Annotated in this window: 62 protein-coding genes and 1 tRNA gene (1 of these 63 cut by a window edge); 28 read left to right on the plus strand and 35 right to left on the minus strand. The window is 70.9% G+C overall.

Annotation, left to right across the window (positions count from 1 at the left end):
- Positions 1-22: 22 nt before the first annotated feature.
- Positions 23-895, plus strand: a complete 873-nt coding sequence (thpD, locus tag ABZX10_RS01580; RefSeq protein WP_355533799.1) for an ectoine hydroxylase — start codon at positions 23-25, stop codon at positions 893-895.
- 80 nt (positions 896-975) lie between these two features.
- Here thpD and ABZX10_RS01585 read toward each other — a convergent pair whose 3' ends face one another.
- From ABZX10_RS01585 to ramB, 5 genes are all read right to left on the minus strand, one after another.
- A complete protein-coding gene (locus ABZX10_RS01585; RefSeq protein ID WP_355533801.1) occupies positions 976-1,329 on the minus strand; it encodes a VOC family protein in 354 nt (117 codons plus the stop codon).
- A 2-nt stretch (positions 1,330-1,331) separates the two neighbouring features.
- Complete coding sequence (locus ABZX10_RS01590) at positions 1,332-1,916, minus strand: hypothetical protein (protein ID WP_355533803.1); 585 nt, start codon at positions 1,914-1,916, stop codon at positions 1,332-1,334.
- Complete coding sequence (locus ABZX10_RS01595; RefSeq protein WP_355533805.1) at positions 1,913-2,440, minus strand: carboxymuconolactone decarboxylase family protein; 528 nt, start codon at positions 2,438-2,440, stop codon at positions 1,913-1,915. Before ABZX10_RS01595 ends, ABZX10_RS01590 begins: the two co-directional genes overlap by 4 nt.
- The gene (locus ABZX10_RS01600) at positions 2,440-3,180 is read right to left on the minus strand and encodes a dienelactone hydrolase family protein (protein ID WP_355533807.1); all 741 of its coding nucleotides are present in this window, start codon (positions 3,178-3,180) and stop codon (positions 2,440-2,442) included. The genes ABZX10_RS01595 and ABZX10_RS01600 overlap by 1 nt, the downstream gene beginning before the upstream one ends.
- Before the next feature lie 66 nt (positions 3,181-3,246).
- Entirely contained in the window at positions 3,247-4,647 is a 1,401-nt protein-coding gene (gene ramB / locus ABZX10_RS01605) for an acetate metabolism transcriptional regulator RamB (protein WP_355533809.1), read from the minus strand.
- Between the two features lie 403 nt (positions 4,648-5,050).
- Here ramB and aceA point away from each other — a divergent pair, with 403 nt between their 5' ends.
- The 5 genes from aceA (at position 5,051) to ABZX10_RS01630 (ending at position 8,806) form a co-directional block, all read left to right on the plus strand.
- Positions 5,051-6,343, plus strand: coding sequence for an isocitrate lyase (gene aceA / locus ABZX10_RS01610; protein ID WP_355533812.1), 1,293 nt, complete (start codon positions 5,051-5,053; stop codon positions 6,341-6,343).
- 174 nt (positions 6,344-6,517) lie between these two features.
- On the plus strand, positions 6,518-7,387 hold the full coding sequence (locus ABZX10_RS01615; protein WP_355533814.1) for a 3-hydroxybutyryl-CoA dehydrogenase: 870 nt from the start codon (positions 6,518-6,520) through the stop codon (positions 7,385-7,387).
- Between the two features lie 74 nt (positions 7,388-7,461).
- Positions 7,462-8,214, plus strand: coding sequence for a class I SAM-dependent methyltransferase (locus ABZX10_RS01620; protein WP_355533816.1), 753 nt, complete (start codon positions 7,462-7,464; stop codon positions 8,212-8,214).
- Positions 8,215-8,278: 64 nt separating this feature from the next.
- Positions 8,279-8,563, plus strand: a complete 285-nt coding sequence (locus tag ABZX10_RS01625; protein ID WP_355533818.1) for a DUF6247 family protein — start codon at positions 8,279-8,281, stop codon at positions 8,561-8,563.
- Positions 8,564-8,806, plus strand: coding sequence for a hypothetical protein (locus ABZX10_RS01630; RefSeq protein ID WP_355533820.1), 243 nt, complete (start codon positions 8,564-8,566; stop codon positions 8,804-8,806). It abuts the gene before it with no gap.
- 4 nt (positions 8,807-8,810) lie between these two features.
- Here ABZX10_RS01630 and ABZX10_RS01635 read toward each other — a convergent pair whose 3' ends face one another.
- Complete coding sequence (locus tag ABZX10_RS01635; protein ID WP_355533822.1) at positions 8,811-9,695, minus strand: LysR family transcriptional regulator; 885 nt, start codon at positions 9,693-9,695, stop codon at positions 8,811-8,813.
- Positions 9,696-9,815: 120 nt separating this feature from the next.
- On the opposite strand from ABZX10_RS01635, the gene ABZX10_RS01640 reads away from it, so the two are divergent.
- Positions 9,816-10,565 carry an SDR family oxidoreductase gene (locus ABZX10_RS01640; protein ID WP_355533824.1) on the plus strand — a complete coding sequence of 250 codons (750 nt, stop codon included), beginning with the start codon at positions 9,816-9,818 and terminating at the stop codon, positions 10,563-10,565.
- Positions 10,566-10,639: 74 nt separating this feature from the next.
- A complete protein-coding gene (locus ABZX10_RS01645) occupies positions 10,640-11,869 on the plus strand; it encodes a low temperature requirement protein A (RefSeq protein ID WP_355533827.1) in 1,230 nt (409 codons plus the stop codon).
- Positions 11,870-12,317: 448 nt separating this feature from the next.
- On the opposite strand, the gene ABZX10_RS01650 is transcribed toward ABZX10_RS01645, so the two are convergent.
- Positions 12,318-13,172: a polyphosphate kinase 2 family protein gene (locus ABZX10_RS01650; protein ID WP_355533829.1), complete on the minus strand. Its 855-nt coding sequence runs from the start codon at positions 13,170-13,172 to the stop codon at positions 12,318-12,320.
- A gap of 49 nt (positions 13,173-13,221) precedes the next feature.
- Here ABZX10_RS01650 and ABZX10_RS01655 point away from each other — a divergent pair, with 49 nt between their 5' ends.
- The 5 genes from ABZX10_RS01655 (at position 13,222) to ABZX10_RS01675 (ending at position 17,086) form a co-directional block, all read left to right on the plus strand.
- Positions 13,222-14,538, plus strand: a complete 1,317-nt coding sequence (locus tag ABZX10_RS01655; RefSeq protein WP_355533831.1) for a DUF445 family protein — start codon at positions 13,222-13,224, stop codon at positions 14,536-14,538.
- A 108-nt stretch (positions 14,539-14,646) separates the two neighbouring features.
- On the plus strand, positions 14,647-15,027 hold the full coding sequence (locus ABZX10_RS01660) for a helix-turn-helix transcriptional regulator (protein WP_355533833.1): 381 nt from the start codon (positions 14,647-14,649) through the stop codon (positions 15,025-15,027).
- Entirely contained in the window at positions 15,024-15,638 is a 615-nt protein-coding gene (locus ABZX10_RS01665) for a heparin-binding hemagglutinin (protein ID WP_355533835.1), read from the plus strand. Before ABZX10_RS01660 ends, ABZX10_RS01665 begins: the two co-directional genes overlap by 4 nt.
- Before the next feature lie 74 nt (positions 15,639-15,712).
- Complete coding sequence (locus ABZX10_RS01670) at positions 15,713-16,009, plus strand: DUF2516 family protein (RefSeq protein ID WP_355533837.1); 297 nt, start codon at positions 15,713-15,715, stop codon at positions 16,007-16,009.
- A 24-nt stretch (positions 16,010-16,033) separates the two neighbouring features.
- The gene (locus ABZX10_RS01675; RefSeq protein ID WP_355533839.1) at positions 16,034-17,086 is read left to right on the plus strand and encodes an alpha/beta hydrolase; all 1,053 of its coding nucleotides are present in this window, start codon (positions 16,034-16,036) and stop codon (positions 17,084-17,086) included.
- A gap of 19 nt (positions 17,087-17,105) precedes the next feature.
- Here the strand turns inward: ABZX10_RS01675 and purU are convergent, their stop codons facing one another.
- Positions 17,106-17,981: a formyltetrahydrofolate deformylase gene (gene purU / locus ABZX10_RS01680; protein ID WP_355533841.1), complete on the minus strand. Its 876-nt coding sequence runs from the start codon at positions 17,979-17,981 to the stop codon at positions 17,106-17,108.
- 7 nt (positions 17,982-17,988) lie between these two features.
- On the opposite strand from purU, the gene deoC reads away from it, so the two are divergent.
- Positions 17,989-18,705 (plus strand): deoxyribose-phosphate aldolase, encoded by a 717-nt coding sequence (gene deoC, locus ABZX10_RS01685; protein WP_355534079.1) that lies wholly within the window; start codon positions 17,989-17,991, stop codon positions 18,703-18,705.
- A 33-nt stretch (positions 18,706-18,738) separates the two neighbouring features.
- Here deoC and ABZX10_RS01690 read toward each other — a convergent pair whose 3' ends face one another.
- The 6 genes from ABZX10_RS01690 to ABZX10_RS01715 form a co-directional block, all read right to left on the minus strand.
- A complete protein-coding gene (locus tag ABZX10_RS01690; RefSeq protein WP_355533843.1) occupies positions 18,739-20,028 on the minus strand; it encodes a cytochrome P450 in 1,290 nt (429 codons plus the stop codon).
- Between the two features lie 2 nt (positions 20,029-20,030).
- Positions 20,031-20,969 (minus strand): LmeA family phospholipid-binding protein, encoded by a 939-nt coding sequence (locus ABZX10_RS01695; RefSeq protein WP_355533845.1) that lies wholly within the window; start codon positions 20,967-20,969, stop codon positions 20,031-20,033.
- A gap of 16 nt (positions 20,970-20,985) precedes the next feature.
- The gene (locus ABZX10_RS01700; protein ID WP_355534082.1) at positions 20,986-21,792 is read right to left on the minus strand and encodes a carbon-nitrogen hydrolase family protein; all 807 of its coding nucleotides are present in this window, start codon (positions 21,790-21,792) and stop codon (positions 20,986-20,988) included.
- 145 nt (positions 21,793-21,937) lie between these two features.
- The gene (locus ABZX10_RS01705; protein WP_355533847.1) at positions 21,938-22,723 is read right to left on the minus strand and encodes a class I SAM-dependent methyltransferase; all 786 of its coding nucleotides are present in this window, start codon (positions 22,721-22,723) and stop codon (positions 21,938-21,940) included.
- A 3-nt stretch (positions 22,724-22,726) separates the two neighbouring features.
- Positions 22,727-23,233 (minus strand): DUF2505 domain-containing protein, encoded by a 507-nt coding sequence (locus ABZX10_RS01710; RefSeq protein ID WP_355533849.1) that lies wholly within the window; start codon positions 23,231-23,233, stop codon positions 22,727-22,729.
- Between the two features lie 34 nt (positions 23,234-23,267).
- Positions 23,268-23,789 carry a DUF2505 domain-containing protein gene (locus ABZX10_RS01715; RefSeq protein ID WP_355533851.1) on the minus strand — a complete coding sequence of 174 codons (522 nt, stop codon included), beginning with the start codon at positions 23,787-23,789 and terminating at the stop codon, positions 23,268-23,270.
- 24 nt (positions 23,790-23,813) lie between these two features.
- Between ABZX10_RS01715 and ABZX10_RS01720 the strand changes: the two genes are divergently transcribed.
- Genes ABZX10_RS01720 through ABZX10_RS01730 form a run of 3 tightly spaced genes read left to right on the plus strand, consistent with a single transcriptional unit; the run spans position 23,814 to position 26,855 of the window.
- The gene (locus tag ABZX10_RS01720) at positions 23,814-24,851 is read left to right on the plus strand and encodes a UDP-N-acetylmuramate dehydrogenase (protein WP_355533853.1); all 1,038 of its coding nucleotides are present in this window, start codon (positions 23,814-23,816) and stop codon (positions 24,849-24,851) included.
- 19 nt (positions 24,852-24,870) lie between these two features.
- Positions 24,871-26,046: an Ig-like domain-containing protein gene (locus ABZX10_RS01725; RefSeq protein WP_355534084.1), complete on the plus strand. Its 1,176-nt coding sequence runs from the start codon at positions 24,871-24,873 to the stop codon at positions 26,044-26,046.
- Positions 26,013-26,855, plus strand: a complete 843-nt coding sequence (locus ABZX10_RS01730; protein ID WP_355533855.1) for a transglutaminase family protein — start codon at positions 26,013-26,015, stop codon at positions 26,853-26,855. The genes ABZX10_RS01725 and ABZX10_RS01730 overlap by 34 nt, the downstream gene beginning before the upstream one ends.
- Positions 26,856-27,100: 245 nt before the next feature.
- Here the strand turns inward: ABZX10_RS01730 and ABZX10_RS01735 are convergent, their stop codons facing one another.
- The 7 genes from ABZX10_RS01735 to ABZX10_RS01765 all read right to left on the minus strand — a co-directional run bounded on the left by ABZX10_RS01735 (position 27,101) and on the right by ABZX10_RS01765 (position 34,576).
- Positions 27,101-27,718, minus strand: coding sequence for a DUF4190 domain-containing protein (locus ABZX10_RS01735; RefSeq protein ID WP_355533857.1), 618 nt, complete (start codon positions 27,716-27,718; stop codon positions 27,101-27,103).
- 296 nt (positions 27,719-28,014) lie between these two features.
- Positions 28,015-28,773, minus strand: coding sequence for a trehalose-phosphatase (otsB, locus tag ABZX10_RS01740; RefSeq protein ID WP_355533859.1), 759 nt, complete (start codon positions 28,771-28,773; stop codon positions 28,015-28,017).
- A complete protein-coding gene (locus ABZX10_RS01745) occupies positions 28,770-30,224 on the minus strand; it encodes a trehalose-6-phosphate synthase (protein ID WP_355533861.1) in 1,455 nt (484 codons plus the stop codon). Before ABZX10_RS01745 ends, otsB begins: the two co-directional genes overlap by 4 nt.
- A gap of 6 nt (positions 30,225-30,230) precedes the next feature.
- Positions 30,231-30,392: a hypothetical protein gene (locus ABZX10_RS01750; protein ID WP_168547187.1), complete on the minus strand. Its 162-nt coding sequence runs from the start codon at positions 30,390-30,392 to the stop codon at positions 30,231-30,233.
- A 64-nt stretch (positions 30,393-30,456) separates the two neighbouring features.
- A complete protein-coding gene (locus ABZX10_RS01755; protein WP_355533864.1) occupies positions 30,457-31,869 on the minus strand; it encodes a threonine/serine exporter family protein in 1,413 nt (470 codons plus the stop codon).
- A gap of 22 nt (positions 31,870-31,891) precedes the next feature.
- Complete coding sequence (locus tag ABZX10_RS01760; RefSeq protein ID WP_355533866.1) at positions 31,892-33,268, minus strand: FAD-dependent oxidoreductase; 1,377 nt, start codon at positions 33,266-33,268, stop codon at positions 31,892-31,894.
- Between the two features lie 120 nt (positions 33,269-33,388).
- The gene (locus ABZX10_RS01765) at positions 33,389-34,576 is read right to left on the minus strand and encodes a helix-turn-helix domain-containing protein (RefSeq protein WP_355533868.1); all 1,188 of its coding nucleotides are present in this window, start codon (positions 34,574-34,576) and stop codon (positions 33,389-33,391) included.
- 159 nt (positions 34,577-34,735) lie between these two features.
- On the opposite strand from ABZX10_RS01765, the gene ABZX10_RS01770 reads away from it, so the two are divergent.
- On the plus strand, positions 34,736-36,442 hold the full coding sequence (locus ABZX10_RS01770) for an aldehyde dehydrogenase family protein (RefSeq protein WP_355533870.1): 1,707 nt from the start codon (positions 34,736-34,738) through the stop codon (positions 36,440-36,442).
- A gap of 45 nt (positions 36,443-36,487) precedes the next feature.
- Here the strand turns inward: ABZX10_RS01770 and ABZX10_RS01775 are convergent, their stop codons facing one another.
- From ABZX10_RS01775 to ABZX10_RS01795, 5 genes are all read right to left on the minus strand, one after another.
- Positions 36,488-36,655 carry a hypothetical protein gene (locus tag ABZX10_RS01775; RefSeq protein ID WP_355533872.1) on the minus strand — a complete coding sequence of 56 codons (168 nt, stop codon included), beginning with the start codon at positions 36,653-36,655 and terminating at the stop codon, positions 36,488-36,490.
- 357 nt (positions 36,656-37,012) lie between these two features.
- Entirely contained in the window at positions 37,013-37,705 is a 693-nt protein-coding gene (locus ABZX10_RS01780) for a Fic family protein (protein ID WP_355533874.1), read from the minus strand.
- Entirely contained in the window at positions 37,702-37,908 is a 207-nt protein-coding gene (locus tag ABZX10_RS01785; protein WP_355533876.1) for a hypothetical protein, read from the minus strand. The genes ABZX10_RS01780 and ABZX10_RS01785 overlap by 4 nt, the downstream gene beginning before the upstream one ends.
- Before the next feature lie 17 nt (positions 37,909-37,925).
- Positions 37,926-38,159 carry a hypothetical protein gene (locus ABZX10_RS01790; RefSeq protein WP_355533878.1) on the minus strand — a complete coding sequence of 78 codons (234 nt, stop codon included), beginning with the start codon at positions 38,157-38,159 and terminating at the stop codon, positions 37,926-37,928.
- Between the two features lie 452 nt (positions 38,160-38,611).
- A tRNA-Thr gene (locus ABZX10_RS01795) sits at positions 38,612-38,683 on the minus strand.
- Positions 38,684-38,764: 81 nt separating this feature from the next.
- Here ABZX10_RS01795 and ABZX10_RS01800 point away from each other — a divergent pair.
- Positions 38,765-39,643, plus strand: coding sequence for a crotonase/enoyl-CoA hydratase family protein (locus ABZX10_RS01800; protein WP_355533880.1), 879 nt, complete (start codon positions 38,765-38,767; stop codon positions 39,641-39,643).
- Between the two features lie 36 nt (positions 39,644-39,679).
- On the opposite strand, the gene ABZX10_RS01805 is transcribed toward ABZX10_RS01800, so the two are convergent.
- The gene (locus ABZX10_RS01805) at positions 39,680-40,939 is read right to left on the minus strand and encodes an SLC13 family permease (protein WP_355533882.1); all 1,260 of its coding nucleotides are present in this window, start codon (positions 40,937-40,939) and stop codon (positions 39,680-39,682) included.
- 192 nt (positions 40,940-41,131) lie between these two features.
- Between ABZX10_RS01805 and ABZX10_RS01810 the strand changes: the two genes are divergently transcribed.
- A complete protein-coding gene (locus ABZX10_RS01810; protein WP_355533884.1) occupies positions 41,132-41,620 on the plus strand; it encodes an N-acetyltransferase family protein in 489 nt (162 codons plus the stop codon).
- Here the strand turns inward: ABZX10_RS01810 and ABZX10_RS01815 are convergent.
- From ABZX10_RS01815 to ABZX10_RS01835, 5 genes are read right to left on the minus strand one after another with little or no spacing between them, the layout of a single operon-like run.
- Positions 41,601-42,062, minus strand: coding sequence for a hypothetical protein (locus ABZX10_RS01815; RefSeq protein ID WP_355533886.1), 462 nt, complete (start codon positions 42,060-42,062; stop codon positions 41,601-41,603). The genes ABZX10_RS01810 and ABZX10_RS01815 overlap by 20 nt on opposite strands.
- Positions 42,059-43,162: a molybdopterin-dependent oxidoreductase gene (locus ABZX10_RS01820; RefSeq protein WP_355533888.1), complete on the minus strand. Its 1,104-nt coding sequence runs from the start codon at positions 43,160-43,162 to the stop codon at positions 42,059-42,061. Before ABZX10_RS01820 ends, ABZX10_RS01815 begins: the two co-directional genes overlap by 4 nt.
- Positions 43,159-43,785 carry a class I SAM-dependent methyltransferase gene (locus ABZX10_RS01825; protein ID WP_355533890.1) on the minus strand — a complete coding sequence of 209 codons (627 nt, stop codon included), beginning with the start codon at positions 43,783-43,785 and terminating at the stop codon, positions 43,159-43,161. The genes ABZX10_RS01820 and ABZX10_RS01825 overlap by 4 nt, the downstream gene beginning before the upstream one ends.
- Positions 43,782-44,459, minus strand: coding sequence for a DUF2064 domain-containing protein (locus ABZX10_RS01830; protein ID WP_355533892.1), 678 nt, complete (start codon positions 44,457-44,459; stop codon positions 43,782-43,784). The genes ABZX10_RS01825 and ABZX10_RS01830 overlap by 4 nt, the downstream gene beginning before the upstream one ends.
- Positions 44,456-45,121: a glycosyltransferase family 2 protein gene (locus ABZX10_RS01835; protein ID WP_355533894.1), complete on the minus strand. Its 666-nt coding sequence runs from the start codon at positions 45,119-45,121 to the stop codon at positions 44,456-44,458. Before ABZX10_RS01835 ends, ABZX10_RS01830 begins: the two co-directional genes overlap by 4 nt.
- A 124-nt stretch (positions 45,122-45,245) precedes the next feature.
- On the opposite strand from ABZX10_RS01835, the gene ABZX10_RS01840 reads away from it, so the two are divergent.
- The 3 genes from ABZX10_RS01840 to ABZX10_RS01850 are packed head-to-tail and all read left to right on the plus strand — an operon-like array spanning position 45,246 to position 48,385.
- Positions 45,246-46,640 carry a hypothetical protein gene (locus ABZX10_RS01840; RefSeq protein ID WP_355533896.1) on the plus strand — a complete coding sequence of 465 codons (1,395 nt, stop codon included), beginning with the start codon at positions 45,246-45,248 and terminating at the stop codon, positions 46,638-46,640.
- A gap of 19 nt (positions 46,641-46,659) precedes the next feature.
- Positions 46,660-47,361: a response regulator transcription factor gene (locus tag ABZX10_RS01845; RefSeq protein WP_355533898.1), complete on the plus strand. Its 702-nt coding sequence runs from the start codon at positions 46,660-46,662 to the stop codon at positions 47,359-47,361.
- Positions 47,354-48,385 (plus strand): HAMP domain-containing sensor histidine kinase, encoded by a 1,032-nt coding sequence (locus ABZX10_RS01850; protein WP_355533900.1) that lies wholly within the window; start codon positions 47,354-47,356, stop codon positions 48,383-48,385. The genes ABZX10_RS01845 and ABZX10_RS01850 overlap by 8 nt, the downstream gene beginning before the upstream one ends.
- Here ABZX10_RS01850 and ABZX10_RS01855 read toward each other — a convergent pair.
- Positions 48,366-49,397 (minus strand): NAD-dependent epimerase/dehydratase family protein, encoded by a 1,032-nt coding sequence (locus ABZX10_RS01855; RefSeq protein WP_355533902.1) that lies wholly within the window; start codon positions 49,395-49,397, stop codon positions 48,366-48,368. The genes ABZX10_RS01850 and ABZX10_RS01855 overlap by 20 nt on opposite strands.
- 63 nt (positions 49,398-49,460) lie before the next feature.
- Positions 49,461-50,300: an alpha/beta fold hydrolase gene (locus tag ABZX10_RS01860; protein WP_355533904.1), complete on the minus strand. Its 840-nt coding sequence runs from the start codon at positions 50,298-50,300 to the stop codon at positions 49,461-49,463.
- Between the two features lie 209 nt (positions 50,301-50,509).
- Between ABZX10_RS01860 and ABZX10_RS01865 the strand changes: the two genes are divergently transcribed.
- Positions 50,510-50,869, plus strand: a complete 360-nt coding sequence (locus tag ABZX10_RS01865; protein WP_355533906.1) for a hypothetical protein — start codon at positions 50,510-50,512, stop codon at positions 50,867-50,869.
- A 130-nt stretch (positions 50,870-50,999) separates the two neighbouring features.
- Here ABZX10_RS01865 and ABZX10_RS01870 read toward each other — a convergent pair whose 3' ends face one another.
- Positions 51,000-51,464, minus strand: a complete 465-nt coding sequence (locus ABZX10_RS01870; RefSeq protein ID WP_355533908.1) for a carboxymuconolactone decarboxylase family protein — start codon at positions 51,462-51,464, stop codon at positions 51,000-51,002.
- An 18-nt stretch (positions 51,465-51,482) separates the two neighbouring features.
- On the opposite strand from ABZX10_RS01870, the gene ABZX10_RS01875 reads away from it, so the two are divergent.
- From ABZX10_RS01875 to ABZX10_RS01890, 4 genes are all read left to right on the plus strand, one after another.
- Positions 51,483-52,487, plus strand: a complete 1,005-nt coding sequence (locus ABZX10_RS01875) for a pirin family protein (protein ID WP_355533910.1) — start codon at positions 51,483-51,485, stop codon at positions 52,485-52,487.
- Positions 52,484-52,822: a GNAT family N-acetyltransferase gene (locus ABZX10_RS01880; protein ID WP_355533912.1), complete on the plus strand. Its 339-nt coding sequence runs from the start codon at positions 52,484-52,486 to the stop codon at positions 52,820-52,822. Before ABZX10_RS01875 ends, ABZX10_RS01880 begins: the two co-directional genes overlap by 4 nt.
- Positions 52,823-52,905: 83 nt before the next feature.
- Positions 52,906-53,613: a response regulator transcription factor gene (locus ABZX10_RS01885; RefSeq protein ID WP_355533914.1), complete on the plus strand. Its 708-nt coding sequence runs from the start codon at positions 52,906-52,908 to the stop codon at positions 53,611-53,613.
- A 7-nt stretch (positions 53,614-53,620) separates the two neighbouring features.
- Positions 53,621-54,165: the 5' portion of a HAMP domain-containing sensor histidine kinase gene (locus ABZX10_RS01890; protein ID WP_355533916.1), read on the plus strand. It continues 895 nt past the right edge of the window; 545 of the gene's 1,440 nt are visible here — the first part of the coding sequence; its start codon is at positions 53,621-53,623; the stop codon falls past the right edge of the window.

Here is a 54,165-nt window from a genome sequence, read left to right on the forward strand (position 1 = left end):
ACTGCACGGACGGAAGGAATCGATGAACCACGCAGCGACGCTCACCGACCACTACCCGACGCGCGTCGACACCAGTGAGATCCACGACCGACCCGATCCCGTCGTCTGGCCCGGACGTTCCGGTCCCTGGTCCGACGATGCCGTCGCCCACTTCGCGGCGCACGGCTTCCGCGCGGTGGAGGGCGTGCTCGATGCCGGTGACATCCGCGAGGTGCGCTCGGAGATCGACGCGGTCACGGCGGGGCTCGGGCCGGACGAGCGGGTGATCCGCGAGACCTCCGACGGCAGCGTGCGGTCGGTCTTCGCGGTGCACGAGCTGAGCGAGAGGATCGCGTCGATCATCGCGCGCGAGGAGATCGCCGGCGTCGCCCGGCAGCTGCTCGGCGACGAGGTCTACGTGCACCAGAGCCGGGTCAACCTCAAGCCCGGCTTCGCCGGCGGACCCTTCTACTGGCACAGCGACTTCGAGACCTGGCACGCCGAGGACGGCATGCCGACGCCCCGCGCCGTGAGCGTCTCGCTGGCGCTCACCCCGAACACGTCCTTCAACGGATCGCTGATGATCATGCCGGGATCGCACCGTCGGTTCGTCTCGTGCGTGGGCCGGACGCCGGGCGAGTACCACCGCCAGTCGCTCAAGTCCTACCGCCCGCCGTTCGGTACGCCCGACGAGAGCGACATCGCGGCGATGGCCGACGAATACGGGATCGAGCAGGTCACCGGCGGTGCGGGCAGCGCGCTGTACTTCGACTGCAACTGCCTGCACGCCTCCGCCGGGAACATCTCGCCCTATCCGCGGTCCAACCTGTTCGTCGTGTTCAACGCCGTGTCGAACGCGTTGGGCGAACCCTTCGCCGCCGACGCCCGTCGACCGGAGTACCTGGCGGCGCGGTAGTAGCTCACGAATTCGGGTTCCGGGGCGTCACGTGTGCGCCGGCGCACGTGTCATGCCCCAGAACCCGACATCGTGAGCCGTCAGTGCGGGTGGCCGACCACGTTGACCACCGTGCCGTCCGGGGCGCGGACGAAGAACCGGCGCGGCCCCCACTCCTCGCTGGTCAGCGGGTGCACGATCTCGTAGCCGGAGGCCTGTGCCTCCGCCCACGCCGCCTCGACGTCCTCGGTCATCACGGAGATGTCGGAGTCGATCTCCGCAGTCCGGTCGCCGGTCACGAGTTGCACGCCGGCGGCGTGGTCGGGGGAGGAGAAGCGCGCGACCCAGCCGAGGTTGAACTCCTCGTCGGACAGGCCCAAGAAGTCGGCGTAGAAGCCGCGGGCGGCGTCGATGTCATCCACCGCGATGTTGGTGATCACCCTGTGCACCTGCACGATCAGGCCTCCAGCTGGTGCAGTTCCGCGGCCAGGTTGGCGCGCGCCGCGTCCTCCCACCGGGCCCGCCCCGTCGCGGTGTGGAACAGGGCAGCGTGGGCGAGGAGGTTCCGCAGCACCGCGGCGCGGCCCGGCCGGAACAGCTCGTCGGGCACCGTCGAATACTCCGCCCGGACCGCTGCCGCGTAGGCGCGGTACCGCTCCGGCGGGGAGGCGAGGATCGCGAGGTCGGCGTCGCACAGGGCCGCGGCGTCGGGGTCGCCAGCGGGGACGTCGTGGTCGGCCGTGACCCGCACCAGCCGCGCGACCTCGGCACCCAGCTCGCCGTCGAGCATCTGCTCGGCAAGGAGGGCCGACTGCTCCTCGTTGTCCGGGGCGCCGATCACGTACACGGCGTCGTGGAACCAGGCTGCGAGCTCGACGGCGTCGCGGTCGAAGGCGGCGCCCGCCGCCGCGAGCTCGTCGAGGCCGCGCAGCACGCCGGCCAGGTGGTCGACGGTGTGGTACCTGCGGTGCGGCTCGTTCCAGCGTGCCAGCAGGTCGTCGCGCTGGGCGGCGGTGAGCAGGGCGGTCGACGGTCCCGTCACCGTTCCGGCTCGATCCCCAGGACGTCGATCGTGGTGGCCAGGCCGTCGTAGTTGGTGGCGAGCAGGACGATCTCGACCAGCCGCCGCTCGTCGTAGAACTCGGCGAGGCGGGCCCAGGCATCGTCGGACACGGACCTGTCCTCGACGATCTCGGTGACCACGTCCAGCAGCGCGGCGCTGCGCTCGTTCCAGCCCGAGCCGTCGAAGATCCGCTCGAACTGGGTGGCGGTGAGGCCGGCACGGGCGCCGATGCGGCGGTGGTGGCCCAGCTCGTACGCGTTCTCCCGCAGGTGTGCGACGCGGACGATGACCGTCTCGGATTCCGTCCGCTTGAGCGCGCCGAAGGGCATGAGCATGCCGGAATAGCCGAGCCAGCCGAGGAACAGCCGCTTCGTGCGGCCGAGGGTGGAGAACAGGTGCATGTCGTCGGCGCGAATGGCCTTGGCGCCGACGCGGGCGATCGCGTAGTTGATCGGGCCGGCCGCGCGGAGGCCCGCGGGGCGGACGCGAGGGGACGTGGACATCAGCGGCCTCCGAGAGTGCGGGCGAACAGGGCTTCGAGTTCGGTGAAGTGCCGCTCCGAGCCGGCCTCCTGGTAGTTCGGGGTGTCCGCCATGGTGTAGCCGTGCGGGGCGTCGGGATAGATCGCGTTCGTGGCCGTCAATCCGGCGGCGGCGAGTGCCGCGCCGAGTCGTTCGACCGCCTCGGGCGGCATCGACGCGTCGTGGTCGGCGTGCCCGTAGACGAACTCCGCCCGCGCCCGGGGAAGGCCCAGGTGGATGCTGTCGGGCTCGTCCGTGGCCAGGCGGCCGCCGTGGAAGCCGCCGCACGCCACGACGGTGTCCGGGTGCGCGATCGCCGCGAGCGTGGCCAGCCGGGCGCCCATGCAGTAACCCGTGACGCCGACGGGGCCGGTGACGCCGGGCCGGGCGAGGAGCGCGGCGAGGTAGGCGTCCGTGTCCGGTCCCGACTTGTCCGGGGTGAGGCCCATGACGCGGCCCATCGCCCCGCCCATGAACCGCTCGCGCGCCTCCGGGGTGTCCAGCGGCTCGTCGGGGGACGTGGCCGCGGCGTCGCCGTCGCGGTAGAAGACGTTCGGCGCGAGGACCGCGTACCCCCAGGAGGCGATCCGGTCGGCCAGCGAGGCGATCTGCGGCCGGAGCCCGATCGCGTCGATGAACAGCAGCACTCCGGGTACGTCCCCGTCGGTCTGCGGGCGGGTGAAATAGGCGTCGGCGATCCCCGACGGGGTCTCGATCTTCACGCCCGCCGAGAGTACGCCACCGGGCCCGACGGCGGGCGCACCGTCGAACCCGGGACGGTGACGGACCTACCGGACGAGGTAGGGGCTGACCGTGGAACGGTGTTCGTCGATGTCGAGACTCTTGCCGATGGCTGGGAAGGCGCGCTGGGGGCAGCCGGAGCGCTCGCAGACGCGACAGCCGGCGCCGATCGGGGTGGGGTTCGGCTCGTTCAGGTCGAGGCCGCGCGCGTAGACGAGACGGTGCGCGTGCCGCAGTTCGCAGCCGATGCCGATGGCGAAGGTCTTACCGGGCTGGCCGTACCGCGCGGCGCGGCGCTCGACGGTGCGCGCGACCCAGAGGTAATTGCGGCCGTCGGGCATCTCGACGATCTGCGTGATGATCTTGCCCGGCCACGCGAAGGTCTCGTAGACGTTCCACAGCGGGCACGTGCCGCCGGACGCGGAGAAGTGGAACCCCGTGGAACTCTGCCGCTTGCTCATGTTGCCGGCGCGGTCGACGCGGACGAAGGACAGGGGCACGCCGCGCAGGTTGGGGCGCTGCAGCGTGGAGAGCCGGTGCGCGATGGTCTCGTAGCTCACGGAGAAGAACGCGGACAGCCGCTCGATGTCGTACTCGAACTCCTCCGCGGCGCCGTGGAACTGGGTGTACGGCAGGACGACGGCCGCGGCGTAGTAGTTCGCGAGCCCGAGCCGGGCGAGGCGACCCGCCTCCTCGGAGCCGAACCCGGCACCGTCGACCATCGCGTCGATCTCCCGGCCGCACTCGAGGTAGGCGAGCTCGGCGGCCATCTTGAAGACCTGCTGTCCGCCCGACAGGTGGCGGTTGATCTCCAGTACGCGGGTGCGGGGGTCGTAGCGGTGCAGCACCGTCTCCCCGAGGTCGACGCGGCGGCGGATGGACACGTTGTGCACGGCCTCGAGGCGGGTGACGATCTCGGTGCGCACGTCCGCGCTGTGCATGCGCATCCGGGCGGTGAGCTCCTCCGCGGCGGTATCGAGCTCGTGGAAGTAGTTCTGCCGCTGGTAGAAGAAGTCCCGCACCTCCTCGTGCGGGTTCGGGATCGAGCCGCGGGCGCCGGGGTCGTTGCGGCCGTCGGTGACCTGCGCGAGCTGGTCGGCGGCGCCGAGGTAGCGGCGGTGCAGCGCGACCATGGCGCGGGCGAAGCCGGGGTGGTCGCGGGCCAGCTCGGACAGCTCGTCGGTGCTGGTGGGTGCGTCGACGTCCATCGTGACCTCGCGCAGCTCCGCGATGAGCCGCGTCTGGTCCTGCGAGTTGAAGAACGACGTGTCGACCCCGAAGACGTCGGTGATCTTGAGCAGCACCGGCACGCTGAGCGGCCGGACGTCGTGCTCGATCTGGTTCAGATAGGACGGCGAGATCTCCAGCGCCTCGGCGAGGGACGCCTGTGACAGCCCGCGCTCCTTGCGCAGGCCCCTCAGGCGTGCACCCACGAAGGTCTTGGACATGCAGCGAATATTAGTCGTGGAAGCCCAGCTACCGATGCGTTCCGGGCGCGATACCCCGCCTTCGCAGTGAAGTGCGTCACACAACCGGTCCGACGGTGCGCGGCCCGGCTGCGGCGGACCGTCGGAAACGGCCTCGGGGGGCCGGGAAGCCGGGCCCGCAAACTCCCAGTACGGACGTACTTTTTTCTGCGAACCGCGCGAGGATCCTTCGCAGGATTAGCACGATCTCCCTGATTTCATGGCTTGCTTTGGCATCGTCGACGGCCTTGGCCTGCGGCTTTAGGTGTGGCACAGTGGCGTCAGGCGCAACGCCGGTGCAGTGAAGCGGGTTAGCGATCAGCCTCTCGCCCGCCGCCGGTGGCCGATTGAATCTTTATCGACTAGAGCGAAGAACGGGGAGCCAATGAGCACCGTCGGACAGCCGAGGACCGCCGCAGAGATCCAGCAGGATTGGGACACCAACCCGCGCTGGAACGGCATCAAGCGCGACTACACCGCCGCTCAGGTGGAGGAGCTCCAGGGCTCCGTCGTCGAGGAGCACACGCTCGCCCGCCGCGGCGCCGAGATCCTCTGGGACGGCGTGACCAAGGGCGACGGCTCGTACATCAACGCCCTGGGCGCCCTCACCGGCAACATGGCCGTGCAGCAGGTGCGCGCCGGCCTCAAGGCCATCTACCTCTCCGGCTGGCAGGTCGCCGGTGACGCGAACCTCTCGGGCCACACCTACCCGGACCAGTCGCTGTACCCGGCCAACTCGGTTCCGGCCGTCGTTCGCCGCATCAACAACGCGATGCTCCGCGCCGACGAGATCGCCAAGGTCGAGGGCGACAACGCCGTCGACAACTGGGTCGTGCCGATCGTCGCCGACGGCGAGGCCGGCTTCGGCGGCGCGCTCAACGTCTACGAGCTGCAGAAGGCCATGATCGCCGCGGGTGCCGCCGGTACCCACTGGGAGGATCAGCTCGCCTCGGAGAAGAAGTGCGGCCACCTCGGTGGCAAGGTGCTCATCCCCACCCAGCAGCACATCCGCACCCTGACCTCGGCGCGCCTGGCCGCGGACGTCGCGAACACCCCCACCGTGGTGATCGCCCGTACCGACGCCGAGGCCGCCACGCTGCTCACCACCGACGTGGACGACCGTGACAAGCCCTTCCTCGACGGCACCCGCACGTCCGAGGGCTTCTTCGGCATCAAGAACGGCGTCGAGCCCTGCATCGCCCGTGCCAAGGCCTACGCGCCCTACGCCGACATGATCTGGATGGAGACCGGCAAGCCCGATCTCGAGCTCGCCAAGAAGTTCGCCGAGGCCGTCAAGGCCGACTTCCCGGACCAGCTGCTGGCGTACAACTGCTCGCCGTCCTTCAACTGGAAGCAGCACCTGGACGACGCGACCATCGCGAAGTTCCAGAACGAGCTGGGCGCCATGGGCTTCACCTTCCAGTTCATCACGCTGGCCGGCTTCCACGCCCTCAACTACTCGATGTTCGACCTGGCGCACGGCTACGCCCGCAACCAGATGTCGGCCTACGTCGACCTGCAGGAGCGCGAGTTCGCCGCCGAGGAGCGCGGTTACACCGCCACGAAGCACCAGCGCGAGGTCGGCGCCGGCTACTTCGACCGCATCGCCACCACCGTCGACCCCAACACGTCCACCGCGGCGCTGAAGGGCTCGACCGAAGAGGGCCAGTTCCACTAGGAATTGGCGGGGAGATGCCCGGTCTCGCGTCGCGACGAGCGCGTGAGGTGAGACGAGGGTAATCCCACTGGGGTACGCCCAGAACGTGCCCGAATACCTGACAGGCGGCCCGCAACGCGACGTTGCGGGCCGCTTGCATATCGGCAGAATTTTCGGAGAGGCGGAAGAGTTCTCATGAGTGAAGCTGTATCCAGGGTCGGTGTCGTGGGCGCCGGCCAGATGGGCGGCGGTATCGCCGAGGTGTCGGCCCGTGCCGGCGCCGACGTGCTGGTCTGGGAGGCCACCGAGGAGCTCGCGGCCGGCGGTCGCGCGCGCATCCTCAAGTCGTTGGACCGCGCCGTCTCCAGCGGTAAGATCACCGAGCGGGAGCGGGACCAGGCCGCCGAGCGGCTGACCTTCACCACCGACCTCGCCGACTTCGCCGACCGTCAGCTGGTGATCGAGGCCATCGTCGAGAACGAGGCCGTCAAGGCCGAGGTGTTCGGCAAGCTCGACGCCGTGGTCACCGACCCCGACGCCGTGCTCGCGTCCAACACCTCGTCGCTGCCGATCCAGCGCATCGCCGAGGCCACGAAGAACCCCGGTCGGGTGCTGGGCCTGCACTTCTTCAACCCGGTGCCGGTGCTCCCGCTGGTGGAGGTGATCAGCTCGCTGTCCACGTCCGACGGTGCCGTGGCCCGCGCCGAGCAGTTCGCGTCCGAGGTGCTGGGCAAGCAGGTCGTGCGCGCGACCGACCGCTCGGGCTTCATCGTCAACGCCCTGCTGGTGCCGTACCTGCTCTCGGCGATCCGCATGTACGAGTCGGGATTCGCCACGGCCGAGGACATCGACAAGGCGATCGTGCTGGGCCTGGCGCACCCGATGGGCCCGCTCAAGCTGACGGATCTCATCGGCCTGGACACCGTGAAGTTCATCGCCGACGCCATGTACGAGGAGTACAAGGAGCCGCTCTACGCCGCGCCGCCGCTCCTGCTGCGCATGGTGGAAGCCGGCTACAAGGGCAAGAAGGCCGGCCGCGGGTTCTTCGAGTACCCCGCGAAGTAGGCGGGCCAGTCGCTGAACCGGCAAGGGAGCGGGAACGGTCCCGAGTCGACGCGGAGCGCGCTAGCGTGGGCCGCATGACCGGCGCGATCGACCGGGTCGAGGCGATGCTCGACCCCACCCGGCTCGGCCGCGAGCCGGACCGCACCCACGGCTACCTCGACGTGCTCGCGCCCGAGAGCGCGAAGCCGACGGGGCTGAGCAACGCACTCATGCACAACCCGGCACTGGCCGCTGTCTACGAGAAGGCGTGGCGGCCGGCGTTCACCCGGTTGTTCAGCCTCGGCGGCTCCGGCACGCTGAGCCGGCAGGACCTGCTGCTCGAGGACCTCACGGGGCGCGGCGACCAGAAGATCCTCGACGTGGCCTGCGGTCCGGGCCTGTACACGAAACCGTTGGCGCGCAAGCTCAGCGGCGACGGCGTGGTCGTCGGCCTGGACGTCTCCGACGCGATGCTGCAGCGCGCCGTTCGCGACAACGCGGGCGATCGCGTCGTCTACGTCCGGGCCAGCGCCCTCGAGCTGCCCTTTCCCGATGGCGCCTTCGACACCGTCGTCTGTCTGGCCGCGCTGTACCTGATCCCGGCACCCCGGCTCGCGGTCCGCGAGATCTGCCGGGTGACGAAGCCGGGCGGCCGGGTGGCGCTGTTCACGTCGCTGCAGACGCCGCTCACGTCCGTCCTCGGTTCGTCGACCGCGGAGCGGGTCTCCGGTTTCCGCTGGTTCGGCAAGGACGAGATCACCGGCTGGCTGCGCGAGTACGGGCTCGTCGACGTGCAGCAGACCGTCAGCGGGCAGGGGCAGTTCGTGACGGCCAGAAAGCCTGCCTGACTGCGCGAGGACGCGGACGCGCCGGATTCTGGGATACGTCGGACGTGCGTCGTACCATCGATGCATGGGCGAGTACGTGGCGGTGGAACGGTCCGGTCCGGCGATCCGGGATGCCCTCGCAGTTGTGGCTCCGGAGGAACTTCCCGAATTCGAAGCACAGTTCCGCATCGCCCTCGCGGAGGCCGACGACGACTTCGACCTCTCCCGGGTCGAGCGCGTGGTGAACCGGTGGTGGGGCGTCGCGCATCTGCGACTCAACCCCCCGACGGATGACGAGCGAGCGATCATCGAGCAGGTCGCACGCGGCGACTTCGCCGGTCTCGCGACTTCACCGCAGAGTGCCGGGTAGATGGCGCTCTACTCGCCGGTGTGGATGGAGATCGCGAGGGTCCAATACGCCGAGCTCCCGGACGACCTGAAGGAGTCCTTCGATGCCGTGTTCGCTGCGATTCTCGACGATCCGAAGGGCGGTGGGAGCTACGACAAGTCCACCGACCAGTGGACCGCCGTATTCGGCGACGGGCGCGGATTGCTGACGTACGCGGTCAACGATGACTTCGTGAAGGTGATCGTCTTGAGGATCGTCAGCTGAGCCATCAGGCCGGGGGATAGGTCGCGAGGAGCGCGGCGCGGACCGGATCGGTGGTGTGCGGCAGCCACAGCGCCTGCACCGGGACCTGCGGGGCATCGTCGAGCTCGAGGACCGTGACCCGGCCCCCGAACCGCTCCCCGGGCGGACCGGTCACGAACGCCGCGGCGTGCGGCGCGGCGAGCACCGCCGTCGCCGGCGGCGTGCCCTGCACGTGGTTGATCAGCAGGTCCGGCTCGAAGCCGGCCCGACGGCACTGCGCGACCAGGAAGTCCGTGTAGAACGAGGCGTGCGGCGGCGCCCACACCACGATCGGCGACGCCGCCAGCTCGGCCAGCGCGAGGCGCTCGCGGCCGGCCAGCTCGTGGTCGCGATGCAGGGCGACCCGCAGCGGGTGATAGACGAGCGTCCCTCCCGCCACCTGGTCCGGTAGCGCTGCGCCGCGCCGGAGCACCAGGTCGACGGTGCCCTCTCGCAGCTCGGCCACCATCGCCGCCGGGAACAGCTCGCGCACCGTGATCGACGGCGGATCATCCTGTGCGATCAGCGGTTCCAGGATCTCGTAGGCCTCGTCGGCGGTCACCGCGGGGCTGCGGCCGACCACGAACGGCGGCCGGCGCTGCGCCCCCGCGTCCCGGGTGCGCGCCGCGAGCAGGCGGGCACCGGACAGGAGGGACGGCGCACCGTCGTACAGGGTACGGGCCGCGGCGGTGGGGGCGAGGCGGCGCCCGGAGCGCGTGAACAGCGGCGTGCCGAGCTCGCGCTCGAGCTGGCGGAGCGCGGCGGAGAGCGCCTGCTGACTCAGGTGCAGACGGGCGGCCGCAGCGGCGAGCGAGGGCTCCTCCATCGCGGCGACGAACTGCTCCAGGCGGCGGAGGTCGGGCGTGGTCACCGGGCCAGTCTATTCACAAACAATAGTGGTGAATAGTCCGATAACATTCGATTGTCGGTTGTCGTTTCCGTGTCTACGTTGGGTGCTGCACACACGGATGCGGACAACGAGGGAGAAGACATGACGAAGCTCGCAGGGAAGACGGCGGTCGTCGCCGGTGGCGGTAAGAACCTCGGTGGCCTGGTCAGTCGCCATCTCGCCGGCCTCGGCGCGAACGTCGTGGTGCACTACAACAGCCCGTCGTCGCAGGCGCAGGCGCAGGAGACCGCGGCCGCCGTGGAGGCCGCGGGCGGGCGGGCCCTGCTGTTCCAGGGCGACCTGACGGCACCGTCGACCGTGACCGAGCTGTTCGACGCGGCCGTGGCCGAGTTCGGCGGCGTCGACGTGGCGGTGAACACGGTCGGCAAGGTGCTGCGCAAGCCGATCCTGGAAACCTCTGAGGCCGAGTACGACTCCATGCTGGACATCAACGCCAAGGCCGCCTACTTCTTCATCAAGGAGGCCGGTCGCACGCTGAACGACGACGGCATGCTCATCACCATCGTCACGGCGCTGCTCGGCGCCTTCACCGACGGCTACTCCACCTACGCGGGCGGCAAGTCGCCCGTCGAGCACTTCAACCGCGCCGCGGCCAAGGAGTTCGCGGGCCGCGGGATCACCGTCAACGCCATCGCGCCCGGGCCCATGGACACGCCCTTCTTCTACGGCCAGGAGACGCCCGAGCGCGTCGAATTCCACAAGTCGCAGGGCATGGGCGGTCGCTTGACCCTCATCGAGGACATCGCCCCGATCGTCGACTTCCTCGCGACCGACGGGCACTGGATCACGGGCCAGACGCTGTTCGCCAACGGCGGCTACACCACCCGCTGAACCGGGCGGGCGGAGGGCGTTCGGCGCGCCTACGATGAGCTTCGTTCCGTGGGGTTGCGACGAGGGAGACGCGAGTGAGTGAAGCACCGCCGGCGATGCGCCGCAGATTGATCCCGATGTCCGGGCGCGACCCGCACGAGGAGGGTCGGACGGCCACCACGCTGGAATTGCTCTTCGACCTCACCTTCGTGGTGGTCTTCTCCCTCGCGGGCGTGCAGCTGGCCGACGCGCTCGCAGAGGCGCACTACCTGGCTGCCTTCCTCGGCTTCGGCTTGTGCGCGTTCGCCGCGATCTGGGCGTGGATCAACTTCACGTGGATGGCCTCCGCGTTCGACACGGACGACTGGCTGTTCCGGATCGTCACCGCGCTGCAGATGATCGGCGTCTGCATCATGGGCCTCGGCGTGGAGCCCTTCTTCGCGTCGGTCGCCGCCCACGAGCAGCCGAACAACACGGTGCTCGTGATCGGTTACGTGGTGATGCGCGTCGCGCTGCTCGCGCAGTGGACCCGCGCGGCGGTCTCCTCGCCGCGGTACCGCACGGCCGCGATCACCTACATCATCGCGATCACGCTCGCGCAGATCGGTTGGGTGTTCAGCGCTTTCGCGCCGCTGACGCTCACCCAGTTCCTGCTCATCGGCGTGGTCCTGTTCGTCATGGAGCTCGGTGGGCCGTACATCGCCGAACATCGACAGCGGACACCGTGGAACCCGCACCACATCGCCGAGCGCTACGGCCTGCTCACCATCATCACGCTCGGCGAGGGCGTGGTCGGCACCGTCGTCGCCCTGCAGGCACTTCTCAAGGCCCAGGGCTGGAGCCCCGACATCGCCGTGCTCGGTATCGCGGCGATGGTGCTCAACCTGTCGCTCTGGTGGATCTACTTCTCGATCCCGGTGGGGGAGGCGCTCGTTCGTACGCCGAGCAAGTGTTTCGCGTGGGGCTACGGCCACATCGTCATCTTCATGGGCGTCGCGGCGTTCGGCGCAGGGTTGCACGTCGAGGCGCTCGGCATCTCGCACGAGGCGCACGTGAGCAACGTGGTGGTCTCGACGGCGTTCGTCGTGCCGCTGGCGGTCGCGGTCCTCGGGATCGGCGTCATGGACGCCTACCTCACCGGCTTCGACGGCCACCGCGCCCTCGCGGTGTGCGTCACCCTCGCCCTGCTGGGCGCAGGCGTCGCGGCCGTGGCCGCGGGTGCCACGCCGCTCGCCGCCCTGGTGTGGAGCGCGATCGCCCTGCTGGTGCAGGTCGTCGTCGAGGAGTTGTGGTCCGGCAAGCGCCGGGCCGCCCGCCTCGCGTAGCCCGACGGTGCCGGGGCGATGCCGGCCGTGACATCGGGGTCGCGGGGCGCGGGGAGGTGACCATGTCACGTCGGTGAGCGATGCGTGCCATGCATACCGCTATCGACGCAGGTCAGCTACGGTTTCCGAGGCTATGGCTATGCGTCCCGTGCATATCCTGCCTCGGTGCCAGGACCCATCCAGACACCGTGGCCTGCGCGGATCCCGACAGGCGGCAGCCGCCGCGCCGTCGTCCCCCGCGCCGCACCGTCGTCCCCCGGGCCGCGCCGTCGTCCCCCGGGCCGCGCCGATCCGCGGCTCCGGCGTTCGAGCCCCCAACAGACGCCGCGCTTCCGGTGGGGGCTCGGTTGTCCCCCGCGCGGCGTTTCGTCCCCCACCCCGGCCCTACCCGGCGCCCGGCACCGTCGGCGCGGGCGGGCGGGCACCGTCGGACCGGTGGGCGGGACGGTCAGGCCTCGGCGAGGCGGGCCTTCTCGTGCTCGACGTCGAAATCGGCGGGCGGCCAGTCCAGTCCGAGGCCTTCGAGGGCCTCGATCAGCAGCTCGGTGATCGCGAGCCGGGAGAACCACTTGCGGTCGGCGGGGATGACGTGCCAGGGGGCACCGTCGACGCTGGTGCGGTCGAGCATGGCCTGGTAGGCCTCCTGGTACTTCGGCCAGTAGCCGCGCTCGTCGATGTCGGCGGGGTTGTACTTCCAGTACTTGTCGGGACGGTCCAGTCGCTCCTGCAGTCGCTTCTTCTGCTCGTCCAGCGACACGAACATCGCGGCCTTGACCACGGTGACGCCCGACGCGACCAGGTCCTCCTCGAAGCTGTTGATGATCCCGTAGCGCGGCTCCCACACCGACTGCGGCACCAGGTCGTGGACGCGGACCACGAGCACGTCCTCGTAGTGCGAGCGGTCGAAGACGCCGATCTGGCCGCCCTTGGGGACCTGCTGGTGGATGCGCCAGAGGAAGTCGTGGGCCAGCTCCTCCTCGGTGGGCTTGCCGAACGAGGCCGTCTTGACGCCCTGGGGGTCGACCATGCCGATCACGTGCCGGACGATGCCGCCCTTGCCGGCCGTGTCCATGCCCTGCAGCACCAGCAGCACCGAGCGGTGATCGCCCGCGCGGCCGTTCGCGTAGAGCAGCTCCTGCAGCTGCGAGAGCCGCTCCCCGCGCTCGGCGAGGAGCGCCTCGCCCGCCGCCTTGTCACCGTCGAAACCCGGCTTGCCGGAGGTGTCGATGTCCTGCACGAGGCCACCGGGGCGCCACCGCAGGGCCTCGGAGACGGAACCGGACCAACCGCTCTTCTTCGCCATGGGGTCACCCTATCCGTCGGACGTCCGGATCTTCGGGCAAGATCGACTCGTGACGGTGTCATCCCCGGCGGCCACCCCGCTCGCCCCGCAGGCGAGCCCGTTCGGCACGCCCGACGAGCGCAAGCGCCGAGACCTGCGGAAGATGAAGGCGCTGGCCCTCTCCTTCCTCATCGGCGCGGCCATCATCTACCTCATCTGCGAGTACCTGGACACCAAGGGCGCGCACCTGTCGATCGCCGGGCCGTGGGTCGGGTACGTCAAGGCCGCGTCCGAGGCGGGCATGGTCGGCGGCCTGGCGGACTGGTTCGCGGTGACCGCGCTGTTCCGGCATCCGCTGGGCCTGCCGATCCCGCACACCGCGATCATCAAGCGCAAGAAGGACCAGCTGGGCGACGCGCTCGGCGGGTTCGTCGAGAGCAACTTCCTCACCCCCGACGTGATCGCCGACAAGGTGGGCTCGCTCGAGCTCAGCGGCCGCGTCGCCAACTGGATGGCCGACCCCGACAACTCGCAGAAGCTGGGCGCCGAGGCCGCGAAACTGGTCAAGGTCATGAGCGAGGTGCTGCGCGACGAGGATGTCGAGGCGGTGCTCAACTCCACCATCATCAAGCGGCTCGCCGAGCCCGAGTGGGGGCCGCCCATCGGGCGGCTCGTCGAGACCCTGCTGCAGGAGCAGCGCCAGCTGCCGCTGATCAACCTGCTCGCCGAGCGCGCGCACCACTGGGCCCTGGGCAGCCAGGGCGTCATCGACAAGATCGTCGACACCGACGGTCCGCAGTGGTCGCCGAAGTTCGTCAACTCGCTGCTGGGGGAGCGCATCTACCGCGAGCTCGTCGAGTTCACCTGGAAGGTGCGCAGCGACCCCGACCACGAGGTGCGGCACGCCATGAGCACCTTCCTCTGGGACTTCGCCTCCGACCTGCAGCACGACCCCCGGACCATCGCCAAGGTCGAGGACGTCAAGGCCGAGCTGATGGGGCGCGAGGAGGTGCGCACCGCGGCGCAGGCGGCGTGGCGCGCCGCCAAGCGGATGATCGAGGCGTCGGTGGACGACCCCGATTCGACGCTGCGGGAGAAGTTCAGCGAGTCCGCCGCCCGGTTCGGCGTGCGGCTGCGCGACGATCCGGCGCTGCGCGGGAAGGTCGACTTCTGGGTCGATCGCTCGGTGCGGCACCTCGTCGAGAACTACGCGGGGCAGATCACCTCGATCATCACCGACACCGTTGCGCGCTGGGACGCCGACGAAGCGTCGGGGAAGATCGAGCTCGCGGTGGGTCGGGACCTGCAGTTCATCCGGATCAACGGCACCGTCGTCGGCGCGCTGGCCGGCCTGGCGATCTACACGATCACTCAACTGTTCTTCTGACGGCGCGCGGGTCGTGTCAATGATCAGAATCACACTGCTAACCAAATGCTTGCAACAGTTAGCACTAGCTGTTAGCGTGGTGTCAGCCGCGCAGACGGGAGGCCGGACATGACGAGCAATGAAGAGCCCGAAGTGAATTCGGGATCCGACATTGGAGCGTTCATTCGGTCGCAACGTCTTGCGGCGGAGGTGTCCATCCGGCAACTGGCGGAGAGGGCGGGGGTTTCCAACCCGTATCTCAGCCAGATCGAGCGGGGGCTCCGCCGACCGTCGGCCGACGTGCTGGGGCAGATCGCCAAAGCGCTGAGGCTCTCGGCGGAGGTGCTCTACGTGCAGGCCGGGATCCTCGAGGAGCGTCCGGAGTCCCCGGTACGCGACGCTCTGATCGCGGACACTGCCATCAACGAGCGGCAGAAGCAGGCCCTACTCGACATCTACGAGAGCTTCCGCCGCGAGAACGAGACCGCATTGAAGGAGAACGTGCCATGACCGAGCAGAACACCCTCGACGACCTGAAGACCCCCCTGTTCGCCGCCCTCGGCGCCGGTGACTACGCCTACGAGGCCGTGGCCGAGGTCGTCGAGAAGCTGCGCGCCGCAGCCACCGACGCGTCGAAGGACTTCCAGACCAAGGTCGAGGAGGCCCAGGCGAAGGTCGAGGAGGCCGCCGATTCCGCGCAGGCCAAGCTGACCGAGGCCAAGGACGGTCTGCCCAAGGACGTCGATGAGCTGCGCGCCAAGTTCACCCCCGAGGAGCTGCGCAAGGTTGCCGCCGCCTACATCCAGGTCGCGACCGACATCTACGAGTCGCTCGCCGAGCGCGGCGAGAGCGCCTTCGAGCGCATCAAGTCGGGCTCCGTGATCGAGGACGCCACCGAGCAGGCCACCAAGGCCTACAACCAGGCCGTCGAGCTGACCGAGTCCTCGCTGGGCCAGGTCGCCTCCGCCACCAAGCAGGTCGGCGAGCGCGCCGCGAAGCTGGTCAACCGTGCCGGTGACGAGGCCCAGGCCGCCGCCGACAAGGTCGAGGCCACCGTCGAGGAGACCACGGAGAAGGCTGCCGCCGCCGTCAAGAAGGCTGCGCCCAAGGCCGACGCCTGATCGTCACACCCCTCAGCTCCACCCCGGGCGCCCGGCGGCACTGCCGCCGGGCGCCCGACCTTTAGGCTGGTGCCATGGAACTCCTCGTCATGGGCTACGGCACCGTCACGTTCTTCGTGACCCTCGTCCTCACGCTGGCGCTGCTGGGCGCCGCGATCTTCGCGATCATCCACGCGGCCCGCACCCCCGAGGACGCCTTCCGGGCCACCGGGAAGTGGCAGAAGAACTACTGGCTCATCACCCTCGTGGTCTGCGCGCTCGTGATCTTCCTGCCCGGCTTCTTCGGCATGGTGATCGCGGCGGTGGGTGTGCTCGTCTACCTGCTGGACGTCAAGCCGAAACTCGATGAGGTCCGGCGCCCGCGCTATTGAGTATTAGTTAGTAAGGTTGGTCGCATGAAGATCTCCAGCAAGCTCGTCGTCGGTGCGCTCGGCGCCCTCGGAGCCGGTGCCGCGGCGGTCGCCGCCGGCGCCACCGCCTACGCGCTGTCGTCGCCGACGGAGCCGGCCAACGCCAAGCTGATCGAGGACTACGACGGCCCGCGCGAGGACGGCACCGTCGTCTCCGGGGACGGGACCCGGCTGCACACCCGCGTCTGGGGACCCGCCGACGGCCCGCTCGCGGTGCTGATCCACGGCTGGACCTGCAACGTGGCCAACTTCCCGCGCCAGGTCGAGCACCTCGTCGCGCGCGGCTACCGCGTGATCGGCTACGACCAGCGCGGCCACGGAGAGTCGGAGGCGGGCGCGTTCGCGTTCTCCACCGGCGTTCTCGCCGACGACCTGCACGCCGTCCTCGACGCCCACGTGCCGGACGGGAAGCAGGCGCTGCTCGTCGGCCACAGCATGGGCGCCATCACGATCATGGCGTGGGCCGGCAAGTACACCGACGAGGTCGCCGCGAAGGCGCACCATGTGGTGCTCAGTTCCACGTACGCCCGCGACGCGGTGCCCGGCTTCGCCGGCGCCACCCCGCTCGCCGCCCTGCCGCGGATCGCGCCGCGGTTCACCGAGAAGCTCGGCGACGCCGTGCTCGGCGCCCCGGTGAAGTTCCGCCGCAACCGCCTGCACACGGCTGTGATCCGCTACACGGCGCTGTGCGGCTACGCCTCGTACGGTGCGGTGACCTACACCGAGGACATGGTCGCCACCTGTCCGCCCGACGTCCGCGGCGAGTGGGGCCACGTGCTGGCCGGGCTCGACGTGACCGACGGCCTGCGCAAGCTGAACGTCCCCACCTCCGTGGTGGTCGGCCAGTACGACCACCTGACGCCGCCGTCCGATGCCGATGTCATCGCGGGCGAGCTGCGCGTCTCCGGGCACCTGGACCGGTTCGCCGTGATCCGCGACTCCGGCCACATGCTCCCGCTCGAGCAGCCGGAGAAGCTCAACGCTCTCCTCGACTCCATCCTCGACGGACGCCCCGTCGCCTCCGGGGCCCCGGAGTAGCGCACCGTCGAACCCGGAGTCAGGAGAAGACGACGGTCTTGCGGCCGTGCACGAGCACCCGGTTCTCGAGGTGCCAGCGCAGGCCGCGGGCCAGCACGACCTTCTCGATGTCGCGGCCGCGGAGCACCATGTCCGCGGCGGCGTCGGCGTGGTCCACGCGGGCCACGTCCTGCTCGATGATCGGGCCGGCGTCGAGGTCGGCCGTCACGTAGTGGCAGGTCGCGCCGATCAGCTTCACGCCGCGGGCGAACGCCTGGTGGTACGGCCGGGCGCCGACGAAGCTCGGCAGGAAGCTGTGATGGATGTTGATCGCCCGCCCCGCCCACGCCGCGCACAGATCCGCCGGCAGCACCTGCATGAACCGGGCCAGGACCACCGCGTCGGGGTCCAGCGCATCGGTGAGTTCCGCGACGCGAGCGAACGCCGCCGACTTGTCCTCGCCCGGACCGGGGAAGGGCACGTGGTGGAACGGGATGTCGAGACGCTCGGTGAAATCGCGCAGGTCCTCGTGGTTGCCGATGACGGCGGCGATGCGCGCGTTCAGCTCACCCGTCGCGACCCGGCCGACGATGTCGTGCAGGCAGTGCCCCTCCTTGCTGACCAGCAGGACGATGTCCTTCGGCTCGGCGCTCGAGGTCAGGCGCCACTCCGTCTCGGGGCCGAGTTCGGCGGCCACCTCGGCGGCGAACCGCGCGCGCAGCTCGTCCAACGACAGTGAGACGCTGTCCGCTCGGACCGCCTGGCGGGTGAAGAACCAGCCGGAGTCGGCGTCGGAGTGGTACGCGGCCTCGACGATCCATCCGCCGACGTCGGCGAGGAAGGTCGAGATACGGGCGACGATGCCGGTGGTATCGGGGCAGCCCAGGGTCAGGACATAGCGGGTATCGCGGGTCACGGACGGTATCGTCTCAAACGTGCTCACACGCTCCGAAGTCGCCGCCCTCGTCGATCACACCCTGCTCAAGCCGGAGGCCGCCGAGGCCGCCGCCGCTGCGGCCTACCAGGAGGGGCTGGACCTGGGGGTTTACGCCGTCTGCCTGTCCCCGTCGATGCTGCCGCTGCGCGTCGCGATCGACGCGCAGGAGGTACACGCGGCCGGTGGGCGCTGGGCTCCCCGGACCTGCGTCGTCGCCGGCTTCCCGTCCGGTAAGCACCACACACTCATCAAGGCCGCCGAGGCGCGGATGGCCGTCGAGGAGGGTGCGCACGAGGTGGACATGGTGATCGACGTCGGGCTCGCCCTCGCCGGCGAGCTGGACCGGGTCTTCGCCGACGTGCTGACCGTCCGCGAGGCGATCGGCGCGGATCCGGTGCTCAAGGTCATCGTCGAGTCCGCGGCGCTGCTCGAGTTCGGCGACGCCGACCTGCTCACCGAGGTGTGCAAGCGCTCCGTCAAGGGCGGCGCGACCTTCGTCAAGACCTCCACGGGCTTCCACCCCAGCGGTGGCGCGTCCGCCGACGCGGTGCGGATCATGCGCGCGGCCGTCGGGCCCGATGTCGGCGTCAAGGCCTCCGGCGGCATCCGCACGGCCGAGGCCGCGCAGGAGATGATCGACGCCGGCGCGAACCGCCTTGGACTGTCCGGCTCGCGCGCCGTGCTGGCCGGCTTCCCGGAGTAGGCACCGTCGGGCGGCCCGACGGTGCGCGAGCGCTCAGGCGAGCCGCGCGGGGAGCGCCGCGTACCCGTACAGGGTCGAGAGCCCGCGGTGCCGCGCACCGTCGGACAGGGCGACCGCGGGGTAGCGCTCGAACAGCCCGGACAGGGCGACGGTGCCCTCCATCCGCGCCAGCGCGGCGCCGATGCAGGCGTGGATGCCGTAGCCGAAGCTCACGTTCTTCTTCGCGTCGGGCCGGGTCACGTCGAACTCGTTCGGCCGGTCGAAGACCTTCGGGTCGCGGTTGGCGCCCGCGAGCTGCAGGGACACCATGGTCCCGCGCCCGATGCGCACGCCCGCGACCTCCACGTCCTCCCGCGCGACGCGGGCCGTGCGCTGGATGGGGCTCGAGAAGCGCAGGACCTCCTCGACGGCGTTCGGCCACAGCTCCGGCCGCTCGCGCAGGATCGCCAGCTGGTCGGGGTGCGCCAGCAGGTCGACGATGCCGTTGCCGATCAGGTTGACGGTGGTCTCGAAGCCCGCGCCGATGAGCAGCGCCGCGTTCGCGATCAGTTCCCGGTCCGACAGCTCGCCGCTCGAGGCGAGGAGGGCGAACGGGTGGTCGGCGTCGGGGTCGGCGCGCACCCGCGCGAAGTGGGCGGCGAGGTACTCGCGCAGCCCGGTCAGCGCGACCTGCGAGCGCCGGTAGACGGGCCACGCCAGACCCGGATCGAGCAGCGGCGCCGCGGCCTCGCCCCACTCGAGCATGTAGTCGTCGTCCTCCTCGGGCAGGCCGAGGAGTCGCCCGATCATGGTGACCGGCAGCCGCGCCGCGAAGTCGCGGACCAGGTCGGGCGCGGGCGCCTCCGCCATCGCGTCCAGGAGCGAGACGGTCACCGTCCGAGCGCGGCCCGTGAGCTGTTCGATGGACCGGGGCGTGAAGGTCCTCGCGATCGGATGCCGGTAGGCCGTGTGCGCGGGCGGCTCGCTGACCAGCATCGACGGTGGCTCGACCGGATTGGGCAGCTGCGGGTCGGTCAGCTCCAGGATGCGCAGCAGCGGGCCGGGGAAACCGAAGTCGGCGGTCTGGACGGTGCCGAAGCGCGCATCGCGCAGGATCTCCCGGCAGACGGCGTGATCGGCGGTGGTGGCGCCGACCTCGCTGCGCACGAGCGGCCCCTCCGCCCGCAGCGCGTCGAAGACCTCGTACTGCGACCCGGGTTCGCCGTAGCCGAGCAGCATCTGGGCCATGCGGTCGCCGCGTTCCGCGCGGCGCGGCAGGGCGCGCCGGGGGAGGCCGTGCATGATCCCCCAGCGCACCCGGGTCGCCAGAGCCGCCGGCAGCATCGTCAGAGCACCGAGCAGTTGGTGGCGCCCACGTCGTTGCCGCTCTCGATGTCCTTGGGCAGCACGTTCTGGCCCGAGTAGCGCAGGCTGACGGCCTGGTCGGTCATCTTCAGGTCGCTCGCGGTCAGCCCGTTGGGCGTCGGGATGTCGGCGATCGCGGTGATCGCCTGCTGCGCCAGCTCGTCGGGTACGCCGAAGCCGAGGATGGACGCCTTGCTCGCGGTGAGGACGACCTTGTTGTCCTTGATGGACGGCGTGAGGTTGATCGTGATGAGCCCGGTCGTGATCTCGATCCGGTTGGCGGACGGGTTCAGGGTGACCTTCGGGTCGGACAGGAGGGGCACCTGCGCGACCTTGTTCTTGATGCCGTCGGCGGTGAACTCGCCGAGGATGGTCGCGTCGTCGATCCTGTTGTCGCCGCTGGGATCGACGCCCTTGAGCAGGATGCGCACGTTGAGACCCGAGGTGCCCTGCAGGCCGTCGATGGTGATATCGATCGACGACATCTTGCCGCTCGCGTTCTGGATCAGCATGGGCGTCTTGGCGAAGGAGACCGAGACGTCGTTGGCCTTGGCGCCGCTCTTGATGTTGTCCGCGAGGCACCCCTCGATGTGGTTGCGGACGTACAGCTCGATGCCGACGAACGCGATCACGACGAGCGCCACCACCCCGGCCGCGATCAAACCGATCAGCTTGCCGGTGGAGCGCTTCGCCTTCGGGGGCTTGCCGGGGCCGCCCGGGCCCACCGGTCCCGACGGTCCACCGGGCGGGACCTGGGCGGGCGGCACCGGCGGCTGCTGGCCGAGCTCGGGTCGCGCGTGCGCGCCCGAGGGGCGCGCCGCCGACTCGATCGGCCGCGTCAGGCCGTCCTGCGGGCCGGCGTTCTGCGGGGCCGGGTGCTGCGGGCCGGGGTTCTGCGGGGTGTTCGGGTTCGTATCCATCGTCTGCGATTGTTCCTCATCCCTGGGCGGAGACGGTGAAGTCCCTACGGTTGGCCAGCACGGGCAGCGCGGCCCGCACCTCGTCGAGCCGGTCCAGCGGCAGGTCGACGACGATCTGTTCCGCGGCGGCGCCCGCGGTGGCGAGCACGGCACCGTCGGGCCCGACGGCCAGCGAGCCGCCCACACCGCGCGGCGCGCTGCCGGGCTCGGCGTCGGAGGGCCGCGCCTGATCGACGGCGACGACGAAGGTGGTCGAGTCGAGCGCGCGGGCGCGGGCGAGCGTGGTGAAGGCGTCGAGCTTGCCGGGGCCGTCGCCCCACGACGCGGGCGCGACGATCACCTGCGCGCCGGCATCGGCCAGCGCCTGATACAGGGTGGGAAAGCGCAGGTCGTAGCAGGTGCTCAGGCCGACGGGGACGCCCCCGACCTGCACGACGACGGCGCGGGCGCCCGGTTCGACGGTGCGCGACTCGGCGAAGCCGAAGGCGTCGTAGAGGTGCACCTTGTCGTAGTGGTCGGTCGTGCCGTCGGGCGCCGCGGACAGGAGTGTGTTGCGGACGCGGCCGTCGGAGCCCGGGGTGAACATCCCCGCGACGACGTGCACGCCGGTCTCCCGTGCCGCCGCCGCGACGCGCGTGGCCCACGGACCGTCGAGCGGCTCGGCGACCGGCTTCAGCGACACCCCGAACCGGCACATCGTGGCCTCCGGGAACACGGCGAGCGCCGCGCCGGCGTCGGCGGCGCGGCGCAGACCGTCCTCGACCAGCGCGGCATTGGCCGCGGGATCGGTGGTGGCCTCGATCTGCGCCAGCGCGACGGTCAGCGATGTCATGCGCACCACACTACTGATCTCCGCTCGATAGGGCGGCGCGGCCGAGGGCGGAGCGAGAGGCTCACGATGTCGGGTTCTGATGCCTCGGACGTGCGCGGGACACCTCCGAGGCATCGGAACCCGACATCGTGAGCGGCTACGGCGCGACCAGGTCCCAGTCGACGGTGAGCAGGTTGTCGCGGACGGGCCGCCGGGGCGGGCGGGCGGCACCGCCGGTGCGCTGGGCCAGCAGTGTCCCCGCGGCCCGCCAGCGCACGCGGTTGCCGTACGGTGCGTAGCCGGCGGCCTCGTCCCAACAACGATCCGCCAGCGTGAGCAGCGAGTGGATACCGTCACCGGGCGTGTTGTGGTGGATCAGGGCCTTCGGCAGCCGCTCCGCCAGGTCCGACGGGTGATCGCTGTAGCCGGGATGCCAGGCCAGGGTCAGCGTGCTCGGCACGGGCACGACGCCGGGCGGAGCGGCACCCAGGGTGAGCCAGCAGCACCGTCGGCCCAGCTCGTCGCACGTGCCCTCGATGAAGACCCCGCCCGGGGCGAGCCGCGAGGTCACCGAGGCCCAGGCGTCGGCCACCTCGGCCTCGTCGTACTGCCGCAGCACGTTGAAGGCGCGCACCAGGTTCGGGCGCAGTCCCGCGAGCTCGAAGCCGCCCCGGGCGAACTCCACGCCGTCGCGGCCCGGGACCACCCGCGCGGGGTCGATCTCCAGGCCCGTCACGCGGACCGTCGGCGACATGCGCCGCAGCCAGGACGCCCACTCGAGGGTCGTGTTCGGGCGCGCGCCGTAGCCCACGTCGACGGCCAACGGCGACGGCGAGCTCAACGCCGCGGCCACGAGCGGCGAGTGCACCGACCAGCGATCACTGCGCCGCAGCCGGTTCAGCCCTGTCGTGCCGCGCGTGATCCGGCCCTGCGGCGCGGCCACGGGTCAGTGCTTGTCGACCCAGTACTTGAGGTACTCGGCCTCGGCGCGGAACAGGTCCACGAGGTTGATGAGGATCAGCTGCTCGAGCTTGGTGCCGACGAAGGGCACGAACACCTTGACGACGCTGGTGTAGCGCATGGTGCAGCCGGTCTCGGTGTTGAACAGGTCGGCCTCGCCCTTGAGTGAGCCGGGGCCCGCGGGGATCGACGCCTTGTAGTCGCCGATCGAGTGCTCGCCGTCCCACGCGCCGTAGAACTCCTGGCGCGTGATGATCATGTCCTTCTTCACGACGCCCTGCGCGATCGGCGGCAGGTACTCGTGCGGCAGGTTCTGCTTCTGGACGACCGTGATGCCCTCGTCGTCGACATCGAACTCGGTGAGCTCCGACAGCGGGGTGAGGTTGCGGAAGTCGGTCATCTTCTCGGTCCAGTACTCCTTGGTGGAGTAGGCGTCGTAGAAGACCTCGGCGGGGAACGGGAAGCGCGCCGAATAGCTGAGACGTCGTGCCATGAGGGGAGACCTTACTCGGGGATGACTTCGGGGATCAGTGCTCGGCGATCCACTGCAGCGTGAACTCGCGCTCGCTCTCCATGAGCTCCTGCAGGTTCTCGACCACCAGCGACTCGACCTTCTTCGCGACGAACGGGATCGACACGCTGGCCTCGCCGTCGGCGGTGATGCGGGCGGTGCCGTCCGCGCCGGGCGCGCCCTCCAGCACCGTCGTGCCGGACAGCTGGGCGGGCACGCCCTGGATGTCGGCGGAGAAACGGCCCTCGCAGCGGGCGCCGTCGAACGGGCCCCACTCCTCGATGCGGTGGATCTCCAGGCCGCCGGGCCGGATCGCGGTCACCACGGGCGGCAGCTTGTCCTCGCCGATCACGTGCACCACGAGCACGCGGACGGACGCGCCGGCGCCCTCGCCCGTGACGGTCAGCTCCGCCACCCGCGCGCCCTCGCCGCCGACCTCGGCCACGCGGGCGGGCCAGTACGCGGCGTCGGTGAACGCGGCGTGCAGGGCGGCCGGGGCGGTGGCGTAGTCGAGCGAGCGTTCGAGACGGGTAGTCATGGGGGGACACGTTACCGTTGCGGAGTGCCTGAACTGCTATCGGAGTTGACCACACTGCGCCTCGGCGGCCCCGCACGCGCGTACGTGCGGTGCGAGAGCGCCGCCGAGACCGCGCGGGAGGTCGCGCGGTGCGACGCCGCCGGCGAGCCCGTGCTGCTGGTCGGCGGCGGCTCCAACCTGGTGGTCGCCGACGCGGGCTTCGACGGCACCGTCGTCCACCTGCGCGGCGACGGGATCGAGATCGAGGGCACGACGCTCACCGCGGACGCGGGCGCGGTCTGGGACGACGTCGTCGCGGCGTCCGTCGACGCCGGCCTCGGCGGCCTCGAGTGCCTCTCCGGTATCCCCGGCTCCGCGGGCGCGACGCCCGTGCAGAACGTGGGGGCGTACGGCGTCGAGGTCGCGTCCTGGCTCGACGCCGTCGAGCTCTACCACCGCGCGACCGGGGAGACTGCGTGGGTCGCGCCCGAGACGCTGGGCCTGGCCTATCGGACGTCCCGCCTCAAGCAGTCGGACGCCGATGTCGTTCTGCGCGTGCGGTTCGCCCTGACCGACGGTGCCTCCGCTCCCGTTCGGTACGGGGAGCTCGCGCGGGCCCTGGGGGCCGAGGCGGGCGGCACCGTCGAGCCCGCGCGGGCGCGGGCCGAGGTGCTGGCGCTGCGCCGGAGCAAGGGCATGGTGCTCGACCCGGCCGACCACGACACGTGGAGCGTCGGGTCCTTCTTCACCAACCCGGTGGTGCCCGACGACGCCGCGGTCGCCCGGGTCGAGGAGGCCGCGGGCGAGAGCACGCCGCGGTACCCCGCGCCGGCGGGGATCAAGCTGTCCGCGGGCTGGCTGATCGAGCGGGCGGGCTTCCACAAGGGCTTCGCGGGCGGCCGGACGGGCGTCTCGCTGTCGACGAAACACACGCTCGCGCTCACCAATCGGGGGACGGGCACGACCGTCGAGTTGCTCGCCCTGGCGGCCGAGGTCCGAGATGGGGTGTTCGCCCGATTCGGGGTCGAGCTGCACCCCGAGCCCGTCCTCGTAGGTGCGGAACTGCCCTCGTCACGCCGGTAGAATCCATTCGGTGTTCAACATGTTTCGCGCGCCGTTCGGCCGGCGCGCTTTCCTCGGTGGTGCGGCGGCGACGGTGGCCGTCGTCGCGACCGCGTGCAACAAGCCCGGCGATACCGCCGAGACCAGGGCCGATGCGCCCACCTTCAGCTACACCCCGTCGGGGGACAAGAAGATCGGCCCCCGCGACCCCGTCTCCGTGCGGGTGCAGGGCGGCACCTTCCGCCCGGGCGTGGCGCTGACCAACACCGCCACCGGGAAACAGGTCAAACTGACCCCCTCGCCCGACGGTGTGACGTACACCGCGGCGGAGCCCCTCGGCTACGGCGCCACCTACGCCTGGTCCGGTGCCGCCGACGGTGCCGGTGGGACCTGGTCGAGCCTGAGCGGCAAGATCACCGTCGTCTCGCCCGACGCGACGATGTCCGTCCAGATCAACATCGCCGACGATGCCGAGGTCGGCATCGCCGCGCCCCTGATCCTGAAGTTCGCGGGCACCGTCCAGGACAAGGCGGCCGTCGAGAAGGCGCTCACGGTGACCACCGTCCCCCAGACCGAGGGCGCGTGGGCCTGGCTGCCCGAGGACAACGGCTCCCGCGCGCACTGGCGGCCCCGCGAGTACTACAAGCCGGGTACCAGGGTCTCGATGACGGGCAAGCTGTACGGCCTCGACCACGGCGGTGGCAAGTACGGCGCCGACGACGTGACCAGCAGCTTCGTGATCGGCCGGTCGCAGATCGTCAAGGCCTCGGCCCCGTCGCACCGGATCAAGGTGATGCGCGGCGACCAGGTGTTCCTCGACCTGCCCTGCTCCTACGGCGAGGCGGACCTGCCGCGCAACATCACGCGGTCCGGCATCCACGTGGTCAGCGAGAAGCACGAGGACTTCTACATGTCCAACCCGGCGGCCGGGTACTTCAACGTGCACGAGCGCTGGGCGGTGCGGATCTCCAACAACGGCGAGTTCATCCACGCCAACCCGGGCACCGTCGGGAACCAGGGCAGCTCGAACGTGACCAACGGCTGCATCAACCTGTCGCTGGAGAACGCCCAGACGTACTTCCAGAGCGCGATCTTCGGTGATCCGGTCGAGGTCACGGGCACGTCGATCGAGTTGTCGGAGGCCGACGGGGACATCTACGACTGGACCCTAGACTGGCCGACGTGGCAATCGATGTCGGCGCTCCGCCAGAAGTAGTCGTTTCCGGCGCGCGGACGATGTCGGCGCGCGTCGCGTGCACCGTCGCCGCGCCCACGGTTCTGGAGTACCAGGCCACCGTCGCCCGCGTGCCGGGGCTCGCCGTGCAGGAGTCCCTCGCCGTCACGCTCGACGGTGCCCCGCTCCCGATCCGAGAGGTCGTCGGGCCGCACGGCGGACGGATCCATCGGGTCGACGCGGCCCCCGGGAAGGTGCTTCTCGAGTACCACGCGCAGGTCGCGGGGTTCGCGTTGCCCGAGCCGGTCGACGAGTACCTGCGGTCGCTGTACCTGCGGCCCTCCCGGTACTGCGAGGTCGACCGGTTCTTCGGGTTCGCCGCCAAGCAGTTCGCCGGCGTGACCGGCGACGCGCAGCGCGCCGTGGCGGTGCGCGAGTTCGTGGCGGGGCGGCTCGACTACCTGCCCGTCAGCAGGTCCGTCGACGGTGCCTCCGACACCCTGCTGGCGTCCGCCGGCGTGTGCCGGGACTACGCGCACCTGACCATCGCGCTGCTGCGCGCGCTGAAGCTGCCGGCGCGGATGTCCGCGGTCTTCGCGCCGGGCTGCGATCCGATGGACTTCCACGCCGTCGCCGAGGTGATGGTCGACGGCCGCTGGTGGGTGCTCGACGCGACGGGACTCGCCCCGCGCGCCGCGATGGTCCGGATCGCCACCGGCCGCGATGCCGCGGACATCGCGTTCCTCGACAATCACGGCGGGTCCATCCGGTTCGAGCGCCTGACGGTGACCGCCGACAGTCTCGCTCCCCTCCCCGCCGACGACCCCCACGCCCTGATCCCGATCGCCTGATTCAGGTCTCGCGATTCATCTGCACTCTCGGCGGCAATGACTTTGGAGGAAGTCATATGACTTAAAAATAAGTCACATGACGTACGATGGTGTCATGTTCGCGAGCGAACCCACCGCCGAATCAGTGCGGCCGCAGTGAAGGTGCTGGTCCGTCGGGCGGAGACGATGGTCGAGATCGCGCGGGGCATCGTGAGGTGAGCGGGCGGCGATGGATTCGGCGGAGCAAGGCGCGTGATGGAGCTCCGCTACGGACCTTGGTAGTACGCCAGGCATACGAGTGTCGTGCCGTCGGTGATGTAGTCCGGTCCGCTACATAGCGACGTGTTCGTGGACTCCCACCTGTCCAGTATGACGTATGAGGGCCAAGAATATCCTGTGCCGCACTCGAATATCGACGCTCGTTTGAGGATGCCACTGCTGTCGTACTCGAAACTGAGGCACTTCCCTATCTTAGCGTTGATTGCATCATGAGTTTCGTAGTGATCATTACCGATGACGATCTGAACGGGCTGCGTCGGTGCCGATCTGGCAATGGTCGAAGTCGTGGTACCCGATGAACCGTATGCGTCGCTTTCATGTGTATTGAACTCGCTGATCATGATAATCAGGGCGGTTGCGGAGACTAGCGCTGCGATCGTGCCGAGGTAGCCGACAACGAGGCCCGCGATAGCGAGTCCGCGACCTCCTTCGCCGGTTCTGCGGATCTGCCTCAACGAAATGTGGCCGAATATGATTCCGAGAGGCGCGAGTACGAGGCTGGATACCAGCGCTGCGATCGCGAATCCATTCGTAGCTCCCGTGTGAACACCGGGTTGTGGTTCAATGCCGGGGTCATCGGGCGACTTCTTTGTCGAGTCCGTCATTCCGCCTCTTGCGTTTGGTCAAACGATTGGACGACTCGAATCTATCTGGTGAATCGCATGGGGGATATCATCTGAACGGACTACTGTCGCTGACAGATGGATGGCGGTAGAGAACTCGACCGGGCCGTGCCGCCGGCCGGCGCGCGGCCGGCTCGCCTTGACGTCGACTTTCAACGGAACTGCCATGCGTGGAACGCATGGCTCCGTCGGCAAAAATGGCGCTGACCTGCGAAAATGATGCCATGCGTCCGACGCATGACTTTTCGGCAGAAACATGGCACCGAGGCGCCCTGGGATCAACCGCGGCGCAGCGCCGCCAGCTCCTCGAACACCGCCCGCGCGTCGGCCGGCCCGTCCACGCGGAAGCGGGCGGCGGTGGCACCGTCGCCCACCTTCACGGAGACGTCCCCGGCCCCGGTGAGCACGGCGAAGGCCTTCTCGTCGGTCACGTCGTCGCCGAGGTAGAGGACCGCGTCGGCGCGCACCTGCTCCCGGAGCACCGTCAGGGCGCGGCCCTTCGAGGCGTCGAGGACCGTCAGCTCCAGCACGGCCTTGCCCTCGGTGGCGTGCACGCCGGGGAGGGCGGCGGGGCCCCGTCGGGCCTCCTGCAGGGCCTGCGCGCCGGAGGCCGGGTCCACGACGTTCCGGACGTGCAGCGCGCCGCCCAGCGGCTTCGGCTCGACGGCCGCGCCCGGAAACCGGTCGGCGATCACGGACAGGGCGGACAGCACCGTCGACCGGAGTTCCTGCTGCTCGCCGTCGAGGGCGATCCCGCCCTCCCACTCCGCGCCATGACTCCCGACCGTGACGATCGACGACTGGACGCCGGACAACCGTCCGAGCGTCGCACGGTCGCGCCCCGACACCAGCGCGACGGTGACCCCGGGCAGCGCGGCGAGCGCCTCGAGTGCGGGTACCGTCCCGGGCAGCGGGAACGCGGCCGCGGGGTCGGACACGATCGGGGCCACCACCCCGTCGTAGTCCGTCGCCACGAGCACCGTGCCCAGCGCCGAGAACCCGCCCAGTGCCTCACCGAGATCGGCGGGCAGGCTCACGCCGGCGCCTCATCGACGGTGCCGGCGAGGGTCTGCAGGAACGAGCGGGCCCAGCGGTCGACGTCGTACTGCAGGACCTGGCGGCGCATGGTGCGGATGCGGCGCTTGCCGTCCTCGGGATCCTGGTGCACGGCCTCGTCGATGGCGTTCTTGACGCCTTCGAGGTCGTGCGGGTTGCACTGGTACGCCTGGCGCAGCTCGGCGGCGGCACCGGTGAACTCGCTGAGCACGAGCGCGCCCGAGGAGTCCGTGCGGCACGCGATGTACTCCTTGGCGACGAGGTTCATGCCGTCGCGCAGCGGCGTCACCAGCATGACATCGGAGGCGGCGAAGAAGGCCAGCAGCTCGCGGCGCGGAACAGGGCGATGGATGTAGTGGATGGCGGGGTGGCCGATGCGCCCGAAGTTCCCGTTGATCCGGCCGACCTGCAGCTCGATGTCGTCCCGCATCGCCCGGTACGACTCGACACGCTCGCGCGAGGGGGTCGCCAGCTGGACGAAGATGTGTCGCTCCGGGTCGAGCCGGCCCTCCTGGTACAGCTCGCCGATGGCGCGCAGCCGCACGTCGATGCCCTTGGTGTAGTCCAGCCGATCGACGCCGAGCAGGACCTTCTCCGGGTCGCCGAGCTCCTTGCGCAGGGCCCGCGCGCGCTTGCGCGTCTCCGGGAGCTTGGCGGTCGCGGCGAGCTCCGCGGAGTCGATGGAGATCGGGAACGCGCCCACCCGCACGGACCGGAACCCGACGGTGACCACGCCGAACTTCGAGCGCACCCCGATCGAGTTCCTACTGGTGGAGTAGCCGGCGAGCTTGTTCGCCAGGTAGAGGAAGTTCTGTGCCCCGCCGGGCAGGTGGAAGCCGACGAGGTCGGCGCCGAGGATGCCCTCGATGATCTCGCGCCGCCACGGCATCTGCATGAACAGCTCGACCGGGGGGAACGGGATGTGCAGGAAGAAGCCGATCTTGACGTCGGGCCGCAGCATGCGCAGCATCTTCGGTACCAGCTGCAGCTGGTAGTCCTGGACCCAGACGGTGGCGCCCTCCGCGGCGACGCGCGCCGTCTCCTCCGCGAAGCGGCGGTTGACCTCGACGTAGGTGTTCCACCACTCCCGGTGGTACTCGGGTTTGACGATGACGTCGTGATAGAGGGGCCACAGGCTGCCGTTGGAGAAGCCCTCGTAGTGCTCCTCGACCTCCTGGGCGCTGAGCTTCACGGGCACGAGGAGCATGTCCTCGCCGGGGATCGGATCGTCGGCCCCGCCGCCGATGTCGGGTGCGCCCGGCCAGCCCACCCACGCGCCGTTGCGCGCGCTGAGGATGGGTTTGAGGGCCGTGACCAGGCCGCCCGGCGATTCCTTCCAGATCAGCGTGCCGTCGGGCGCCTTCTCGACGTCGACGGGCAGCCGGTTCGCCACGACGATGAAATCAGATGTTCCGAACGCCGCAGCGGACATGATGGGCTAGGCCTCCTTGACGCCGATGCCGAGCATCGACAGCAGCATGCGGCACTCGTCCGCGTCCTCCGCGTACGCCGCGACGACCTGCTGAGCCTGGCGCGCGGTCTCGTCCGCGACGGGCTCGAGATCGTCTTCGCTGATGTCCTGCGTGGTCTTCGGGGGCATGAACACACCTTCGTATCGGTAAGGGACGAGCAAAGTCCAGCTTACCCGGGCGGCGCCGATCCGCTCACTCGCGGACTCGGCGGCGGCGGAGCACCGCGATCGGCGCGATGTGCGGGCGCCGGATCGTCCGCGCCACCCACTCGCCGAGCGTGACCCCCGCGGCCAGCGCACAGCCGACGGTCAGCGCCGTGGCCATGTTCGTCAGCGCCGATGTGGTCTGCCCCTCCATCAGCTCCGACAGCCCGCGGTAGACCGCGAGACCCGGCACCAGCGGGGTGATCCCCGCGACGGCGACGATGAGCGGGGGGACCACGGCCCGTCGGGCGAGGAGGCCGCCGGCCAGGCCGACGACGGTGGCCGCCACCACCGACGAGACGATCGGCCCGAGGCCGAGATCGAGGATCGACCCCGCGACGAGCGAGCCGAAGCAGCCCGCCAGGAACGACGCGGTGAGCGCGCGGATCTGCGCGTAGCCGGCCAACGCGAACGCCGCCGCGGCCACGCCGCCCGTCGCGACGAGGATCGGCAGCGGCGCGTAGTCGAAGGGCTGCTGTTGCAGCGGTGGCAGGGTGGCGCCCAGCTCGCTGGTGACCCGCAGCGCTATGCCGACGCCCGCGACCACGCCGCCCGTGAACACCACGACCTCGAAGAACCGGGCCGCGCCGGTCACGGGCGCGCCAGTGATGGCGTCCTGCACCGAGCCGACGAGCGAGAGCCCCGCCATGAGCACGATGATGCCCGCGACGATCACCCGGTAGGGCTGCACGTCCCAGCCGAACTCGATGGACAGCCGGTAGATCAGCGCCGCCGGCAGGGTCGCGAGGAATCCGCCCACCACCTGCTGGAAGAAGTACGGCAGTCCCCAATTGCTGAGCCGGACGTTCACGACGTAGATCACGGCGGTGGTCGCGAAGGCGACGGCCGCCAGTGTCGGCTTGCCGCCGAGCAGCAGGGTCAGCGCGCCGGCCATGAGTGCCCAGCCGAAGGTCGCGACGGCGCGCGGATACGGGTGCCCGGCGGTCATGATCGATTCCAGCGCCGCGAGCGCCTGATCCGGCCGGATCCGACCGCGGCCGATCCGCCGCACCAGCGTGTCGACCTGGGAGAGCCGGGTGTAGTCCAGGGACCGGTGACTCACCGTCCGCGTGTAGGTCGACGGTGGCAGTCCTCGCCCGCGCTGGACGCTCACCGTGATCGCGTTGTAGGTGACGGTGACCGTCACATCGTCGATGCCGTAGGTCGCGGCGACGTAGCGGACCTGGGCCTCGGTGTCGACGGCGCCGGTCCCCGAGTCCAGCAGCACCTCGCCGACCTTCATGGCCACCTCGAGGACCTCGCCGACCGTCTCGTTGTCGCGGAGGTCGACCGGCTGCAGCGGCGTCAGCACCGGCATTCCCGCCGTGTCGACGGTCGCTGCGTTCCGGCCGGTCAGGGACTGGACGGCGTGCGCGAGGTGATCGCGGAACGCGGGCTTCATGTCGGGGCACCTCCTCGGTGCATCACCGTAGTGCCGACGCGACCTCCCCGGCCACCCGCGCGCCCGATTCGAGGGCGCCCTCGATGTACCCGGCGTGCTCCGTCGCCGTCTCGGTGCCGGCCCAGTGAACGACGCCCGCGGGGGCGTGTCCGAGCGGGAAGGGCATCGCGCCCGCCGTCGGGTCCGGAAGGGCGAGGTAGCCGCCGCCGACGTACTCGTCGCGGTGCCAGGACTTCTCGTGCCAGCTCGCGGGGGTCGTGACGCCCTCGCCCAGGTGCACGGCGAGCCGCGCGAGCATCGTCTCCCGACGGTCCGCCGGGCTCAGGTCGTCGAGGGACCGCGCGTCGGCGCTGCCCACGAGCAGGCACAGGTGCCCGGGCCCGGCCCCGTCGGCCGACGGTGGCGTGGTGTCGAACACCCCGACGCCGGGGCCGGCGATGTCGATCATCTCGGCGTGCCCGTTCGCGCGCCAGAAGGGGCGCTCGTACACGGCCAGGGCCTTGTAGACCGAGCCCATGTACATGCCGCGCTCGGCGCGGGATCTCTCGGCGGGCAGGGCCGGACGGTGCTCGATGGCGGCGGCGATGGGCGGGGGGACGGTCACGATCACGCGCCGTGCGCGGACGGTGCCGGTGGTGGTGTGCACGGTGGCGCCGTCGTCGTCGCGATGGATCGCGAGCACCGCGCGGTCGGTGTGCACGCGGTCGCCGAGGCGGTCCGCCATCCGGACCGCCAGGGTGCCGGCACCGTCGACGACCAGGGAGTCCTGCGCGCCGCCCCGGGTGGACAGGGCGGTCAGCAGTCCCTCCTGCACCCGGACGGCGGCGGCGAAGTCGCGCAGCGCGAACCGGTCGGCGTCGGCGGTCGTGGCGATCGCGATGAGCACGTCGAGCAGCCGCCGGGCGCGCCCCGGCACCGTGCGCAGGAGGTCGGCCACCGTCGCACCGCCCCCGGCGAACGGACCGCCGAGGCGGACCACGCCCTCCCAGGCGGCGAGCGCCGCGCCCGCGAGGAGGAGGGCGGGGCTCGCCATCCCGATCGTGCGCGCGCCGTCGACCAGTTTCGGCATCCTCGGCGTCTCCATCCGAAAGACCTGCGCGCCGAACTCGGCGGCGAGTGCCTCGAACCGGTGATGGCCCTTGCCGATCCACTGGCCGCCCAGGTCGACGTGCGTGCCGAGCGCGGTGGCCTCGGTGAGCACGCGACCGCCGACGCGGGGCGCGGCCTCGAGCACCAGCACATCGACGCCACGGTCGTGCAGGTTCAGCGCGGCGCGCAGTCCGGCGATCCCGGCGCCCACCACCACGACGGTGGCCCGTTCGGCGCCCGGCTGCGCGGTCCCGGGGTCCGACGGTGCGGCGGCCCCGTCCGTGGGGCGGGTGTCGGGCGAGTCGGTCATGAGGGGCTCCTGTCCGCGGCGATTCCACATATACAGTCGGTCGTATGACTGAGTGTAGGGCGATGTGACGCGGGTCGCAATGATCTCCTGTGGATCGGTGACCGCGGACCGCTCCGCGGACTAGTCCCCGGGCAGGGGGAAGAGCCGGTCGGCGAGGACGGCGACGTACAGTTCGGCGGCCGCGCGCGGGTCGGACCGGTCGCGGCCCGTGAGCTGCTCCACGCGGCGCAGGCGGTGATTGATGGTGTTGCGGTGGTAGTGCAGCCGCTCGGCCGTGGCGGCCAGGGAGCCGCCGCAGTCGAACCAGGCGCGGACCGTCGTGATGAGCGCGTCGCGGTCGGGGTCGGGGAGCGCCAGTACCGGCCCGAGCACGGCGTCGCGCAGCTCGCGGGCCGCGTCCGGGGTGTGTGCCAGAGCCAGTGGCAGCGCCGCCTGCCCGTACGCCGCGGCGGTCGTCTCGCCGGGCGCGATGCCGGTCATCGCGAGCTCGGCCTGCCGCACCGCGGCCCGCGCCTCGAGCGGCGCCGCGAAGCGCTCGCTGACGCCGACCCGCCCGCCCGCCTCGCGACGCAGCAGGTCCAGCACCTGCGGCAGAATGTGCTCGGTGCTCAGGCTGAGCAGGCCGACGCGGGTGTGCACCTCGGACGTCCAGTACGAGACGACGTTCTTGTCGCGCAGCCGGCGCTCGATCCCCGCGAGGGGCTCCGCGTCGCCTCCGGACTCCGCGCAGACCACCAGGAAGACGCCCGACGCCGGCAGCTGCAGCGTCTGCGCCGCGGCGTGCAGCCGGCCGGGCTCGAGCACCCCGTCGAGGAGGGCCCGCAGCTCGACGCGGCGCAGTTCCGCGTCCCGGCCGGTGCGCTCGGCGACCGCGCGGCCGTACTCCTCGGTGGCCGCGGTCGAGTAGTCGTCGATGATCCGCCACACGTCCGCGCCGATGTCCGGGAGCAGCTCCGGGTTCTCGATGCAGGCGGCGCGCATGTGGTCCCAGACGAGCCGCCCCGCGAGGCGGTAGGCGTGCAGCAGCGCCGCGAGGGGGAAGCCGTACTCGGCCTTGAGGCGGCCGGTGGCGCGGGCGGCGTGGAGGCCGTGGTCGGGCTCGCCGGCGAGCTGGCGCAGGACCGAATCGAGGTTGGTGTGCACAGCCTCGCGGAGCTCCTCGGCGCTGAGCAGGGTGCTCTCGGCGTAGGCGTGTTCGCCCGTGAGGATGCGCCGGACGAGCTCATCCGTGAGCGGCTCCAAGTCCGCCATCAGCAGGCGGGCGAACTCCGCGGGGGAGGCTCCGGCCGGGGCTGTGATCGTCGACACGGGTTCGATGCTAGCGCGGTCGCCTCGCGCGTCGAGTGTGCTTGCGCACAACGGGGCCGCAAGCGGGCCGTAGCTCCGGCACGATGCGCCGGCCCCCCGTGCGGACCACACTGGAGGACAGAGACGTGACTGGGCTCACAGGATCCGCGAGGAGAAACAATGACCACCACCGAGAACATCTTGGACGCCGCCGTCGCGGACCTGCAGCAGGGGGAGCGGACCTGGGCCGCGACCTCGCTCGCCGCTCGCCGCGCCCTGCTCGACGCCGTCCGCGAGGCCACGGCGGCCGTCGCGCAGCAGTGGGTCGGCGCCGCGGCCGGGATCAAGGGCCTGCCCGCCGGTTCGACGTTGCTGGGCGAGGAGTGGCTCAGCGGCCCGTACTCGGTGATCACCGCGTGCGAGGCGCTCGCCACGAGCCTGCGGGCGCTCGAGGAGGGCCGCAGCCCCGTCGACGGCTTCACCGTGTCCTCCGCCCCCGGCGGCCGGTCCGCCGTCGAGGTGCTGCCGCACACCGTCTTCGACCAGCTGCTGATGAGCGGGTTCTCGGCGCAGGTCTGGACCGTGCCGGGCGTCGACGCCGATGCCGTGCGCGAACGTGCCGGCCTCGGCGAGCTCGATCCGACGATCACCCACGGCGTCGCGGGCGTCCTCGGCGCGGGCAACATCTTCTCGATCCCGCCGCTCGACACCCTGTACCAGCTCTACCCGGACAACCGCGTGGTGCTGCTCAAGCTCAATCCGGTGACGGACCCGCTGCTGGATGTCTTCCGTGCAGCGTTCGCGCCGCTCATCGAACACGGCGTGGTCCGCATCGTGACCGGCGGTGCCGACGTGGGCGGGGCTCTCGTCAACCACCCCGGCGTCACCACGGTGCACATGACGGGCAGCGCCCGCACCCACGACGCCATCGTGTTCGGCACCGGAACCGAAGGCGCGCAGCGCAAGACGGAGAACAGCCCGCTGCTCGACAAGACCATCACCAGCGAACTCGGCGGTGTCTCGCCGACCATCGTCGTGCCCGGCGAGTGGTCGAGCGCCGACCTGACGTTCCAGGCCGAGCACCTCGCCACGCAGCGCCTGCACAACAACGGCTACAACTGCGTCGCCTCGCAGGTGGCCGTGATCAGCGCCGATTGGCCGCAGAAGGAGCAGTTCCTCACCGAGCTGCGCGCCGCCTTCGACCGCGCCCCGCAGCGCCGCGACTACTACCCGGGCTCGGCCGACAGGGTGGCCGCCGCCCGGGCCGGGTACGGCGCGCAGGCGCAGCCCGCCGGTCCCGACGGTGCCCGCACCCTCGTGTTCGGCCTCAAGGCCGATAGAACCGAGGAGGCGCTGCACACCGAGTACTTCGCGCCCGTCTACGGCGTGCTCGAGCTGCCCGGCGACGCTGCGACCTTCCTCGCGAACGCCGTGCGGGCGGCGAACGAGGACTTCGAGGGAACGCTCGGCGTGAACATCGTGGCGGATCCGGCCACGATCAAGGCCCTCGGTGACCGGTTCGAGCAGGCCATCACCGACCTGCGCTACGGCACGATCGCCGTGAACGCCTGGACCGGCGTCGGCTACCTGACGGCCCGCGCGTCGTGGGGCGCCTTCCCCGGTCACACCATCGACGACGTGCAGAGCGGCATCGGCGTGGTCCACAACGCGTTGCTCCTCGACGATGTCGAGCGCACCGTCGTGCGTGGTCCCTTCCGGCCGTCGCCCCGGTCGTTCGTCGGCGGCGAGCTCTCGATGTCGCCGAAGCCGCCGTGGTTCGTCACCAACCGCACCGGCGCGGTGACGGGCAAGCGCCTCACGGAGTTCGTCTCGAAGCCCTCGTGGCTCAAGCTGCCCGGCATCTTCGCCTCCGCCCTGCGCGGCTGACGGTCCGCCGCTGGTGCGCCCCGTCCGGACCTCCCGGGCGGGGCGTCAGTTGCCGAAGAACCGATCGCTGAGCCGGTCGAAGAAGCCGTCGATCTTCTTCTCGCGGTCGGTGCCCTCGACCTTCGAGTTCCAGAGGTGCACCAGCCCGAAGACCACGGCGACGAGGCCGAGGACGAGTGCGGTGATCAGGATGACCTGGACCGTTGTGGACATCGCCATCCTTTCGTGGAGCCCCCGTCGGGGTTGAACCGACGACCGGAGTCTCATAGCCACCGCCTCGAAGAGTAGCCCTGCTCAAACGGCATCGGCATGTGGTGGTCGAGGTACCCGTGGAGAATCTCTTGCTCGAGAAGGACCATTGGGGTGATCCGTCTGCCAGACTTGGACGCATCAGGGTAATCGAAGACTGAGCCCCCTGTGTACTGCCTTCAGGGAACTCGTAGACCACCTCGTAGACGTTCTGCGCCCGGAAGGTGGGTTGGTCGACATCGAGTTGGGTCGCATCACCACTGACGAAGCGGTCGCGGAAATCTTGGCCAGGTACGACCGGCGCGAGGCCGGTGCCGATTCTCAGCCCTGACCACGCTGCCGGCGGAACTCGTCGGCGGGTGCACCGGTCTCCCGGTGCGCGAGCATCTGCCGGTACAGCTCGATCGCCCGTTCGGCATCGCGCGCCTGCGCGGCGCTCAAGGAAGCGGCCGGCGCATCAGGGATCACGCCGGGGCGCAGTTCCGCGGCGAGGTAGCTCGAATCGAGCGTGCGCATGGCCACGTGGCGGGCCGCGTGGACCGCGGCCGCGTCAACGCGCGACCAGTCGACGGGGTGGCCGGCCTCGCGGAGCATGAGGTCGAAGAACACCCGCTGCGATCGGCTGTTGCCGTCACGGAACGGGTGCCGCGCGGTCAGCTCGCCCCAGTGCCCCGCGACCGTCTCCACGGCTTCGTCCACGGCGACGCTCAGTGGCAGGGACGCAGCGATCTGACGGAACACGTAGGCTGTCTGCTCGGCCAGGAACTCGACGCGGCAGTGGGGCATGCCCATCGCCTTCGTCTCCGTGGTCCGCATCCGACCGGCCCACTCGTACACGTCCTGCAGGATGTACGCGTGGAGGCGCTGTAGGTGCGAAAAGTCGAAGCCGCCCATGAACTGCTCAGGATCGCGTGCGATCTCTGCGACTCGCGCGGCCGCGACCTCGAGCTCGTATTCGGCGAGCTGGCTCGGATCTGTAATGCCGAGCTTGTTCGGCAGAACCTCGTCGCTCACGCGGTCTTGCGCGGCTGCCGGTCCATCCTCGCGAGCGCGCGCCGACGCGCGGCATCGACTTCCTGCTCGACGGTGCTCTCCCCCGCCGCAATCCGCCGCACCATCGCCTCGGCCGTGTCGGTCAGCGGCATGCCGGCCATGATGTGGCCGGCCTTCACTCCTGCGAGGGCCTGTTCGACGGTACGCGCCTCAACGGTGGTCATAGTGCTACCGATTGTACCTACTGACCAGCGGGTACGCGGCGCGGAACGTTGTTCGCGATGGCAGCCGCCACCCCAAGAGCGATGAACACCGACATGATGACAACCGCCCACGTCGGAGCATCGACCGTCAGCAGCACGATCAACAGCGCGACCGGGCACGCGAGGCTCATATATTTCAAAGCAGCCATTTCCGCACCTTCCGTGGTGTGTGCAACCCCAGGATAGTGCACGTCAAAGGGTAATTCCACCACCGTAGAGTCCTCAGCGACCGACTCCCGGGATACTGGCACGGTGATCTATCTCCTCGCCTTGCACGAGCCGTACCAGTCGGACCAAGATCCGGTCCCGATCAACACGACGATCGTGCGACGCACTGCCACTGGGCTCCCGCAGGTCGATGCCGTGCTCGTCGCCAACGGGCCGAACAGCCATCCCACGATCATCGAGCCGCGCCGTCGGTACACTCACCCGCGATCGCTCGCCGTGCCCCCGAACCGACCCGTTCTGGGACACATGATCGGAGGCCTTCGGCAGAAGGTGCCGGTGACTGTTTGAGTCAGTCTACGGACACCCCGGGGCGGCTCACTTGAGGGTGCGACGATCTCCACTGGGCGGACAGAAGTGCATTCGGCGGGTCGAGGCGGACCTTCGTGACGAAGAGAAGCTCATGCGGCCCCGGACACATGATCCGGGGCCGCGAGCGAGCCCCCGGTCGGGATTGAACCGACGACCTGCTGTTTACAAGACAGCTGCGCTACCACTGCGCTACGGAGGCGTGCGCGATCAGGGTACCGCGACCTGGGAGCTGGGGAGGCGTGGCCCTGCGGCCGACGGCACACAGCATATCGTGACCGGCATGACTGACTCCTTCGAGACCATCAGCTGGACCATCGACGACGACGGCATCGCCACGCTGGTGCTGGACCGCCCGGACCAGCTCAACGCGTTCAGCGTGACCATGGCCCGTGAGCTGACGGAGTTCTTCGAGGTGCACGCCCACAGCGACGACATCCGCGCGGTCGTCGTCACCGGCGCGGGCCGCGCCTTCTGCGCCGGGATGGATCTCACCGGCGAGGGCAATGTCTTCGGCCTCGACGAATCCGTGCAGCCGACCCCCGAGGAGTTCGCCGCGCACTACGACGAGGCGCCCTACCAGGACGGCGTGCGCGACACCGGCGGCAAGCTGACCCTGGCGATCTACTCCCTCCCGAAGCCGGTGATCGCCGCGATCAACGGCCCCGCCGTCGGCATCGGCGCGACCATGACGCTGGCGATGGATACCCGCCTGGCCTCGACCAAGGCCCGCATCGGCTTCGTCTTCGGCCGGCTCGGCATCGTCATGGAGGCGTGCTCGAGCTGGTTCCTGCCCCGCATCGTCGGCCCCGCCCAGGCCCTCGAGTGGGTCTACTCCGCCGACATCCTCACCGCCGAGCAGGCCCGCGAGGGTCGCCTGGTCCGCAGCCTCCACGAGCCCGACGAGCTCGTCTCCGCTGCCCAGGAGCTCGCCCGCTCGTGGGTGAAGGGCCGCTCCGCCGCCGGCGTCGCCGTCAACAAGCAGCTGATCTACCGCGGCCTGGGCGCCGCGAAGCCGCTGGACCAGCACCTCATGGACTCGCTCGGGATGTATTACACGTCGATCGGGGACGGCAAGGAGGGCGTGGCGGCCTTCCTCGGCAAGCGTGATCCGGAGTTCACTGCGAAGGCCTCCGAGCTGCCCCGCATCGTCGCGGGCTGACCCGCTCGACGGTGCCCGACATACGCGGGGCCGTCGTCAGAGGAGGGCGATCGGGATCAGGCTGAGCAGACCCGGCGTGATGACGGCCAGTGCGGCCGCGAGCGTGAGCAGCCGCCGGAAGAGTCGGTCCTGTTCGTCGTGCGCGGTGTTCCCGATGATCAGCGTCCCGGCCACGTGGATGGGGTTCATGACCATCAGGGCGGCGGGGACGCAGATCGCGGCGGTCACCCAGAAGACGATGCCGGTGTGCGCGAACGCGCCGAAGGCGATCGGCATCATCAGGCCCAGCACGCCGAGGGTCGAGCTCTCGATGTTGCAGAGCAGCGCGGTCAGGTAGGCGATCACGAGGATCAGCAGAGCCCCGGTCCCGAGGTGCCGAAGGATGTGCGCGATGGAGTCCATCGTGCCGATCTTCTGCATCAGTCCGAGGTAGGTGAGCAGCCCGCACAGCAGCAGGATCGAGTTCCACGGGATGCGGGACAGGAGTGCCCGCTCGTCCGCGTATCGGTGGAAGCCGATCTGCAGCAGCGCGGCCAGGCACATCGCGGTCACGCCGACATCCGTCTTGGCGAGCACCACCAGGAGCACGAATGCCAGGAGCGCCGCGCCCGACGCGGCCATGTACCAGGGATTCGACGGCGTGTCGTGCTTCTCGGCTGCGGCCGGTGCGGGTGTGGCCTCGACGGGGTGCCCCCGCTTGCGGGCCACTGCGAACAGGGCCTGCAGGGCAGCGACCACGACGACGGCGACCGTCATCGACACCGCCCACAGCCCCCACCCGGAGTAGGTGACCCCCACCTTGTTCGCCGCCGCTCGGACCACCGCGCCGGTCGGGTTGAGCGGCGACAGGCCGGCCGAGTTGGCGCCGATGATCACCGCGAGCTCACTGAGCAGGAACATCCGCCGCGACCGCACCCCGACGTGCGCCACCATCGGCACGAGGAACGCGATCGGCGCGGTGGAGAAGGCGCCGGCGGTGGACAGTGCCGCGCCGATCACGAAGCCGGCCCAGGGCAGCAGCCCGTGCCGGTCGCCGATCGCGGCGTAGACCCGGTCGACGAACACCTCCAGTGCCCTGCTGCGTTCGAGGTGCGCGAAGAGCAGCGAGACACCGGCGATGAGGACGAAGATGTCGCCGGGGAAGGTCGTGTACATGATCTTCGGGTCGAACCCGGAGTAGGCGAGTACGGGCAGTGCCGCGGCCAACGCCAGGACGCCGATGTTCATCCGGCGCCGGATCGCGACGACCAGCACCGCGACGAGGAGAACGAGCGAGAGGATCTGTGGTGCGCTCACGCGACTCCCTCCGACGGTCCGCCGTGACCGTCGGGCCGCGCGGAGCAGGACATTGCGGTGCGAAACTACGCTTGTCGGGAGCGCGGGCGGCCGCACGGCGCGGAACACGAACCGGTTCATCCCCGTTCGGGTGAAATGCCGGGGAGCCCGCCCGGCGGCGCATCGTCCCCGCCGCCCAATAAGCTGAACCCCATGGAGATCCGCGACGCGCAACCGTCCGACCTGCCGGCGATCCTCGCCATCCACAACGACGCCGTGGAGAACTCGACGGCGATCTGGACCGAGGAGAAGGCCGACCTCGCCGAGCGCGAGGCGTGGTTGACCGAGCGCCGGGGCGCCGGGTTCCCCGTCCTCGTCGCCATCGTCGACGGTGAGCTGGGCGGATACGCGTCGTACGGGCCCTTCCGCGCGAAGACGGGGTACCGGCACACCGTCGAGAACTCGGTGTACGTGGCCGACGGCTTCTACCGGCGGGGCATCGCCGAGGCGCTGATGCGGGCCCTCCTCGACCGCGCCGAGGCTTCCGACGTGCACGTCGTCGTCGCGGCGATCGAGGAGTCGAACCACGCCTCCGTCGCGCTGCACCGCAAGCTCGGCTTCCGGGTGACCGGCCAGATGCCGCAGGTGGGCTACAAGTTCGGGCGCTGGCTGGACCTCGTGCTCATGCAGAAGATCCTCTGACGACGCGCACCACCCCGGACAGCACGACGGCCAGCGCGATGGCGACGAGCAGCGCGATCGTCGCCATCGCGTAGGGCTGGTCCAGCACCGTCGGGTTGAGCGCGCCCTTCCCGGGCGGACGCGGCAGCTCCACCGCGGCGGCGAGAGCCAGCACCGTCACCGCGGCGAGAGCGCCGCACAGCGCGCCCGGCCACCACGTGGGCGGCAGCACCCGTACCGCCACGTGACCGGCGAGCAGGCACAGCGGCGCGAACACCCCGTCGTGCGCGACGAGGATGGCGACCGCCCACAGCGCCGCCGACAGCAGATCCCGCGGCGGCAGGTCCATCGACTGCAGTGCGCCGTACCCGATCAGGCCCAGCCCCGCCGCCACGAGCAGGGCCCGGAGCACCAGCACGCCCGTTCCCGCGCGTTCCGTGCCCGACGATTCCACGTCCGTCATGCCGCCTCGATCCTCGACACCCACTTGGTCTGATGCACGCCGGGCCGCGCCGCGGCGATCACCCGGCACGGGTAGCCGTGGTCGAGGTCCAGCTCCTCGCCGTTCAATTGCAGTGCGAGCAGCGAGGTCTCGTCGCGGACCTTCGCGGCCTCCATCGTCGACTGTGCGTACAGCCCGAGCTCGGTCGACGCGAATCGCAGGTCGGCACCGTCGAGCCCGGCGAGTGCGGCGACCTCCGCGATCCGCACCCCGGTCCAGAGCGCGTACTGCGTCCAGCCCTCGACGCACGCGATCGGCAGGTGGACGGTGTGCTGCGGCAGTGCCCGCAGCTGGTCGAGCGTGAGCTCGACCCTGCGCGGACCGTCGAGCACGAGCCGGAAGTCCGGCGACCGAACGTGTTCCGTGACCCCGGCCGCGGCGGCGGTGCGGTTCACCGGCATGCCCTGCGGCCCGTTCCCGGACCGCGGCGCCAGCACACCGAGCCGGTGCAGGCCGGGGATCGACTGGCTGCCGACGGCGACCACCGCCAGCCCGGCCGCCGCGAGCCCGGCGGTGAGGACGGTACGCCGGGACACGCCGGGCGTGTACGACTCCCGGGCGCCGCGGCGGAAGGCGGTGAGCACGATGGGCAGTTTGATCGCCAGGTGGATCGATACCGCGCCGAGCACGACGAACGCGGTCGCGTAGTGCGCCGTCGGGAAGAAGAACCTCCACGCGTACCACTGCGCGATGTTGAGCAGTCCGGTGAACAGCTGGAACAGCATCGCGGCCACCAGCGCGAAGGTGGCGGCGCGCTCGAGGAGTCGCGGGAGCGAGCCGATCGCGGGGCGCTCGAACAGCTTCGGGTACACGGCGGCCAGCTTGAGCAGCACCAGCGGGATCGCCGCCACACCCGATGCGATGTGCAGGCCCTGCGTCAGCTGATACAGCCAGACCGGTGAACGCGGCTCGGTGAACCACGAGGGAGGGTGTTGCAGCCAGTGACTGAACAACCCCGTCGCGAAGCACACGACGATGCAGACGCCCAGTAGCGCGCCGAGTCGGGCCGCCGTCACCGGCTGCCGTAGGGCGGGCGGTCCGGTCGGCGATGGGCGGCTCACCGGACCAGCTCCGCGCACCGTCGACCCGAGTGGTCGAGCCGACGAGCGAGTCGCAGCCCCGCGTCGACCGCGAGGTCGTCCAGCACATCGAATCCCACATGCGCCCAGGGGAACCAGACGGACGTACCGCCCGCGGACCGCACCCGGACCGCTTCCCGGTGCACGCCGCGCGCCGACGGCTCGACCTCCACGACGACGGTGCCGCCGGGCTCGACGAGTGCCGCCGCGCGGCGCAGCAGACGCGCCGGATCGCCGCCGATACCGATGTTGCCGTCGAGCAGGATCGCGTGCGACCAGCGTCCTTCGCCGGGGAGCGGAGCGAACACGTCGCGCCGCAGCGCGGCAGCACCTCGTTCGCGGGTGAGCCGCACCGCATGCGGCGAATCATCCACGCCCAGTGCGGGAATACCGCGTCGGAGCAGCAGGTCGACGATGCGACCGGGGCCGCAGCCCAGGTCCACCGTCGGACCGTGGCACCAGTCGAGCACGGCACCGAGGAGCGATTCGTCGGCGTGCTCGTGCCCGAGCCAGCGCGCGACGGGCAGCCGTCGCACCTCGCCGCCGGCGGACTGCAGCTCGCCGTCGTGGACCGCCATGACGGTGTCCCAATGCGCCGCGGTCACGCGCACCGCTCCTGCTCTGCGCGGAGGGTTTCCGCGGTCCGACGGAACCACGAGTCCGGAGCGCACGCGGCGGCCACCGCACGGACGTCGTCGGGCCGGTCCACGTCGCGCAGCTCCGGTAGTTCCTGAGGGACGAGCCCGGCATCGGCGAGCGCCCGCCGCGTGCGCGAGCCGGTCGATGCGGTCGACATCGGGACGGCCAGCAGGCAGGCCAGGCGGTCCGCCGCCCCCTCCGGCACCCCGAGCGCCCACCACCCGCCGTCCTCAGCGGGGCCGAGTGCGGCGGACCGTCGGGACGCCTCGAGGCCGAGCGCGAGCAGCTCGGGCCGGACCTGCGGGGTGTCCATGCCGATCTGCAGGACGGGGCCGTCGCCGAGCTCGGCGGCGCGGCGGTGTGCCGCGACGAGCCGCTCGGCGAGCCCGCCCTCCGACTGCCCGAACACGTCGCAGCGGTCGAACAGCCGGCGCAGGCCGGAGCCGTCGACGGCGTCCTCGAGCCGCCCGCCGAGCGCTACGGCGCACCGGGTGCCGGGAACGGCGAGCGCCGCGGTCAGGGTGTCGCGGAGAGCGGCGGCGGCGATCCGGGCCGCGTCAACGGAGCTGTACGAGCAGGTCAGTCGCGTCTTCACCAGGCCGGGGACGGGCGCCTTGGCCACCACCAGCACGGTGCTCATCGCGCCGCTCGCAGGAAGTCGCCGGTGGCCAGGACCGTGCCGCGCAGCGACCCGGAGACCTTGGAGCGCCCACCCGTGCGGGGGCCGTAGTGGACCGGCCGCTCGATCACCCGCCAGCCGGCGGCGCCGGCGCGCGCAAGCAGTTCGACGGGGTAGCCCGACCGCCGATCCGCGACGCCGAGTCCCAGCAGGGCGTCGCGGCGCGCGGCGCGCATCGGACCGATGTCGTGCACGGGCAGCCCGTACCGCCCGCGCAGGCGCGCGGCGACGAGCGCCGATCCCACCCGGGCGTGCCACGGCCACACGCCGGGAGAGGCGGGGCGGCGCCTTCCGACCGCGAGGTCCGCGCCGGCGCGCACGGCGTCGACCAGCGGTGCGAGCTCGCGGGGGTCCAAGGATCCGTCGCCATCGAGGGTGCACACGAGTTCCGTCCGCGCTGCGAGGACCCCGGCATGGACGGCGCTGCCGTACCCGGGCCGCGGCTCGACGATGACCTCGGCACCCGCCCGTCGCGCTACCTCGGCGGTGCCGTCGGTGGAGCCGTTGTCGACCACGAGTGCCGTGAATCCCGGTGGTAGGGAGGTGATCACGAGTCCCACCGATGCCGCCTCGTCCCGGCATGGGATCACCACGGTCACCGTACCCGGCTCGAATTCCGTCATGGTTCTCACGCTAGGAACGCGACGGCGCTCGGGCCAGGCGTTCCCGATGACGAAAGTATGACGGTGTGCCGGCCGGCGCAGTTCGGGCTATCGGCGACGCGGGTCCGTCGATACCGTCGATGCCATGCCGAGTGAACCGGCCGCGTCCCGCGGCGCCGCGCGTCGCACGTCCCGCGGTCCAGCGCGCGGTGACCCGGCGTGGGCCGCGGGCGCGGTGGTCCTGGTCGCGGCGGCGGTGATCGTCCCGCACCTGTTCGACGTCGGGTTCCGCATGCGCCTGGTCGCCGAGTCCGCGCCGCTGTTCGGGAGGTTCCGCCTGCACGCCGGTCCCGGCACCGTTCCCGCCGTGGTCATCGCGCTCGTCGTCGTGCTGTGGGGTGCCCCGCTGGCCCGGCGCCTGTCCTTCGGACGGCTCGTCGCGCTCACCTCGGCGGTGTTGTTCGTCTGGGCCCTGAGCCTGGGCACCGTCGCCGGATGGCAGCGCTTCGCGACGAAGCTCACCGGGTACGACCAGTACCTGCACGAGGTCCCGGGGGCCCGCGCCGATGTGGGCGCCGCGGTCGGCGAGTTCGCCCGCCGGATCCCGGACCACCAGCCCGATTCGTGGACGGTGCACGTCTCGGGCCACCCGCCGGGGGCGCTGCTGACCTTCGTCGGGCTCGACCGGATCGGCCTGGGCGGCGGTACCTGGGCCGCGCTGTTCTGCACCGCCGCCGGCGCCTCGGCCGCGGCGGCGGTCCTGCTCACGATCCGCACGCTCGGCACGGAGGAGATCGCCCGGTGCAGCGCGCCCTTCTTGGCGCTGTTCCCGGGCGCGCTGTGGCTGGCCCCGTCGGGCGACGCCTACTTCGCGGGCACGGCCGCCTGGGGCATCGCGGCGCTGGCGGCCGCGGCGGTCTCCCACGGCCGACGCGCGGTGGCCTTCGGCGTGCTCGCGGGACTGGTCCTGGGCTGGGCGGTCTTCCTCAATTACGGCCTGATCCTCCTGGGCGTGATGGCGGTGACGGTGCTGGTCATCGCCCGGAATCCCCGCCCGCTGCTCACCGCGGTCCCGGCGGCCCTGGCGGTGGTCGGGCTGTTCGCGCTGGCCGGGTTCTGGTGGCTCGACGGCTACCACGGCGTGGTGCTGCGCTACTACCAGGGCATTGCGTCCTTCCGGCCCTTCGCCTACTGGGGCTGGGCGAACCTCGCCGCCGCGGCGTGCGCGTTCGGCGTCGCGGGCGCCGCCGGACTCGGCCGGGTCCCGGGTGCGCTCGGCGCACTCCGGCGGCCCCTGCGCGGAACCCCCGGTGCGCTCCTCGCGCTCGCCGCCGGTGCGGCCGTGATGGTGCTCGCCGCGGACCTCTCCGCGCTCAGCAAGGCCGAGGTCGAGCGGATCTGGCTGCCGTTCACCGTGTGGATCGCCGCGGGAGCGGGAATGCTCTGGTACGGACGCAGTGACGCGATCGCGAGCGCGTGGCTCGCGGCGCAGGCGGCGGGCGCGCTGCTCGTCGCGCACACGGTGCTGATCTACCAGTAAGCGATGGAGGGAGCAGGGTGTGAACGACGATCGGTACGTGCTCATCGCCGACGACGACCCGCTGGTCAGCGATGTCGTGCGTCGCTATCTCGAGCGGGACGGCCTGCCCACGTCCGTCGTCGCCGACGGTGCGGCGGCCGCCGAGCACCTCGCCGGCGGGCGGGTGCGCCTGGCGGTGCTCGACGTGATGATGCCCGGCCCGGACGGTATCGAGCTGTGCCGGCGGGTCCGCGCGGGCGCGGCCGGCGCGCGCAACGACCTGCCCCTGATCCTGCTCACCGCCCTCGGCGAGGAGGACGATCGGGTCACGGGCCTCGCCGCGGGCGCCGACGACTACGTCACCAAGCCCTTCAGCCCCCGTGAGCTGGCGCTGCGCGTCGCGTCGGTGCTGCGTCGCGCGCACCAGGAGCCGGCGGCCGCGGTCAGCGAGGGCGCGGTCACCGTCGACACCGCGGCGTGCGTCGCCACCGTGCACGGCCGCGTGGTGTCGACGACGCGCCGCGAGTTCGACCTGCTGGCGCATTTCCTCGCCCACCCCGGCGAGGTGTTCAGCCGCGAGGACCTCCTCGAGCAGGTCTGGGGCTGGCAGTTCGGCGACCTGTCGACGGTGACGGTCCACGTCAAGCGCCTGCGCGCCAAGCTCGGTGCGGAGCACCGGATCGAGACGGTGTGGGGCCGCGGCTATCGCTGGGGCGCCGGTGCGGAGGACGACGATGCCTGACGTGCTGAAGATCGCGCTGCTCGCGTTGCTGTGGTCGGCGCCGGTGGTGCTGGCCGGGGCGCTCGTCCTGTGGCGAGCGCGGCGCATGTCGCTGCAGATGTCGATGGTGATCCTCGTGCTGATCCCGGTGCTCGCCGTGCTGTCGGGGGTGATCGGGGTCAGCGGGTTCATGTTCACCGCCGACTTCACCCGCACTGTGACGGTGCTCGGCGCCGTGCTCGTGGTCGCGGTGCCGGCGGCGGTCGCGCTCGGACGCTTCCAGGCCCGGCGCACGGTGTGGGAGAGGCAGATCCGCGAGCAGGAGCGGGCGGCCGAGGCGGCGCGCCGCGAACTCGTCGCGTGGGTGAGCCACGACCTGCGGACGCCGCTCGCCGGGATCCGCGCCATGTCGGAGGCGCTGCGCGACGCGGTGGTCACCGAACCCGACGACGTGACCGAGTTCGCGGAGCGGATCGACCGGGAGACCGTGCGGCTCTCGGCCATGGTCGACGACCTGTTCGAGATGTCCCGGATCCATTCCGGTGCGCTCACCCTGGACCTCGAGACGATCGACGTGCGGGAGGTCGCGGACGAGGTCCGCGCGGGCTTGGCGCAGGTCGCGACGCGGGCCCAGGTGACACTGGAACTCGATGCGCCCGAGCCGGTCCCGGCCCCCGTCGGGGTATCGGCGCTGGCCCGGATCCTGCGCAACCTCGTGCTCAACGCCCTCGCCCACACGCCGGCGGGCGGCGCGGTGACGATCGCCGTTCGTCGCGACGGCGAGGAAGTGGTGCTCCGCGTGGACGACACGGGTACGGGCATCGCCGAGGTCGACCTGGAGCGGATCTTCGACCTCGCCTACCGCGGTACCGCGCACCGGTCGCCCGTGAACACCGATGGGCTCCCGGCGGGCACCGGGATGGGGCTGGCCATCGCGCGGGGTCTCGTGGACGTGCACGGGGGCACCGTCGTCGCGGCGAACCTGCGGCGCGGCGCCCGGTTCGAGGTGCGGCTCCCGGGCGGGCTCAGCGGAGGGGAGCGGTAGCGAACTCGGCCAGTCCGCGCTCGGGCCCGATCGCCGCCGTGAATCCGAGTTCCGCTGCGGCGCGGGCGGGGTCGGCCACGATGTGCCGCACGTCGGGGGCGCGGAACTCGCCCGTCACCACGGGCTCGGCGGCGCCGGCGGTGTCGCGGGCGAGGATCCGCGCGACCTCCCCGATCGTGACCGGGACGCCCGAGCACACGTTGTAGGTGCGGAACGGAACCTGCGGATCCGCCTGCAGCGCGCGGAGGTTGGCCCGGGCCACGTCGCGCACGTGCACGAAGTCCCGGGTCTGCCGACCGTCCTCGAAGACGCGCGGCGCACGCCCGGCGGCCAGCGCGGAGCGGAAGATCGACGCCACCCCCGCGTAGGGGGTGTCGCGCGGCATCCGCGGTCCGTACACGTTGTGGTAGCGCAACGCGATCACCGAACCGCCGGTCGCCCGCGCCCACGCCGCGGCGTAGAACTCCTGCGCCGCTTTGGAGGCCGCGTACAGGCCGGTCGGGTCGATCGGCGTGTCCTCGTCCGTCAGGGCCCATCGCGCGACGGTGCCGTCGGGCAGGATCCGCTCGAACCGTCCGGCCCGCAGGTCGTCGACGGTGCGCGGCAGCGGCTTCGCGGGCCGCCCCTCGGCGTCGACGAAGGCACCGTCGCCGTACACGACCATCGACGAGGCCAATACCAGGCGGCGGCAGCCGACCCGGGCCATCGCGGCGAGCAGCTCGGCCGTGCCCAGGTCGTTGTTGGTGGCGAACAGCGGTGCGTCCGCGGCGTCCACGCCGGCGCCGACCGCGGCGGCCTGGTGGCAGACCACGTCCACGCCGCGCAGCGCGTCGTCGAGGCCCCGGGCGTCGAGGAGGTCGAGCCGCCGTACGCCGTCGGGGGTGGCGTCCGTGTCGTGCGCCTGGGGGAGCATCGCGTCGATGCCGACGACCTCGTGCCCGCCGCTCTCGCCGAGCAGGTCGGAGATGTGCGAGCCGATGAACCCGGCGGCGCCGGTGAGGAGTACGCGCATGGGTCCATCGTGACCGGCGCCGGGCGACGCGTCGAGATCCGCGTGCCGCCCGTCACCGACTCGTCACACGTGTGCGGCGTTGTCCGCGATGAGCCCCGCGAGCTGCTCCGGCCGCTCATCGGGGATCCAGTGGCTCACCCCGTCGAGCACGACGAACCGGTACGGCCCGTCCACGTACTCCCCGGCGAGCTCGGCGCCGGCGCGGCTGAGCGCGATGTCGTCGGTGCTCCAGACATAGGTCACGGGGCAGCCGATCCGCGTGCCCGCGCCCGGCTTCACCGCGGTGAAGGGCATGCCGCGGTAGTAGTTCAGGCCGCCGCCGAGCAGCCCCGGCGCCAGCACCTCGTCGACGACGGTGCCGATCGCCCCGTCGGGCATGCCGCTGCCGCGGAGGAAGGCCTCGAACCGCCCGGGGAAGCGGCGGGCCAGCAGCTCCGGCACGGCCGGGATCTGGAACAGGAACATGTAGTACGACTTCAACGCCTGGTCCGAGCGGAGGAACGCCCGCAGGAAAGCGAGCGGGTGCGGCACGGACACCGCGGTGAGCGTGCGCACCAGCTCCGGGTAGGTGGCGGCGGTCAGCCAGGCCGTCGACGCGCCCCAGTCGTGCCCGACCAGGTGCGCCGGGCCGGTGCGCTCCAGCAGCGCGGCGATGTCCGCCGCCAGCTCGGAGCTGCGGTACTGCCAGCGCCGGGGCGGGGTCGCCGTGCGCGCGTACCCGCGCTGCCACGGGACGACGGTGCGGTACCCCCGCCCGTGCAGATGTTCCGACACGGCCGCCCAGGACGTGGGCGTCTGCGGGAAGCCGTGCAGCAGCACCACGATCTCCCCGTCGATCGGTCCGCTGTCGACGACCGGGAAGACCAGCCCCGACCTGGTGAACTCCGTGATCCGTACCGTCATGCACTCACCCAACCACGCCCGACGGTGCGCGGCATCCGCCCCGGGGCGGAGGTGTGCGGAACCGTGCGGCCGCACCCGGTCGGAGGCGCAGGGCCGCGCCCACCGGACCGGGCACGCCGGCGACTGGTTCAGTGGATGTTGAGCGAGGCTTAAGGACCGGGGTGCACCGTGGAGGAGTAAGCGCACACCCGCACGACGGAGGAGTCGTCATGATCACCAGGACCGTCACCGTGACCGCAGCGGTCGCCGCAGCAGCCGGCATCGCCCTCATCGCACCCGGAGCGGCGAACGCGTCGCCGAACCCGTGCGACGTCCACCAGACCACGATCGCCCACATCGAGACGCCCAGCTCCAGCGCGTCGATCTGCCGCTGGCAGGGAGACGGCCGTACCGAGTACCGCGGCTTCGGCAAGGTCAACGGCCTCGCCGTGACCGCGCCCGTCGTGTGGTCGAACGGCTCGTCCTACAGCGCCGTCAACAACGGCTACACCTATCGCCTCGACGTGGGCCGCGGCCTCGCCGTCGTCGCCCCGAACGGCTACCAGATCTCGTACGAACCCGCGATCTGACGGGAACCGTTCCCGCCGCCCGGGGCGTGGCCTGTCCACGGCGGACAGGATCGGAGAGCCTCGCGATCAGTTCGCATCCTCGTGCCCCGTGACCGGCCCCCGACGGAGCGGCGCACCGTCGGACCGCGGATCAGCCGCGGTGCCGCACCTCGTACCCACTGACCACGGACACGCGGTTGAACGCGTTGATCGTGACCGCGGCCCAGATGAGTACGGACGCCTGTTCCTCGTCGAGGATGTCGGTGGCGCGGTCGTAGGCGATGTCCGCGGCATGGTGCGGCGGCAGCGAGGTCACCAGCTCGGCGATCTCGAGCGCGGCCCGCTCCAAGTCGCCGAACAGGCCGGGGGCCTCGCGCCAGGCGGCCAGCACGTCGAGCTGCTGGTCGCTGACACCCGCCGCGCGCGCGGCCTGCGCGTGCAGGTTCAAGCAGTACGCGCAGCCGTTGAGTTGCGAGCAGCGCAGGTTCACCAATTCGATGACACTGCGGCCGATCCCGGCGGCCTCCGCGGCCGCGGCGACCTCGGCGGAGACCGCGATCAGCTGCTTGTAGATCCGGGGTGAGGCCTTGTCGATCCGCACTCTCTGCGCTGGCATGGCACTAGGCTAGCGGCTATGAGCAACGTCGACCGTGCGCCCGAAGAGGTCGAGTGCGGGGCCTCTGCGAACGGGCCGGCCCCCGCAGCCGGGGTGGAGGTGATCGAGGCCCGGGAGGTTCCCCTCGGCGGACCCCGGGCGATGACGGTGCGGCGTACCCTCCCCACGCACGAGCGCTCGATGATCGGCGCCTGGTGCTTCGCCGATCACTACGGCCCCGACGAGGTGGACCGCTCGGGCGGGATGAACGTCCCGCCCCATCCGCACACCGGTCTGCAGACCGTGAGCTGGCTGTTCGAGGGCGAGATCGAGCACCGTGACAGCGCGGGCGTCGAGGCGCCCGTCCTGCCCGGCGAGCTCAACCTGATGTCCGCCGGCTCCGGCATCAGCCACTCCGAGGTGTCCACCCCCGAGACCACGATGCTCCACGGGGTGCAGCTGTGGCTCGCACTGCCGGACCGGGCGCGGAACGCCCACAACGGCTTCCAGCACTACGTGCCGCCCGTCGTGACGCTCCCCGATGTGCGCCCCGACGGTCCGGGTGGCACCGTCAAGGTCTTCATCGGCGAGCTCGCGGGCAGTTCCGCGGAGATCACCACCGCCACGCCGTTGCTCGGCGCGGAGATCCATCTCGAGCCGGGCGCGCGCGTCGCGATGGCCGTGAACGAAGAGTTCGAGCACGGCGTCCTGCTGGACACGGAGCGTCTCCTGTTCGACGGGGTGACCCTCACCAGGGGTGACCTCGGCTACGCGGGTCCGGGTCTCGGGGGCCTCCGGCTGCACAACCCGACCGACCGGCCCGCCCGTGTGATCCTGCTGGGCGGCGTGCCGTTCGACGAGGACATCGTGATGTGGTGGAACTTCGTCGGCCGCAGCCACGAGGAGATCGTCGGGTTCCGCGCGGAATGGGAGGCGCGGTCCGTGCGTTTCGGCGAGGTGAGCGGTTGGCGGGACGATCAGTACCTGCCCGCGCCGCCGTTGCCCACCACCCGCTTGAAGCCGCGAAAGAGGAGCACACGATGACCGACAGCACCGCCGATTCCCAGGACGCCGTCACCGTCGCCCGGAACGACGCCGAGGGCCGCTACGAGGTCGCCGTGGGCGGCGAGCTCGCGGGATTCACCCTGTTCATCGATCACGGCGAGCAACAGCGGATCTTCCCGCACACGGAGGTGTTCGAGCAGTTCGGTGGGCGTGGGCTCAGCTCCATCCTGATCCGCGATGCGCTCGCCGACACCCGTGCGGCGGGCAGGCACGTCGTCCCCGTGTGTCCGCTGGTCAAGAAGTACGTGATCAAGCATCCGGAGGCCGCCGACGTCGATCCGGTCACGCCGGAGATCCTCGCCGCACTGCGCTGACCGGCGCCGTTCACGGAAGCGTTCACAGGGAACTGCCAGCGAGTCGTCAGAGTCCTGGGCGCCGCACGGTGCACGATGGCGTGGTGTCCAGCGTGAAAGACGAACCCATCCCCCGCGTGCTCGTCGTCGATGACGAACAGAGCATCCGGGAGCTGCTGCAGGTCAGCCTCAAGTTCCAGGGCTTCGACGTGGCCGTGGCCCCGGACGGGCCGGCCGCGCTCGACAAGGTGCGCGCCTTCCGCCCGGATGTCATGGTGCTCGACATCATGATGCCGGGGATGGACGGGCTCGGGTTGCTCAAGCGGCTGCGCCAGGACGGCGTCGAGGCGCCGGCGCTGTTCCTCACGGCTCGGGACTCGATCGAGGACAAGGTCGCCGGTCTCACACTCGGCGGCGACGACTACGTCACCAAGCCGTTCAGCCTCGAAGAGGTGGTGGCCCGGATCAACGTCCTGCTGCGCCGCAGCGGCTTCGGCGAGAGCGAGGCGTCCACGCGGCTGACCTTCGCCGACCTGGAGCTCGACGACGAGACCCACGAGGTGTGGAAGGCGGGGGAGCTGGTGTCGCTCTCGCCGACCGAGTTCACCCTCCTGCGGTACTTCATGGTCAACGCGGGCGTCGTGCTGTCGAAGCCGCGGATCCTGGATCACGTGTGGCACTACGACTTCGGTGGTGACGTCAACGTCGTCGAGTCCTATGTCTCGTACCTGCGACGCAAGGTCGACACCGGCGAGACCCGCCTGATCCACACGCTGCGCGGCGTGGGCTACGTGCTGCGCGAACCCCGGTAGGCGCGCGGTGGGCTCACGCACCGGCCTCGCGTCCCGGGTCCCGCTGCGCTTCTCCCTCGTCGCGCTGGTGGTGGGGCTGGTCTTCCTCGGCCTGCTCGCCTCGGGCACGGCGCTGACCGCGGCGATGCAGGACCGCCTGCTGTCTCGGGAGGACCAGACGCTGCGGCAGGCCGCCGATACCTGGGCCCGGCCGAAGCCCAACCTGCCCGAGCCCGTCCGCGGCGGAAAGCCCCCGCCCACCCGTTTCTATCTGGCCGTCTTCCTTCCCGACGGGACGCAGCTGCAGATCAGCAACCCCGACTTCACGGAGGGCCCCGACCTGTCGGGGCTCGACGATTTGCAGGGCGACGCCGTCACGGTGCGATCGGTCGGCGGGAAGGGGCCGCAGTGGCGCGTGGTGCAGTCGAGCTCGCAGTACGGCGTCGCCTACGTGGCCGTGACGCTTTCGGAGGTCGAGTCGACGCTGCGCGCGATGGTCGCGCTCGAGTTGCTCATCGGCGGCGGCGTGCTCATCGTCGCGGGCGGGCTCGGCTACCTGGTGGTGCGGCGGTC

The sequence above is a fragment of the Tsukamurella sp. NPDC003166 genome (assembly GCF_040611135.1).
In the GTDB taxonomy this organism is placed as follows: Bacteria; Actinomycetota; Actinomycetes; order Mycobacteriales; family Mycobacteriaceae; genus Tsukamurella.

Excerpts from the sequence above, each read along its gene's own strand:
- thpD (WP_355533799.1), top strand. The coding sequence starts at position 23 with ATGAACCACGCAGCGACGCTCACCGACCACTACCCGACGCGCGTCGAC.
- ABZX10_RS01595 (WP_355533805.1), bottom strand. The coding sequence starts at position 2,440 with ATGTCCACGTCCCCTCGCGTCCGCCCCGCGGGCCTCCGCGCGGCCGGC.
- ramB (WP_355533809.1), bottom strand. The coding sequence starts at position 4,647 with ATGTCCAAGACCTTCGTGGGTGCACGCCTGAGGGGCCTGCGCAAGGAG.
- aceA (WP_355533812.1), top strand. The coding sequence starts at position 5,051 with ATGAGCACCGTCGGACAGCCGAGGACCGCCGCAGAGATCCAGCAGGAT.
- ABZX10_RS01615 (WP_355533814.1), top strand. The coding sequence starts at position 6,518 with ATGAGTGAAGCTGTATCCAGGGTCGGTGTCGTGGGCGCCGGCCAGATG.
- ABZX10_RS01620 (WP_355533816.1), top strand. The coding sequence starts at position 7,462 with ATGACCGGCGCGATCGACCGGGTCGAGGCGATGCTCGACCCCACCCGG.
- ABZX10_RS01625 (WP_355533818.1), top strand. The coding sequence starts at position 8,279 with ATGGGCGAGTACGTGGCGGTGGAACGGTCCGGTCCGGCGATCCGGGAT.
- ABZX10_RS01630 (WP_355533820.1), top strand. The coding sequence starts at position 8,564 with ATGGCGCTCTACTCGCCGGTGTGGATGGAGATCGCGAGGGTCCAATAC.
- ABZX10_RS01640 (WP_355533824.1), top strand. The coding sequence starts at position 9,816 with ATGACGAAGCTCGCAGGGAAGACGGCGGTCGTCGCCGGTGGCGGTAAG.
- ABZX10_RS01650 (WP_355533829.1), bottom strand. The coding sequence starts at position 13,172 with ATGGCGAAGAAGAGCGGTTGGTCCGGTTCCGTCTCCGAGGCCCTGCGG.
- ABZX10_RS01660 (WP_355533833.1), top strand. The coding sequence starts at position 14,647 with ATGACGAGCAATGAAGAGCCCGAAGTGAATTCGGGATCCGACATTGGA.
- ABZX10_RS01665 (WP_355533835.1), top strand. The coding sequence starts at position 15,024 with ATGACCGAGCAGAACACCCTCGACGACCTGAAGACCCCCCTGTTCGCC.
- ABZX10_RS01670 (WP_355533837.1), top strand. The coding sequence starts at position 15,713 with ATGGAACTCCTCGTCATGGGCTACGGCACCGTCACGTTCTTCGTGACC.
- ABZX10_RS01675 (WP_355533839.1), top strand. The coding sequence starts at position 16,034 with ATGAAGATCTCCAGCAAGCTCGTCGTCGGTGCGCTCGGCGCCCTCGGA.
- ABZX10_RS01690 (WP_355533843.1), bottom strand. The coding sequence starts at position 20,028 with ATGCTGCCGGCGGCTCTGGCGACCCGGGTGCGCTGGGGGATCATGCAC.
- ABZX10_RS01695 (WP_355533845.1), bottom strand. The coding sequence starts at position 20,969 with ATGGATACGAACCCGAACACCCCGCAGAACCCCGGCCCGCAGCACCCG.
- ABZX10_RS01710 (WP_355533849.1), bottom strand. The coding sequence starts at position 23,233 with ATGGCACGACGTCTCAGCTATTCGGCGCGCTTCCCGTTCCCCGCCGAG.
- ABZX10_RS01715 (WP_355533851.1), bottom strand. The coding sequence starts at position 23,789 with ATGACTACCCGTCTCGAACGCTCGCTCGACTACGCCACCGCCCCGGCC.
- ABZX10_RS01725 (WP_355534084.1), top strand. The coding sequence starts at position 24,871 with ATGTTTCGCGCGCCGTTCGGCCGGCGCGCTTTCCTCGGTGGTGCGGCG.
- ABZX10_RS01735 (WP_355533857.1), bottom strand. The coding sequence starts at position 27,718 with ATGACGGACTCGACAAAGAAGTCGCCCGATGACCCCGGCATTGAACCA.
- ABZX10_RS01745 (WP_355533861.1), bottom strand. The coding sequence starts at position 30,224 with ATGTCCGCTGCGGCGTTCGGAACATCTGATTTCATCGTCGTGGCGAAC.
- ABZX10_RS01750 (WP_168547187.1), bottom strand. The coding sequence starts at position 30,392 with ATGCCCCCGAAGACCACGCAGGACATCAGCGAAGACGATCTCGAGCCC.
- ABZX10_RS01755 (WP_355533864.1), bottom strand. The coding sequence starts at position 31,869 with ATGAAGCCCGCGTTCCGCGATCACCTCGCGCACGCCGTCCAGTCCCTG.
- ABZX10_RS01760 (WP_355533866.1), bottom strand. The coding sequence starts at position 33,268 with ATGACCGACTCGCCCGACACCCGCCCCACGGACGGGGCCGCCGCACCG.
- ABZX10_RS01770 (WP_355533870.1), top strand. The coding sequence starts at position 34,736 with ATGACCACCACCGAGAACATCTTGGACGCCGCCGTCGCGGACCTGCAG.
- ABZX10_RS01775 (WP_355533872.1), bottom strand. The coding sequence starts at position 36,655 with ATGTCCACAACGGTCCAGGTCATCCTGATCACCGCACTCGTCCTCGGC.
- ABZX10_RS01785 (WP_355533876.1), bottom strand. The coding sequence starts at position 37,908 with ATGACCACCGTTGAGGCGCGTACCGTCGAACAGGCCCTCGCAGGAGTG.
- ABZX10_RS01800 (WP_355533880.1), top strand. The coding sequence starts at position 38,765 with ATGACTGACTCCTTCGAGACCATCAGCTGGACCATCGACGACGACGGC.
- ABZX10_RS01810 (WP_355533884.1), top strand. The coding sequence starts at position 41,132 with ATGGAGATCCGCGACGCGCAACCGTCCGACCTGCCGGCGATCCTCGCC.
- ABZX10_RS01815 (WP_355533886.1), bottom strand. The coding sequence starts at position 42,062 with ATGACGGACGTGGAATCGTCGGGCACGGAACGCGCGGGAACGGGCGTG.
- ABZX10_RS01830 (WP_355533892.1), bottom strand. The coding sequence starts at position 44,459 with ATGAGCACCGTGCTGGTGGTGGCCAAGGCGCCCGTCCCCGGCCTGGTG.
- ABZX10_RS01835 (WP_355533894.1), bottom strand. The coding sequence starts at position 45,121 with ATGACGGAATTCGAGCCGGGTACGGTGACCGTGGTGATCCCATGCCGG.
- ABZX10_RS01840 (WP_355533896.1), top strand. The coding sequence starts at position 45,246 with ATGCCGAGTGAACCGGCCGCGTCCCGCGGCGCCGCGCGTCGCACGTCC.
- ABZX10_RS01850 (WP_355533900.1), top strand. The coding sequence starts at position 47,354 with ATGCCTGACGTGCTGAAGATCGCGCTGCTCGCGTTGCTGTGGTCGGCG.
- ABZX10_RS01855 (WP_355533902.1), bottom strand. The coding sequence starts at position 49,397 with ATGCGCGTACTCCTCACCGGCGCCGCCGGGTTCATCGGCTCGCACATC.
- ABZX10_RS01860 (WP_355533904.1), bottom strand. The coding sequence starts at position 50,300 with ATGACGGTACGGATCACGGAGTTCACCAGGTCGGGGCTGGTCTTCCCG.
- ABZX10_RS01865 (WP_355533906.1), top strand. The coding sequence starts at position 50,510 with ATGATCACCAGGACCGTCACCGTGACCGCAGCGGTCGCCGCAGCAGCC.
- ABZX10_RS01870 (WP_355533908.1), bottom strand. The coding sequence starts at position 51,464 with ATGCCAGCGCAGAGAGTGCGGATCGACAAGGCCTCACCCCGGATCTAC.
- ABZX10_RS01875 (WP_355533910.1), top strand. The coding sequence starts at position 51,483 with ATGAGCAACGTCGACCGTGCGCCCGAAGAGGTCGAGTGCGGGGCCTCT.
- ABZX10_RS01880 (WP_355533912.1), top strand. The coding sequence starts at position 52,484 with ATGACCGACAGCACCGCCGATTCCCAGGACGCCGTCACCGTCGCCCGG.